The sequence below is a fragment of the Pseudomaricurvus albidus genome, from assembly GCF_018863235.1.
GTDB lineage: Bacteria > Pseudomonadota > Gammaproteobacteria > Pseudomonadales > Cellvibrionaceae > Pseudomaricurvus > Pseudomaricurvus albidus.
In genome coordinates this window covers 1-57,671 of sequence record NZ_JAHKRS010000005.1, presented here as the reverse complement: position 1 = coordinate 57,671, position 57,671 = coordinate 1, and the positions used below count along the sequence as shown (strand labels likewise).

Annotated in this window: 45 protein-coding genes (1 of these 45 running past the window's edge); 15 read left to right on the top strand and 30 right to left on the bottom strand. The window is 51.5% G+C overall.

The window, feature by feature from the left end:
- The 7 genes from KOI40_RS09980 to KOI40_RS09950 form a co-directional block, all read left to right on the top strand.
- Window positions 1-225: the end of a vWA domain-containing protein gene (locus KOI40_RS09980; RefSeq protein WP_216097368.1), read on the top strand. It extends 855 nt beyond the left edge of the window; the window shows 225 of its 1,080 coding nt (coding positions 856-1,080); its start codon lies off the left edge, out of view; its stop codon occupies window positions 223-225.
- Window positions 226-292: 67 nt separating this feature from the next.
- Complete coding sequence (locus tag KOI40_RS09975; protein WP_216097367.1) at window positions 293-1,291, top strand: vWA domain-containing protein; 999 nt, start codon at window positions 293-295, stop codon at window positions 1,289-1,291.
- 128 nt (window positions 1,292-1,419) lie between these two features.
- Window positions 1,420-2,178: a hypothetical protein gene (locus KOI40_RS09970; RefSeq protein WP_216097366.1), complete on the top strand. Its 759-nt coding sequence runs from the start codon at window positions 1,420-1,422 to the stop codon at window positions 2,176-2,178.
- A gap of 3 nt (window positions 2,179-2,181) precedes the next feature.
- Window positions 2,182-2,925 (top strand): hypothetical protein, encoded by a 744-nt coding sequence (locus KOI40_RS09965; RefSeq protein WP_216097365.1) that lies wholly within the window; start codon window positions 2,182-2,184, stop codon window positions 2,923-2,925.
- 89 nt (window positions 2,926-3,014) lie between these two features.
- Window positions 3,015-4,514 (top strand): M48 family metalloprotease, encoded by a 1,500-nt coding sequence (locus KOI40_RS09960; RefSeq protein ID WP_216097364.1) that lies wholly within the window; start codon window positions 3,015-3,017, stop codon window positions 4,512-4,514.
- 407 nt (window positions 4,515-4,921) lie between these two features.
- Entirely contained in the window at window positions 4,922-6,550 is a 1,629-nt protein-coding gene (locus tag KOI40_RS09955; protein ID WP_216097363.1) for a long-chain-fatty-acid--CoA ligase, read from the top strand.
- Between the two features lie 143 nt (window positions 6,551-6,693).
- Window positions 6,694-7,698, top strand: coding sequence for a phosphotransferase (locus KOI40_RS09950; RefSeq protein ID WP_216097362.1), 1,005 nt, complete (start codon window positions 6,694-6,696; stop codon window positions 7,696-7,698).
- An 18-nt stretch (window positions 7,699-7,716) separates the two neighbouring features.
- Here the strand turns inward: KOI40_RS09950 and aqpZ are convergent, their stop codons facing one another.
- Window positions 7,717-8,409, bottom strand: a complete 693-nt coding sequence (gene aqpZ / locus KOI40_RS09945) for an aquaporin Z (RefSeq protein ID WP_216097361.1) — start codon at window positions 8,407-8,409, stop codon at window positions 7,717-7,719.
- Window positions 8,410-8,805: 396 nt separating this feature from the next.
- On the opposite strand from aqpZ, the gene katG reads away from it, so the two are divergent.
- On the top strand, window positions 8,806-11,022 hold the full coding sequence (katG, locus tag KOI40_RS09940; RefSeq protein WP_216097360.1) for a catalase/peroxidase HPI: 2,217 nt from the start codon (window positions 8,806-8,808) through the stop codon (window positions 11,020-11,022).
- A gap of 172 nt (window positions 11,023-11,194) precedes the next feature.
- Here katG and KOI40_RS09935 read toward each other — a convergent pair whose 3' ends face one another.
- The 18 genes from KOI40_RS09935 to KOI40_RS09850 all read right to left on the bottom strand — a co-directional run bounded on the left by KOI40_RS09935 (window position 11,195) and on the right by KOI40_RS09850 (window position 29,827).
- Window positions 11,195-11,443: a GlsB/YeaQ/YmgE family stress response membrane protein gene (locus KOI40_RS09935; protein ID WP_216097359.1), complete on the bottom strand. Its 249-nt coding sequence runs from the start codon at window positions 11,441-11,443 to the stop codon at window positions 11,195-11,197.
- Window positions 11,444-11,686: 243 nt separating this feature from the next.
- Window positions 11,687-12,172 (bottom strand): LabA-like NYN domain-containing protein, encoded by a 486-nt coding sequence (locus tag KOI40_RS09930; protein WP_216097358.1) that lies wholly within the window; start codon window positions 12,170-12,172, stop codon window positions 11,687-11,689.
- A 37-nt stretch (window positions 12,173-12,209) separates the two neighbouring features.
- A complete protein-coding gene (sbcB, locus tag KOI40_RS09925; protein ID WP_233710175.1) occupies window positions 12,210-13,631 on the bottom strand; it encodes an exodeoxyribonuclease I in 1,422 nt (473 codons plus the stop codon).
- 205 nt (window positions 13,632-13,836) lie between these two features.
- Entirely contained in the window at window positions 13,837-14,334 is a 498-nt protein-coding gene (locus KOI40_RS09920) for an aminoacyl-tRNA deacylase (protein WP_216097357.1), read from the bottom strand.
- A gap of 142 nt (window positions 14,335-14,476) precedes the next feature.
- Complete coding sequence (locus KOI40_RS09915; protein WP_216097356.1) at window positions 14,477-16,045, bottom strand: SulP family inorganic anion transporter; 1,569 nt, start codon at window positions 16,043-16,045, stop codon at window positions 14,477-14,479.
- Window positions 16,046-16,233: 188 nt separating this feature from the next.
- Entirely contained in the window at window positions 16,234-16,758 is a 525-nt protein-coding gene (locus KOI40_RS09910) for a cyclic nucleotide-binding domain-containing protein (RefSeq protein ID WP_216097355.1), read from the bottom strand.
- A 172-nt stretch (window positions 16,759-16,930) separates the two neighbouring features.
- On the bottom strand, window positions 16,931-17,314 hold the full coding sequence (gene gloA / locus KOI40_RS09905; RefSeq protein WP_216097354.1) for a lactoylglutathione lyase: 384 nt from the start codon (window positions 17,312-17,314) through the stop codon (window positions 16,931-16,933).
- An 85-nt stretch (window positions 17,315-17,399) separates the two neighbouring features.
- Window positions 17,400-18,221: a sulfite exporter TauE/SafE family protein gene (locus KOI40_RS09900; RefSeq protein WP_233710174.1), complete on the bottom strand. Its 822-nt coding sequence runs from the start codon at window positions 18,219-18,221 to the stop codon at window positions 17,400-17,402.
- Between the two features lie 38 nt (window positions 18,222-18,259).
- On the bottom strand, window positions 18,260-18,625 hold the full coding sequence (ccoS, locus tag KOI40_RS18650; RefSeq protein WP_369413175.1) for a cbb3-type cytochrome oxidase assembly protein CcoS: 366 nt from the start codon (window positions 18,623-18,625) through the stop codon (window positions 18,260-18,262).
- 92 nt (window positions 18,626-18,717) lie between these two features.
- Window positions 18,718-21,147, bottom strand: coding sequence for a heavy metal translocating P-type ATPase (locus KOI40_RS09890; RefSeq protein WP_216097353.1), 2,430 nt, complete (start codon window positions 21,145-21,147; stop codon window positions 18,718-18,720).
- A complete protein-coding gene (locus KOI40_RS09885) occupies window positions 21,144-21,707 on the bottom strand; it encodes a FixH family protein (protein ID WP_216097352.1) in 564 nt (187 codons plus the stop codon). Before KOI40_RS09885 ends, KOI40_RS09890 begins: the two co-directional genes overlap by 4 nt.
- Before the next feature lie 143 nt (window positions 21,708-21,850).
- A complete protein-coding gene (gene ccoG / locus KOI40_RS09880; RefSeq protein WP_216097351.1) occupies window positions 21,851-23,296 on the bottom strand; it encodes a cytochrome c oxidase accessory protein CcoG in 1,446 nt (481 codons plus the stop codon).
- 559 nt (window positions 23,297-23,855) lie between these two features.
- Window positions 23,856-24,755 (bottom strand): cytochrome-c oxidase, cbb3-type subunit III, encoded by a 900-nt coding sequence (gene ccoP / locus KOI40_RS09875; protein ID WP_216097350.1) that lies wholly within the window; start codon window positions 24,753-24,755, stop codon window positions 23,856-23,858.
- 2 nt (window positions 24,756-24,757) lie between these two features.
- A complete protein-coding gene (locus tag KOI40_RS09870; RefSeq protein WP_216097349.1) occupies window positions 24,758-24,955 on the bottom strand; it encodes a cbb3-type cytochrome oxidase subunit 3 in 198 nt (65 codons plus the stop codon).
- A gap of 17 nt (window positions 24,956-24,972) precedes the next feature.
- A complete protein-coding gene (ccoO, locus tag KOI40_RS09865; protein ID WP_216097348.1) occupies window positions 24,973-25,584 on the bottom strand; it encodes a cytochrome-c oxidase, cbb3-type subunit II in 612 nt (203 codons plus the stop codon).
- Window positions 25,585-25,596: 12 nt separating this feature from the next.
- Window positions 25,597-27,039, bottom strand: a complete 1,443-nt coding sequence (ccoN, locus tag KOI40_RS09860; protein WP_216097347.1) for a cytochrome-c oxidase, cbb3-type subunit I — start codon at window positions 27,037-27,039, stop codon at window positions 25,597-25,599.
- A 259-nt stretch (window positions 27,040-27,298) separates the two neighbouring features.
- Window positions 27,299-28,522, bottom strand: a complete 1,224-nt coding sequence (locus tag KOI40_RS09855; RefSeq protein WP_216097346.1) for an argininosuccinate synthase — start codon at window positions 28,520-28,522, stop codon at window positions 27,299-27,301.
- A gap of 243 nt (window positions 28,523-28,765) precedes the next feature.
- Window positions 28,766-29,827, bottom strand: coding sequence for a flagellar protein MotY (locus KOI40_RS09850; protein ID WP_216097345.1), 1,062 nt, complete (start codon window positions 29,825-29,827; stop codon window positions 28,766-28,768).
- A gap of 232 nt (window positions 29,828-30,059) precedes the next feature.
- On the opposite strand from KOI40_RS09850, the gene pyrC reads away from it, so the two are divergent.
- From pyrC to KOI40_RS09835, 3 genes are read left to right on the top strand one after another with little or no spacing between them, the layout of a single operon-like run.
- Window positions 30,060-31,103, top strand: a complete 1,044-nt coding sequence (pyrC, locus tag KOI40_RS09845) for a dihydroorotase (protein WP_216097344.1) — start codon at window positions 30,060-30,062, stop codon at window positions 31,101-31,103.
- A gap of 20 nt (window positions 31,104-31,123) precedes the next feature.
- Entirely contained in the window at window positions 31,124-31,789 is a 666-nt protein-coding gene (gene rnt / locus KOI40_RS09840) for a ribonuclease T (protein WP_233710189.1), read from the top strand.
- A gap of 38 nt (window positions 31,790-31,827) precedes the next feature.
- Window positions 31,828-32,259, top strand: coding sequence for a thioesterase family protein (locus KOI40_RS09835; protein WP_216097343.1), 432 nt, complete (start codon window positions 31,828-31,830; stop codon window positions 32,257-32,259).
- A 121-nt stretch (window positions 32,260-32,380) separates the two neighbouring features.
- Here the strand turns inward: KOI40_RS09835 and KOI40_RS09830 are convergent, their stop codons facing one another.
- The gene (locus KOI40_RS09830; RefSeq protein ID WP_216097342.1) at window positions 32,381-32,986 is read right to left on the bottom strand and encodes a peroxiredoxin; all 606 of its coding nucleotides are present in this window, start codon (window positions 32,984-32,986) and stop codon (window positions 32,381-32,383) included.
- A gap of 444 nt (window positions 32,987-33,430) precedes the next feature.
- Here KOI40_RS09830 and KOI40_RS09825 point away from each other — a divergent pair, with 444 nt between their 5' ends.
- Together KOI40_RS09825 and KOI40_RS09820 are read left to right on the top strand one after the other, a co-directional pair.
- Window positions 33,431-33,640, top strand: a complete 210-nt coding sequence (locus tag KOI40_RS09825) for a bacterioferritin-associated ferredoxin (protein ID WP_216097558.1) — start codon at window positions 33,431-33,433, stop codon at window positions 33,638-33,640.
- Between the two features lie 269 nt (window positions 33,641-33,909).
- Window positions 33,910-35,184: an aspartate aminotransferase type Ic gene (locus KOI40_RS09820; RefSeq protein WP_216097341.1), complete on the top strand. Its 1,275-nt coding sequence runs from the start codon at window positions 33,910-33,912 to the stop codon at window positions 35,182-35,184.
- Window positions 35,185-35,282: 98 nt separating this feature from the next.
- On the opposite strand, the gene KOI40_RS09815 is transcribed toward KOI40_RS09820, so the two are convergent.
- Entirely contained in the window at window positions 35,283-35,846 is a 564-nt protein-coding gene (locus KOI40_RS09815; protein ID WP_216097340.1) for a hypothetical protein, read from the bottom strand.
- A 323-nt stretch (window positions 35,847-36,169) separates the two neighbouring features.
- Between KOI40_RS09815 and KOI40_RS09810 the strand changes: the two genes are divergently transcribed.
- Window positions 36,170-37,648, top strand: a complete 1,479-nt coding sequence (locus KOI40_RS09810; RefSeq protein WP_216097339.1) for a protein adenylyltransferase SelO — start codon at window positions 36,170-36,172, stop codon at window positions 37,646-37,648.
- 29 nt (window positions 37,649-37,677) lie between these two features.
- Here KOI40_RS09810 and KOI40_RS09805 read toward each other — a convergent pair whose 3' ends face one another.
- Window positions 37,678-40,230: a DOMON domain-containing protein gene (locus KOI40_RS09805; protein WP_216097338.1), complete on the bottom strand. Its 2,553-nt coding sequence runs from the start codon at window positions 40,228-40,230 to the stop codon at window positions 37,678-37,680.
- Window positions 40,231-40,494: 264 nt separating this feature from the next.
- On the bottom strand, window positions 40,495-41,148 hold the full coding sequence (locus tag KOI40_RS09800; RefSeq protein ID WP_304504202.1) for a class I SAM-dependent methyltransferase: 654 nt from the start codon (window positions 41,146-41,148) through the stop codon (window positions 40,495-40,497).
- A 277-nt stretch (window positions 41,149-41,425) separates the two neighbouring features.
- Here KOI40_RS09800 and KOI40_RS09795 point away from each other — a divergent pair, with 277 nt between their 5' ends.
- On the top strand, window positions 41,426-41,764 hold the full coding sequence (locus tag KOI40_RS09795) for a hypothetical protein (RefSeq protein WP_216097337.1): 339 nt from the start codon (window positions 41,426-41,428) through the stop codon (window positions 41,762-41,764).
- A 137-nt stretch (window positions 41,765-41,901) separates the two neighbouring features.
- On the opposite strand, the gene KOI40_RS09790 is transcribed toward KOI40_RS09795, so the two are convergent.
- The 7 genes from KOI40_RS09790 to KOI40_RS09760 form a co-directional block, all read right to left on the bottom strand.
- Window positions 41,902-42,966: an AI-2E family transporter gene (locus tag KOI40_RS09790; RefSeq protein WP_216097336.1), complete on the bottom strand. Its 1,065-nt coding sequence runs from the start codon at window positions 42,964-42,966 to the stop codon at window positions 41,902-41,904.
- A gap of 76 nt (window positions 42,967-43,042) precedes the next feature.
- On the bottom strand, window positions 43,043-43,393 hold the full coding sequence (locus tag KOI40_RS09785; protein ID WP_216097335.1) for a hypothetical protein: 351 nt from the start codon (window positions 43,391-43,393) through the stop codon (window positions 43,043-43,045).
- 10 nt (window positions 43,394-43,403) lie between these two features.
- Window positions 43,404-44,165, bottom strand: coding sequence for a TSUP family transporter (locus tag KOI40_RS09780; RefSeq protein WP_233710173.1), 762 nt, complete (start codon window positions 44,163-44,165; stop codon window positions 43,404-43,406).
- A gap of 43 nt (window positions 44,166-44,208) precedes the next feature.
- On the bottom strand, window positions 44,209-45,729 hold the full coding sequence (locus KOI40_RS09775; protein ID WP_216097334.1) for a phospholipase D-like domain-containing protein: 1,521 nt from the start codon (window positions 45,727-45,729) through the stop codon (window positions 44,209-44,211).
- Between the two features lie 38 nt (window positions 45,730-45,767).
- The gene (locus KOI40_RS09770; protein WP_216097333.1) at window positions 45,768-46,358 is read right to left on the bottom strand and encodes a 1-acyl-sn-glycerol-3-phosphate acyltransferase; all 591 of its coding nucleotides are present in this window, start codon (window positions 46,356-46,358) and stop codon (window positions 45,768-45,770) included.
- A 118-nt stretch (window positions 46,359-46,476) separates the two neighbouring features.
- A complete protein-coding gene (locus KOI40_RS09765) occupies window positions 46,477-48,063 on the bottom strand; it encodes a peptide chain release factor 3 (RefSeq protein WP_216097332.1) in 1,587 nt (528 codons plus the stop codon).
- Window positions 48,064-48,310: 247 nt separating this feature from the next.
- The gene (locus KOI40_RS09760) at window positions 48,311-57,661 is read right to left on the bottom strand and encodes a cadherin-like domain-containing protein (RefSeq protein WP_369413178.1); all 9,351 of its coding nucleotides are present in this window, start codon (window positions 57,659-57,661) and stop codon (window positions 48,311-48,313) included.
- Window positions 57,662-57,671 lie beyond the last annotated feature (10 nt).

Below are 57,671 nucleotides of genomic sequence, written 5' to 3'. Positions count from 1 at the left end.
GACGGCCTGCCCACACAGGGCTTGAGCAAGCCCCGGGGCAATACCATCAGCGGCCCGGAGCGTGTAAAACTGTTTAACAAGGCGGTGGAGCTGCTGCCCAATGGCATTCCGGTGAATGTGATACTGGCTCCAATGGAGGGTGATCCCATGGCAGCCGCAGCCTTCTGGCAACTGGCACAGGTCACGCAGGGTTCTTTTATCAGTCCATCCAAGGACTGGCCGTGACAACCCCGGTATGAATTGCTGCAATCAACCGTGACGCTAATCCGTTTCAACCACAGGATACATTGAAGTGAGAAAACGCAGAGATCAGGAAGAGTTCAACATGTCCTTTCTGGACGTGGTGTGCTGTGGCTTTGGCGCCATTGTTCTGCTGCTGTTGATCACGAAAACCGTCGAACCTCTGGTGGTTGAACAATCGACGGTCAACATGGAAGGCCAGATCAAAGATTTACAGGAAAAACTCTTCACCTTACGCGGCGAAACCGTGGTGCTGAATCGCGATCTGGACGCCAAGCACGAACAGCTGTCCGACAAAGAGAAGCGTATCGCCATTCTCAAAAGCCAATTGCAGGAAATACAGGCCGATACCGCTCGCATGGCCTCTGCTTCATCCACCGATGGCAACCGGCGCGGAGAGCTGTACCAGGCCATGCAGTCGCTCACCGCTGAGATGGAACGCCTGCTCGGCCGACAACACCAGCGCCAAAACAGCGTAATCGGCGGTATTCCGGTAGACAGCGAATACATTATTTTCATCATCGACACATCCGGCAGTATGTTCAACTACGGCTGGGAACGTATGATGCAAGAACTGGTTGCCACCCTGGACATTTACCCTCAGGTGAAGGGAATTCAGGTCATGAACGATATGGGTGACTATATGTTCTCCAACTATCGTGGCGAGTGGATTCCTGACACCCCCGGACGTCGGGATGTCATCATGAAACGTCTGCGGCGCTGGAATCCGTTCAGTAACAGTAGTCCTGTCGAAGGCATCGAGCGCGCGGTACGCGCTTTCTATGATCCCAAGAAAAAGATCAGCCTGTATGTCATGGGGGATGAATTCACCGGGCGCTCAATTCAAACAGTTGTACGAACCGTTGACCGCCTTAATCAGGAACGTAAACCCGGAGAGCGCATGGTCAGGATTCATGCTGTCGGCTTTCCAGTGCAGTTTTCCCGACCGTCACACTTGCAAACCACCGGAATTCGCTTTGCGGCCCTGATGCGTGAACTGACCTACCGCAACGGTGGTACTTTTGTCGGGTTGAATGATTTTCGACCTTAACAGGTCAGCAGAGTCGCAGTTTTCAACTAAACTGGTGATGTGATCAACCAAAAGATATGCTCACCACTTCGATGGGTAAATATAAACCAAGACATCACCTCTGAATAAACCCTTGAGAGAGTCTGATCATGAAGTCTGTCGCCAAAGTGGTTCCGTTGATGCCGGTTTCTTTAACAGCTGGTACTTTAACCTCTGTAACTTTAGCCTCTGCTACGACCAAGCGCCTGACGGCACTCAGCGCCTTGTTTCTCATGATGGTTCTGGCGGGTTGTACCAACAGCCTCAAGGTCACCGGAGAATTCCCCAAGCCTCTCATAGAGCCAATCCCTCAAACCCTGGGGGTTCTGTACGACGATGACTTCAAAACCTATGTCTATACCGAAGACAATGAAGACCGCAGCAAATGGGTGATTGAGAGTGGCCCGGCACAGGTTCAGTTATTCAATCGTGTTTTGCCCGAGCTGTTCACCCAGGTTCAGGAAATCAGCAGCCTGCCGACCCCCAGCTCGCCGGCGTCCGCCAATATGGTGCTCTACCCCAAACTCACCGACTTTCAATACTCCGTGCCCAGGGAAACCCAGTTCAAGATTTACGAGGTCTGGCTGAAATACAATCTCAGTGTTTACTCCCCCCAGGGCGTTATGATCGCCGACTGGATCGTTACCGCCTACGGCAAAACACCAACCGCCTTTATGCAATCCGATGAAGATGCCATGAACGCCGCCGTGATTGTTGCCCTGCGGGATTTGGGAGCCAATATTTCCCTGGGGACCCGGCGGGTACCGGAGATAAAAGCCTGGATTGCGGATCACACGCTCACCTCTCCTCCCGTCCAGGCCCAGGCCCGCGCCGCCAAGCCTGGCCAACAAGCCAGTTATCAGGAGTAAACCGTGTTAAATACTATTTACTCTTTTTCCCGGTTTTCTAATCCAGAGTCTGTCGCTCAACACTGCACATCCACGCTTCACAGAAGCGGGCTTGTTGCACTGCTTTTGATGCTGCTGCAAGGCTGTACCTCCGTCACCATAGATGAGTACCACGCGCGCAAGGACACCAAAATATCCGAAGGTGAACATGTGGTTGTACTCGGGCGCCGCCACTCCAGCAGCTATGAAACCGAACCTGAACTGGTGGACTGCATCGGCGATATTCTCGACGACAATAACGACATTATCACGGTCATTCCTGAGCGTGAGTTTATGGACGCGCTCTACCCCTGGTTCGAGCCCCGCACCGCCCCTATGCGCATCAAGGACATGAATCGCCTGCTCGCCCGCAAAGACGTAGAAGCCGCAATCAATCACTTTAATATCCGCTACATTGTCTGGGTCGACGGCAAAACAGAGACCACCAGCAGCAGCGGCTCAATTGGTTGCTCCATCGGTGCCGGTGGCGCTGGCTGTTTCGGGTTTGGCACCTGGGACAAGGAATCTGACTACGAAGCCCATATCTGGGACTATCAGGAACTGGAGAATATCGGTCAAATCAGCGCTGATGCGGCTGGTACCTCCTATATGCCCGCTGTCGTTGTGCCGATCCCATTGATTGCCCAGGTTCAGAAAAACGCCTGCAAAGCCATGGGACTGCAACTGAGAAGTTTTCTAAATCCGCAGAGCACCATTGAACCGCTCTGATCGATCAATACTGAATCTCAGGTTTTACACTCATCAACACTGTCAGATCGCACTGACGTACCAAGGACAACTCGACCAGGGAGCTCTAAATGCACCACCGCATCATCATCCTGATCTTGGCCAGTTTTGCGTTATCCACTCTCGGAGGCTGTGCCGTTAACCCTGCCAGTGGCATGCCCAATCTGGTCTTCATGAGCGAAAGCAAAGAGATCGAGATTGGCAAAGAACTGCACGAGAAGATCCTGGCGTCCACCCCCGTCTATCAGGATGAAAAGCTTCAGGCCTACGTCGAGCGTATCGGTCAGAATCTGGCCCGAAACGGCGACCGCCCCGATTTGAAATACACCTTCACCATCATCGACAGTCCGGACATTAACGCCTTTGCCTTGCCGGGCGGTTATATATACGTCAATCGTGGTCTGATCACCTACCTGGACTCTGAAGCCCAGCTGGCAGCCGTCATGGCCCATGAAATCGGACACGTTACCGCCCGTCACTCTGTCAAACAGGACACCGCACGCAAGGGCTCAAGCGTGGTTACCGTACTCTCGGTACTCACCACCGGCAGCACCGTGATTGGCGATGTCACCGACCTCTGGGGCACCGCCGCAGTCATGGGTTACGGTCGTGACATGGAGCTGGAAGCAGACAGCCTGGGTGCCCAATACCTCTACAACAGTGGTTATAACCCCAACGCCATGCTTGAAGTCATTGGCGTTCTTAAAGATCAGGAGCGTTTTGCCCGTCGCATGGCCCGTGAGACCGGCAAGAAAACCACCACTTATCACGGTGTTTTTTCCACCCACCCTCGTAACGATGAACGCTTGCAGGAAGTCGTCGGCAAAGCCGGTGATCTCTCCAAAGAAAGCAAAGGTGTCGACAATCGTGCAGAATTCCGTGAGGCCACCGAAGGTCTTCTGTATGGCATCAACTACAACCCCAAGACCCTCAAGGCAGCTCAGAACAACACCTACAGCCACAGCAAACTGGGATTCAGTATTGATTTCCCTGAAGGCTGGGAAGCCGAAAACCAGCGTCGACAGATTTTATCCAAAGCCCCTGATGGCCGGGCACAGATGAGCATTCAGGTCGACCTGCTGAGAAACCCCATCGCCCCTGACGTGTATATTCGCGAAAACCTGAAAATACCCACCCTGCAACAATCACAACCTTTTTCACAATTTGGATTGGTTGGGCATACCGGCATACAGCCGGCCAGTAGCAGTAACGCGTATCCGAGCCGCATTGCCGTGCTCTATCAGGGCCGACGGGTTTACATCATTAAAGGGATGGTTCTCAAAGAGGGACAGACTACGACATCAAAAGACGGATCGAATCCAGCCACAAAAACTGATGACGAAGTCTTCCTGGCCAGCATACAGACTTTCCGTCCCTCGCAAACGCCACGACGACTCTCCGGAAAGAGCCAGAAAATACATTACGTGAAAGCCAATGACCAAACGACATTCAAACGCCTTGCGGAAGTTGTACCCTTGGGAAAATACTCCGAGGACCAATTGCGTCTGCTGAATGGCTATTACCCTCGTGGAGAACCAAGCCCCGGTGACTGGATCAAAATTGTGCAATAGCTGAGACATAAGGCCAGCCACGTCTTTCTTCAGCTCGCTCCGGTTGTTAGCAATTCTGATAAAGAGTAATCCCGTGAAAATGACTGGCATCACAAGATGGCATCCAACACCCTTCTAAAACTGCCTTCTGGTCGGTAAATTGCAGGAATAAAACTGCTGGGTGCGCTATTGATCACAGGTGCTGCCCTTGCGTGACCGATGCATCACCTGCGGTCACGAATTGATCTTTTTGCGCCTACCATTTAAACGTTTGTTTGAATATACTGCGACCGAGAGAGAAGGCAGTTGTACTGCCATGAGAAATATATATCTAATAGATACATAACACTTTGTACAAATGACACAGGCTGTGCCAGCAGTCACCCTTCCTGGCTAGCCACTCATTTCTTGACTGCGAGAGAAAGCGAATGCAAAGCACAATGATGAATGCCCCTCTGACAATCACGTCACTCATGTCGTTTGCAGAGAAAGTACACAGTGCGGCCGAAATCGTATCCGTGACCGCCGACAACCCTTGCCATAGCTATACCTATGGCGACGCCTTCAAGCGTGTTCGCCAGCTGGCCAATGCCCTGCAAGGTCTGGGCGCCAAAGAAGGTGATTGTATTGGTACTCTGGCATGGAACGATTATCGTCACCTTGAGCTGTATTACGCTATTTCTTGTTCTGGCATGGTCTGCCACACCATCAACCCGCGTCTTTTTCCGGAACAGTTGGAATTTATCGTTAATCACGCCGAAGACCGCTGGATTTTCCTCGATGTCGCCTTTGTGCCTATTATCGAAAAAATTCAGGATTTGATGCCCAACGTTGAGGCATTTATCGTTCTGACCGATGAAGCCCACATGCCAGAGACCACTCTGCGAAATGCTCTGTGTTATGAAACTCTGATTGCCGACAAACCCGATACTTTTGAATGGCCAGAGCTGGCAGAAAATACTGCTTCAGCCATGTGCTACACCTCCGGCACCACCGGCAACCCCAAAGGCGTGGTTTACGATCACCGTTCAACCATCCTGCACGTTTACGCCAGTGCCTTACCCGACGCCATGGATCTGTCCGCCAGTGAAGTCGTGATGCCCATCGTGCCCATGTTCCACGTCAATGGCTGGGGGCTTGTATACTCCGCCCCAATGGTAGGCGCCAAGATGGTCATGCCTGGCCCCAAAATGGGCGACGGTGAAACACTGTGCAAACTGATTAACGAACACAAAATTACCTCTTCGGCAGGTGTTCCCACAGTCTGGCTGGCACTGCTGCAGTACCTGGAGAAGTCCGGTGAGAAGGTCCCCTCCTTGCAGCGCCTTACCGTAGGTGGCGCAGCCTGCCCTCAAACTATCATTGAACAGTTCAAGAAAAACCACAATGTGGACGTGCAGGCCGCTTGGGGCATGACGGAAATGAGCCCTCTGGGCACCTACAACCGACCTAACCCCAAAGAGCTGGAGCTGCCTGAAGATCAATTCATGGCAAACCGACTCAAACAGGGACGACCTGTCTTCGGTGTCGATATGCGCATCGAAGATGAAGACGGCAACGAGCTGCCCTGGGACGGTAAATCTTCCGGCTCAGTGAAAGTACGCGGTCCCTGGATTACCCAATCCTATTACAAAATGGATAAGGGTGGCGCTGACGCAAACGGCTGGTTTGAAACCGGTGATGTGGCCTGCATGTCACCCGACGGCATGATGCAGATCACTGACCGCACCAAAGACGTGATCAAATCCGGTGGCGAATGGATTTCTTCTATCGACCTGGAAAACTGTGCCGTCAACCACCCGAAAATTGCCGAAGCTGCGGTGATTGGTGTCGCTCACGACAAGTGGACCGAACGTCCTCTGCTGCTGGCGATTATCAAAGAAGGTGAAACCATAACCGAAGCAGAAATGCTGCAATGGTTCGAAGGCAAGGTTGCCAAGTGGTGGATTCCAGCGGATTGTGTCTTTGTCGACTCCCTGCCGCACACGGCCACCGGCAAAATCAGTAAGAAAGACCTGCGCGATGAATATCAGGGCTTTAAGTGGAGCGACGAATAACATCTCCGACTGAAGCGCGATAAGATCTGCTTAAAACAGATACAGGAAAACGCCCTCCGGGGCGTTTTTTTATGGCTGGAATGTTATTGTAGGGTTTTATAAACACCACCACGAAATCTCATCGTTTTTCTGGATAGACAACGTTGGATATACAGTCACATCTGACCCAGCTACTGGGCGCACATCAGGCAGATCCTGTCGAAACTCTGCAAGAACTGTGGAGCGGTTATGGCAGCATTGTACGCTTTCGACTGGACTATTCCTCCAAATTGGCAACCGGCCCCTCCAGTGTGGTTGTGAAAACCATCCAGCCTCCGGAACAGGTCAACCACCCCAGAGGCTGGAACACCCCACTGTCACATCAACGCAAACTGAAATCCTACGAAGTCGAGGCGCACTGGTATCGAGAGTGGGCAAACCTCTGCGAGACCTCCTGTAAAGTGGCTCATTGCTATGGGACCTTCACCGATCATCAACGTCATCTAACCTATATTATTCTGGAAGACCTCGATGCCAGTGGTTACTACCTGAGAGCCGATGATCTATCACCGCAACAGAGCAAAGTCTGCCTCCGCTGGCTGGCAAATTTTCACGCCCGATTTTTAACCCGCGCCCCAACCGAATCCTGGCCGGAAGGATTATGGCCCAAGGGAAGTTACTGGCATCTGGACACCCGGCCTGATGAACTGGATAAAATGACAGACGGAGCGCTCAAACAAAACGCTTTTGTCATCGATCAACGGCTTCACCAATGCCAGTACAAGACACTTGTCCACGGCGATGCAAAGGTTGCCAACTTCTGCTTCAGCGAAGATGGCCAAAAGGTCGCAGCCGTAGATTTTCAGTATGTGGGCGGCGGTTGCGGTATGAAGGATGTGGTGTATTTCCTCGGCAGCTGTCTCACAGAGACAGAGTGTGAGAAATACTGCCCAACATTACTGAACGAGTATTTTCTTGCTCTGCGGGAAGCGGCAGCCAACTCACCGGCAAAAGACCTTAATCTCGATGAGCTGGAATGCGAGTGGCGCGCCCTGTTTCCCTTCGCCTGGGCTGACTTTCAACGTTTTATTCTTGGCTGGTCGCCCAACCACAAAAAGAACAATGACTTCAGTCAGCAACAGACCAGGCTGGCTCTGTCAGCGCTTTGATAGCGTTAAAATTAAGGACTAATCGTCATCAAACCAGCGATACACCAACCCTGCGAGTACGGCGCCAACGATGGGAGCGATCCAGAACAACCACAATTGTGACAGCGCCCAACTTCCCTGAAACACCGCCACACCAGTACTGCGGGCAGGATTCACTGAGGTGTTGGTCACCGGAATACTGATCAAATGAATCAGCGTCAGCGCCAAACCGATGGCAATAGGCGCAAAGCCCTGAGGGGCTCGCTTATCGGTGGCTCCCAAAATGACAATCAGAAACATAAAGGTCATGACCACTTCCGATGTCAATGCAGCCGTTAAACTGTATCCACCAGGAGAGTGCTCACCATAGCCATTGGAAGCAAAACCTGCGGTTACATCGAAACCCGCCTGACCCGTTGCAATCACGTACAAAATGGAGGCCCCCAACAAACCGCCCAACACTTGCGCAAAAATGTACGGCAACAATTCTGCCAGCGGAAACCGTCCCCCCATCCACAAACCAAAGGAGACAGCGGGGTTTAAATGGCAACCGGAGATATGACCGATTGCAAACGCCATGGTTAACACCGTCAAACCAAACGCCAGCGCCACGCCCAGCAGACCAATCCCCACATCGGGGAATGCCGACGCCAACACCGCACTGCCACACCCGCCCAGGACCAACCAGAATGTTCCTATAAACTCCGCACCCAGCTTTTTGGCTAATGTCATGATTCTTTTCCTTTTGTATGCGTCGAATCGTCAAAGTTGATTTGGTTTACCTGAACAATCTCGACGTTGGCATTCAATCCCTGCACAGCCCCGAACTACGATCTACCGACAAACCACCTTTAGACTAGACTACACACCACCATTCGCCAAAAAACGGCAGATAACGCTGAAAAGTGCCGTCAATTGCACATATTTACCTCTCCAAATTAGGTAAAAGTTTAAATCATGCGCCAAACTGTATTGACCGTAATCCACCGTATTAATGAACTAAATTGATTAAAACTTTGTAAACTCATTTATTAAAACTATTGAACAACTCAAAACACACAATTTCAGGTAACGCCTCGACATTGATATAACAGTAATACCTTGAACATAACCCATATGGAGATTGTTATGAGCGGTAGTCAGAACAGCGGCAAGTGCCCGGTAATGCACGGTTCACGTACACAGGTGAGTGACAGAGGTACAGCCAATCAAGACTGGTGGCCAAACCAGCTCAATTTAAAAATCCTTCATCAAAACTCTTCGGCCTGCAACCCAATGGGCGAACGTTTCAATTATGCAGAAGAGTTTAAGAAACTTGATTTCAAAGCCCTGAAGAAAGATCTTTACGATTTAATGACGGATTCGCAGGACTGGTGGCCAGCCGACTACGGCCATTATGGTCCTTTCTTCATCCGTATGGCCTGGCACAGTGCCGGCACCTACCGTATTGGTGATGGTCGTGGCGGCGCAGGCTCTGGCTCCCAGCGTTTTGCTCCACTCAACAGCTGGCCCGACAACGCCAGTCTCGATAAAGCTCGTCGCCTGCTGTGGCCCATCAAGCAAAAATACGGCAACAAGATTTCCTGGGCAGACCTGATGATTCTGACCGGCAATTGCGCGCTGGAATCCATGGGTTTTAAAACTTTCGGCTTCGCCGGTGGACGGGAAGATATCTGGGAACCCGAAGAAGATGTCAACTGGGGCGCCGAAGAAGAATGGCTGGCGACCAGTGACAAACCAAACAGCCGCTATTCTGGTGACCGTGAGCTTGACAATCCTTTGGCTGCCGTTCAGATGGGCCTGATTTACGTGAACCCTGAAGGCCCTGATGGCAACCCGGATCCTCTGGCATCCGCCAGGGACATTCGCGAAACCTTCGCCCGTATGGCCATGGACGATTACGAAACTGCAGCGCTGACCTGTGGTGGTCACACCTTTGGTAAAGCACACGGTGCAGCCGATCCCGACGTTTATGTGGGTCCCGAACCGGAAGCTGCCCCCATTGAAGAAATGGGGCTCGGCTGGAAAAACGATTATGCCAGCGGCAAAGGCAGCGACACCATTACCAGCGGCCTGGAAGGCGCCTGGACGCCGACCCCAACGACCTGGGACATGAGCTATCTGGATGTTTTATTCGGCTATGAATGGGAATTGACCAAGAGTCCGGCCGGTGCCCAACAGTGGCAGCCCAAAAACCTGAAAGACGAGGATATGGCCCCGGATGCGGAAGACCCGTCAAAACGCATGCCGATCATGATGTCGACCGCTGACATGGCCATGCGCGAAGACCCTTCATACCGTAAAATCTGTAAGCATTTCCATGAAAACCCGGAAGAGTTTGCCGATGCATTTGCCCGCGCCTGGTACAAGCTCACTCACAGGGATATGGGTCCAGTGTCCCGCTACCTTGGCCCCGAAGTGCCCTCAGAAGAACTGATCTGGCAAGACCCATTGCCGAAAGTCGATCATGAGCTGATTGATGATCGGGACATCGACTCTCTGAAAAACAAATTACTCGCTTCCGGACTCTCCATCGGCGAGCTGGTGTCTACGGCCTGGGCTTCCGCGTCCACCTTCCGTGGCTCTGATATGCGAGGTGGTGCTAATGGCGCTCGCATTCGTCTGGCTCCGCAAAAAGACTGGGCAGCGAACCAACCGGACCAGCTGGCCAAAGTCCTTAAAGTACTGGAAGGTATTCAATCTGAATTCAATAGTGGGCAATCCAGCAAATCTGTTTCCCTTGCCGACCTGATCATTTTGGGCGGGTGCGCAGCTGTTGAAAAAGCCGCCCTGGATGCCGGGCACAACATCGATGTGCCGTTTATTCCTGGTCGCGTGGATGCCTCCCAAGAGCAAACCGATGTAGATTCCTTTGTTCCTCTTGAGCCAGCGGCGGATGGATTCCGCAACTTCCTTAAAGCCAAGTACAGCGTCTCTGCCGAAGAGTTGTTGGTGGACAAAGCACAACTGCTGACGCTGACGGCTCCGGAGATGACGGTACTGGTCGGGGGGATGCGAGTGTTAAATGCTAACACCGGACAAACCCAACATGGTGTCTTAACCACGTCTCCGGAAACACTCACCAACGACTTCTTTGTGAATATTCTCGACATCAACACCGAGTGGAAAGCCACACAAGATCAGGATGTTTTCGAAGGACGGGATCGTAAAACCGGCGATCTCAAATGGACGGGCAGTCGGGTTGATTTGATTTTCGGATCCAACTCCCAGTTACGGGCGTTGGCGGAAGTTTATGCCCAGGACGATTCCAAAGAGAAGTTTGTTCATGACTTCATTGCCGCCTGGAACAAGGTAATGAATGCAGACCGCTTTGACTTGGTGTGATTGTCACTGGAATGTTCGTGTCTCTTTACCGCACACGAACATTCGAGTGCACCAACCTGATGAAACCGCAAGAAAAAAATTATCCAGAAACAAAAAAAAGCCGCTTGATGCGGCTTTTTTTGTTTTTAGTACTCTTGCGTTACACGTCACACTCAAGCGACTCTTAGATTCGTCATTTCTTGATAAGCCCCACAACAAACAAGAGCACGGCGGCACCCACCGTGGCCGTAATGATCGAGCCAATCAAGCCGCCTGCCGATATGCCTAAAAAACTAAACAGGAAACCACCAATGACGGCTCCGACAATACCAACGACAATGTTTCCCAGCAGACCAAAACCGCCTCCGGCCATCAGATTTCCCGCCAACCAACCTGCCACTGCTCCTATTGCGAGCATGATAATCAACGCTGACACATCCATACTTTCACCTCGTTTTTAGAATTATCAAATCACACAGAGAACGAACAACACGTCCCTATGACAGAGTACCGCCCACATTAAGCGTGACCGTTTCGAACAAACCTGAAGATCAAAGAACCTTGAAAGCCCCTGTCACTCCCTTCTTCAGCCTCAGGACAAAGTATAGTAGAAGGATAAGAGTTTCGCGTTTTGTGCAAAAAGAAGACAGCTTTACCTTAATATGGCAATGACGTTGGACAACCTTCAGCGGGCCAACAAAAGAGGTTCATCAATCGGATAAAAGTTTGTTGCAGAAGCAATCAAGGAGGCGGCTGTCAGGGATTCAACACCATAGACATCGACAGCAACACCAAACTTCGCCTGCAATCGAGCTACCAGCACATCGAAATCACCATCACCAGAAACCAGAATGACGCGATTGACCTGCTCTGCATAATCCAGAGCATCGACTGCAATGCCTACGTCCCAATCCCCTTTGGCAGAACCATCACTGCGTTGAATATAGGGTTTGAGTTTCACCTCAAACCCGATAGCCCGCAGAATATTCTGAAACTGCCTCTGCTGTGTATCGCCCCGGTCAATGGCGTAAGCTATGGCTTTATGGATCTGATAATCCTGACTCACCTGCGCCCAGAAAGCATTGTAGTTAAAATTTTGACCGTACACCTGGCGGGAGGTGTAGTAGATGTTTTGCACATCAACCAGAATCAATACTCTTTCACGACTCATCTACAGTGATTCTCTTATCAACGTCTACCAAAACAATCTACAGCAGATCAGCCGCGTAGGTCTCAAGGTCTGTCAGTAATTGTTGCTGCTGCTCTGTTAACTCCCGTTCCTGCCGAATATTGGCAACTCTCTGGGACAATTCCGACAGCGTAATACCTGCCCCCATCTCCGGGTTCGTCAACCACTCGTGACGCCAATTTTCCCACTCCTGACGCTCGTCTTCTGTCAGAGTTTCAGGGTAGTAGCGCGCGCGATAGCGGAATAACATCGCCGTTAAACGTGCGTCCTCGAAAACAAAATTCTGATTGGCAAACTGTTCAGCAGTGGCGGAGCGAACACGTTCACAAGTCTGTTTGTCAGCGTCTTTCAGAAAACCGCCGTACAGTTGCTGCTCTGGATCGGGTGAGGGCTCAAAATTTGAATTGGCGAACACCTGATGCAATTTGTCTTTTAAATTGACGGTTTTCAACTGATGCCAATGCTGTTCGCACAGAGTCTTATCGATGTTGAGCCGGCTGGCGGCTTTATCATCCAGCAATTTGACGGTTGTCAGAACCGGACATTTATTCAGGTGCACCAGTTTCAGAGGAATACGCTCTTCGCCTTCAGCCAAATCTTCCGTGCGGGTATAGAGTTTTTGGGTGATTTCCTCTGCCGACAAATTGATTAATGCCTGCGGATCGACGGACAAATTGCACACAATGACGGCGTTTTTATTGGTTGGGTGCATGGCCAGTGGTGCAACAATGGCAGCGCAGCCATTTTCCGCCGGAAACATGGAAGAGATATGCAACAGAGGCTTACGATTCACCAGGTCGATCAGCTCGGCCACCTTGCGTTTATTACGCAACTGATAAATATGATCGTACAGGGCTGGTTGCCGCTCTTTAATCAGCTTTGCCACGGCAATGGTCGCATGTACATCCGATAACGCATCGTGGGCAGCCTCATGCCCGATGCCGTTGGCCGCGGTAATGTGCTCCAGTTTAAAACTGGGTTTGCCATCCTCGTGATTAGGCCACTCAATACCCTCGGGGCGCAGGGCTCTCGTCAGGCGTACCATGTCGATAATATCCCAACGCGAATTGCCGTTGCGCCACTCACGTTCATAGGGATCATAAAAATTGCGGTACAGGGTATAGCGAGTCACTTCATCATCGAAGCGCAGAGTATTGTAACCAACCCCGCAAGTGCCCGGCATGGAGAGCTCTGCGTGTATGGCAGCAATGAATTCAGGCTCAGACAGACCTTCAGCCAAAGCCTTTTGTGGAGACAACCCGGTAACCAGGCAGGCTTCAGGCTTGGGCAAAACGTCTCGGGTTGGCTTGCAATAGATAACCAGTGGTGAGCCAATGATATTGAGGTCTTCATCGGTGCGAATGCCGGCGAACTGTGAAGGCCGGTCCTTCGCAGGCACCTCTCCCCAGGTTTCATAATCGTGCCAGTACAGGGTCTTCATCAGTGAACGCCTCCCCAAGCTTCCATTCAAATGAGAAGACAGTGTAACAGGTAAATCTGAAAGCTGACGAGGCTGGCACGACTCGATGCTGCCTGAATGCCATCCCACAGACGACATTCAACACAAAGTGGGAACTGAATCCCCCGGCCACAAGCTCTTACCCATTTCCGCCAAGCAAGAGACGACCAGCTTCACAGACACAGCATTAGTGAATGTACTGATAATACTCCACAGTATCCGGTGTGCAGCTCAAGGTAATCGCACAATCCTGATCCAGCAGGGAGCGAAATTCATCCCCGGCCATGTGAATCAACCGTTTATGATCACCGGCTTCAAAGTAGGCTTCATCCAGCTTGGTCAGGCAGTGATCCCAAAGCACTGGTACATCAAAAGCCTGCCCCAACGCCGGCACAGCACCTGGCTCACAGCCTTTCAGTAAACGCTGGACCTCATTTTCTGTCGCCAGACGGTGCTTGTGCCCGGTTTCCCGATCCACCCAGTTTAAAACCAGCACATGGGAAGCCGGCAGCAGGCACATGATGTAATGATCGCCATTCCAGAGCACCACCGATTTCACCAGACTGGATGGTGAAATATGTGCCGAATGGGCTGTTTGCATGGAAGTGAAAGACTGCGGATGCACCAGTGTATCAAACTTCATCTGGTGCTCAGCCAAATAGGTTTCTGTCGGGAGAAAGTTCATAGCCATACCTCCTCTTTTAGGTAGAGAAAGTATAGTTCGGAGAAGAACAGTCCGGGGAGTTAAGAGCAGAATACTCTAAACCGGAAAAGGTTAAATCATTAGGCTATTAGCCCCCTGAGCGGGGGCCAGCCAAAGGCGGGAATTACCCGCCCAGAACGTCTGTTGCCACGTGGTATTTAGGGTCTTCCAGTACATTGACTTCGCACAGGCTACCGGCTTTTTTCAGCAACTGGCGACACTCGGGGCTCAGATGACGCAAATGCAGAGTAGTGCCATGAGCCTTGTACTTCTCGGCCAGGGTATCCAGAGCCTCAATACCGGAGTGATCACTGATGCGCGAGCGCTTGAACTCGATAACCACATGCTCAGGATCGTTAGGGATATCAAACAATTCCTTGAAGTTGCTGACCGAGCCGAAGAAGATCGGACCGCGCAGATCGTAGATTTTCTGCCCCTTCTCATCAAAGGAGATATCCGCCTGAATATGTTGTGCGTGTTTCCAGGCAAACACCAAAGCAGACACGATCACACCCACAACGACCGCAATCGCCAGATCAAAGAAAACCGTCACGCCGGATACCAGAACAATCACCATCGCATCAGTAAATGGCACCTTGCGCATGATTCGGAATGAGGACCACTCGAAAGTTCCCAGAACCACCATAAACATAATACCCACCAGCGCTGCCAGCGGGATCATTTCAATATACGCTGCGCCAAACAGGATAAATGCCAGCAGAACCAGCGCTGCGGTAATCCCGGACAGACGTCCGCGGCCGCCGGAATTGATGTTAATCATCGACTGGCCGATCATCGCACAACCACCCATACCGCCGAAGAAACCGTTGGTGGTATTGGCAATACCTTGACCGATACATTCGCGATTACCCTGACCACGGGTATCCGTCAGTTCATCAATCAGAGACATCGTCAGCAGGGATTCAATCAGACCAATGGCCGCGATCACGACAGAGAACGGCAGAATAATCATCAGCGTTTCCCAAGTGAAAGGCACCATAGGAATCGCAAAGCTTGGCAGCTCACCCTTCAGCGTCGCATCCGCAGCCTTGTCAGCCGGCAGCATATCGCGAACATAATCAATGACGGTACGCGCCTCCAGATCCAATCCGACAACCACCAGGGTAATCACCACGATGGCCACCAGACCAGAAGGAATGGCGGTGGTCAATTTAGGCAGAAAATGCATGATCATCATGGTGGCAAAAATCAGGATGCCCATGGTGTACAGCATTTCACCCTGCATCCAGGCCATCACGCCATCGCTGGTTTCGATCTTGAACTGACCGAGTTGAGCGAGAAAAATCACAATGGCCAAACCGTTCACAAAGCCCAGCATCACCGGGTGAGGCACCATCCGGATAAACTTGCCCAGTTTGAAGACCCCCGCCAATATCTGGATGACACCGGCAAGTACCACCGCGGCGAACAGGTACTGCACGCCGTGAACAGCCACCAGCGATACCATAACCACTGCAGTAGCGCCGGTTGCACCGGAAATCATTCCCGGACGTCCACCAAAAATCGATGTCAGCAAACCCATCATAAAGGCCGCATAGAGACCCACCATAGGTTCCACACCGGCAACAAAGGCAAAAGCAACCGCTTCGGGTACCAGCGCCAGCGCCACGGTCATACCGGAAAGCATGTCATTCTTGACGTTATTTTGTTCTGAGGTAATTAACTTAAACATTGAAATCTCTTGGCAGAAGAAGCCACATGGGACGGTAAAAAAGGCGGGAATACTAGCAGATCGGCCGAGCTGCTCCAAGCCTTGGCCACTTTTTAATCAATCGTGAAGACACAGTGGCAACAATAAGCCCGGGTACAGACATCTACAGTTGAATTGGCAAAACCCCTGCTCCGGACGTCATGGGCACATCAATATTTAATAATGCCGTCGCCCGCTGCTTGCGGATAACGCACGAGATAGCTGCGCAATTTGAGATTGGTTTTACACAAGCGACGGCAGGACTCGCGGGCAATATTGAGTATCAGCATGGCGAACAACTCTTTGTCGGACTGATACATTTCATCCAATGCTTCACCGGAAAGCACCAGCAGATCGGTCTTTTCCATCGCGATGGTGGTGGCTGAATGCGGCTGAATGCCTATCACCGAGGTTTCCCCAAAACAGGTGCCCGGTTCAAGCTCGGCCTTCAACATTGGTTGCCCGGCTACATCAAACACCAGATCGACCTTGCCGGTCTCAATGATGTAGATGTAGGAGGCGCTGTCACCTTCCCTGAAGATGGTTTCGCCGGCCTGGTAATGCACCAGTTTCAGGCGTTTAAAGATTTGATACAGCTGGGACTCCGTCAAACCGCCAAAGATGGATATTTTATCCAGTATCGGCAGTACTTTTTCCACTTCCAGAAGCGGCTCTCTGGCGACATGCTCTGACATCAGGCTTCTCCCTGGTGAGGAAACCTCCCAATAAGGTTTCTCTGCACCGTCCAGTCCTTGCCTTGTAACATGAATTGGGACTGCACCCCGACGTGCCGGCACAGCCCGTTCCTGTATAAACTTTAGACAATAGTTTTCTGGTTTGCTGCTTTTATTCTCTGGCGTGGATAGATTACTTGGCTCCTAGCAGCTCAATTTTATAGCCGTCAGGATCTTCAACAAACGCCAGTACAGTGCTGCCGTGCTTCATAGGACCCGCTTCGCGAACAACCTTGCCGCCACCGGCCCGAATGCGCTCGCAAGCCTCGTAGACATCGTCCACTTCGATGGCAATATGACCGTAAGCATTACCCAGATCGTAGCTGTCAGTATCCCAGTTATGGGTCAGCTCCAATACGGTATTTTCCGACTCTTTCCCGTACCCGAGAAATGCCAGCGTGAACTTGCCATCGGGGTGATCGCTCTGACGCAGCAGATCCATCCCCATGATATTGGTGTAAAAATCGATGGATTCTTTCAGATTACCGACACGAAGCATGGTGTGTAGCAAACGCATGGGGGTTCTCCTGTATTGATTTCAGAAATTCAAATGTGGGGATTCAGACCAAAAAATTCAAATGGATCGTTATAAAAATAAAGTTTCAATGATGACTGTGTGAATCATCTCCCGAAGGCGGCATTGAATCATCCATCGGTGCCTGATGACTGTCATGATCCATCATGTTTGATTCAGAGCCTGATTCGACATGCCCATTATGGCTCTCATGCTGGGAGTGTAAACTGTGCTGTACCGTGCCCCACAGTGTCCAGATTCCAAATACCATGATCAGTATAGCCATGGTGGTACGCAGCCCTTTTTTCTGCATGACCGCCTTGATACGTTCCGCGAAGACACCGCTGGCCAGAACCGCCGGCAAAGTTCCCAGACCAAACATCAGCATCACACCTGCAGCACCGGCCACCGAAGCCTGAGACAAAGCATAAGCGAGAGCGGTGTACACAAGACCACAGGGCAGCCAACCCCACAGCGCACCCAACAACAGAGCTGAACCACTGTTTTTAACCGGCATCAAACTGTTGCCCAGGGGCTGGATACGTTTCCACAGCACACCACCGACTTTTTCCAGATAGGTCAGCCCGCGCCACCAATTTGCCAGATACAGACCCATGGCAATCAATAGCAAACCCGCGATGACACGTAACACACTAAGGCCTTGGCCTGTTGAAATCTGATATCCCAACACACCAGCCATGGCACCAATCAGTGTATAGCTGCCCACTCTTCCCATATTGTAGGACAGTAAGATACGCCAGCGCCGCGCTGGTTCGGTGGCAGGAACGGAAAAACTCAGAGCAGCCATAATGCCACCGCACATGCCAATGCAGTGACCACCACCCAGAAAACCAATGATAAAAGCCGAAATATAAGGAAGTATGTCAGGTGATGATAGATAAGCTAGCAAGATATAAACCCGGTAAAGATAGGAAAAGAGCGTGAGGGTCAGTCTTTTTCAGACGTTGCCCCGGACTTGGACTCACCGGCATCACTCTTTGACTTACTCAGGGAAGACTTGTCCGAAGCCTTGGGCTCGTCGTCAAAGAGAATTCTGCGCCCCTCTGTATCCAGATCGTCATACTGACCGTTGTTAACAGCCCAATACAACACTCTGACAGCGAGAACCAGAAAGATGATGGCGATCGGGACAAGAAGATAAAGGCTTTCCACTGAATTTCCTATAGGACAAATTGTCGCAGACGCTATTCTCTCGCGTCTGCCACCCAGCGTCCAGTAGGTAACCTCTTCATTGAGCTGGCTGCCTGGATGTTGCCCCCCCAGCGGTGAATCGGGGGATTTTGGCTCTCCCACACAACTGAAGTTGTTGAGGTGGGGATTACCCCCCCAATTCAGGATCCCAGGAAATCATCGCGTCAGTCACTCTCAAATGCAAATGAATTTTATTAACTGGATTTTCGACGACTGATACGCAGGGCATTCCCGACCACCACCAGAGAGCTGGCCGACATACCGATTGCCGCAGCCCAGGGAGGAACAAGACCGGCAGCGGCCAAGGGCAAAGCAGTGACGTTGTAACACAGAGCCCAGAACAGGTTCTGACGAATTACACGCCGAGTAAGGATAGCGCACTCAAAAGCCCTTTCAAGGGCCATCAGATCACTGCCGAGCAGAACGCTGTCAGCGCGAGTCTGTGCCAGATCAGTCGCGCCACCCATTGCGACAGATACAAAAGCACCACTGAGCACCGGCACATCATTGATCCCGTCACCGACCATCAGGACTTTTTCACCCTGCTCCTGCAATTGCTGGATATACGCCAATTTCTGATCGGGGTTTTGTCTGGCCTGCCAATGGCTAAAGCCCAGTTCGTTCGCCACCCGTCCCACTTCGGACTCACCATCCCCACTGAGCAACTCAACCGATAAACCCCGCGACTGCAAAGCCGCAATCATGGGTTGTGCACTGTCGCGCAAGCGGTCCTGCAGTCGAATCCAGGCGAGAGGATCCCCTTCTCTACCCAGTAACAACCACTGCCCTTCAACTTCCGGCAACACCAGGTCGCCACACACAAAGTCAGGTTTGCCGAGGGCATATTGTTCCCCGGCGATCTTGCCTGACACCCCTTCGCCGGTGATCTGACGCACTCCAGTAGCCGTAACGCCCGAGTCCGAATATGGCTTGAAGGCCTGGGCGATCGGGTGGGTAGAGCCGGTTTCCAGTGCGGCACACACATTCAGATAATGCTGTTTCTGCTGATCCGTCAGCGGGGCATCGCTTTCGGTCTGACCACTGACACTCCGAATTTCTACCACCTGTGGAGCCCCCATGGTGAGGGTTCCGGTTTTATCAAAAATCACTCGCTGAACTTTAGGCAATCCTTCCAGTACGTGTCCGCGAGTAATCAACAGGCCATGCTGACGCAGCCAGGATACTGCCGCAGTGAGAGCTGTCGGTGACGCCAAAGAAAGCGCACAGGGACAGGTCACAACCAAGACCGATAAAGTGACCCAAAAAGCATGACTGGCATCAATCTGCCACCAGATCAGGGCCACCAGCGCTGACACCACCAAAACGGCTGCCACAAAATAGCCAGCCAACTTATCCGCCAGCGCCACCTGAGTGGGCTTATCCTGTTGCGCTTGCTCAACCAGGCGCTCAATAGCCGACAATCGGGTATTTTGCCCGGTCGCTGTCACTTCGATTTGTAAGGCACTGTCGGTATTCAGGGTACCGGCGATCACCAGATCTCCGACGTTTTTTTCCACCGCATCCGGCTCACCAGTAAGCAGGGTCTCCACCACACTGCTGTGACCATCCAGAACACGCCCGTCACAGGGAACACTGGTACCGCTGGCCACCAGAACACGGTCCCCTGCACGAATTTGTTTCAGGGGAACAGCCAGCCACTCTCCGTCTTCAGACCTTCGGGTAGCCGTCGCCGGCAGAAGCTGGGCCAAACGGTCGGTATCAATACCGTTGCGATGTCGTGCCCGCATCTCAAGGTATCGACCCCACAACAGAAAGAAGGTAAACATCGATACCGAATCAAAATAGACTTCTCCACCGCCAAAGACGGTCGCCCAGCAGCTGGCGATATAAGCACCGCCAATGGCCAGAGACACCGGCACATCCATCGTCAGATGACGAGTCAGCAGTGAACGTTTGGCAGCAGCAAAGAAAGGTTTGGCACTGAAAAAGACCACGGGTGTGGTAATCAGCAGGCTCAACCAGCGCAAATAGACCTGCCAACCGGCATCGGCACCACTGTAGAGAGCGACAGCAACCATACCTACCTGCATCATGCCAAAACCGGCAATCGCCAGGCGCATCAGGGCGGTGCGATTTTCTTTTTCTCTGAGCTGTTGATGCTGATCTTGCGTGGCTGGAATGGGGTGATAACCGATGTGAGCCAACTCAGACATGATTTCGCTGAGCTGTAACTGGGCAGCATCCCAACTCACCAAACAGCGATGCGTGGTGGCGTTCACCCTAACGGACTTCACACCCGCCAGCTTGCCCAAATGATGTTCGATCAACCAGACACAAGCCGCGCAGCTGATGCCCTCCAAAAGAAGCTGGGCCTGTTTTACAGAATCGGAGGCTGCTTTATCCCCAGAGGAATAGACGAATTCCTGCTGCACGTCGGGCAGGTCATAGACCGCGAAATTAACGCTCTGCTCATTGGGACGGGGGTTGTTATCGGTACGATACCGGTAGAAATTTTGCAGGCCGCCATCCACAATTGCAGACGCCACAGCCTGACACCCCAAACAACAGAAGCGTCTGGGCTGCCCATCAATATCCAGGGACAGGTGTGTATGGGGCGGAACATCCAGCCCACAGTGGAAACAACCCTGATCCACTGAACTCACTCATCGCCACCAAATGTCATGCTGGAGCCTTTTGCCAGATCCAGCTCACCAATCACACGCCAGTCTTCCAGCTCTGGTGCGGCAGCTCCCAGTTCAGCAGTCTTCACCGGAACAGAGGTCAATCGCACATACCAGCGATCAATCAGGCGGCGATCCAACTCCCCCTGATAACGACCGGGAATGACCTCATGCAACACCAGAGAGGTATCGTAATCGGCCTCCATGGGGTGATCGAAATAGAGTTCCAGCTTTGCGGGCAAAGTGTAGTCCGGACTGGTGCTGGAGATAGTAAGAATCACATCCCCCACCTCCTGATCCACCCGCAAGGTTCCTGACAGCCCCAACTCCCGTGCATGCCGGTCTTGATCAACCCGCTGATTAATCATGCGGCCTTCTTTGTAGTAATTATCCAATACCGTATCGTCAGCACCTTTGACGATGATCGTCAGAAAAGGCACCCAGATGGCCATAATAATCAACAGCGGCGCAAAGACAAACCAGGCCCAGAACTGCTTGTACCAGGGGCCTTCGTCTTTACCATTGAGGTTTTTATCAGTCATAACACTTGTTTCTGTCACTATCAGTACGTTATCCGGAGCTTCGCAGCGATCCGGCGGGGCGCCATTCTAGCACTGACAACCCCACCCTGACGATTTCCGAACCGAACTTTACGTTTCACTCACAATGACTTCGGCCGCAGACATTACTCCTCAACATGTGGCCCGATAAAACTGGTCTTTTCACGGGCAGTGATGGTTTTATCACCCTTGGCCGTAACAATGATGTAAATGGTATTTTTGGAGGATTCGAGCTGGTCTTTCGGCACAGAAACCCTCACCGGCATAGTAAAGATCTCACCCTCTTCCAGCTGCATAGCCCGATAACCGCGGATTCGGAAGTCTGCATCGCCTTCCACCGCAATGTCATAACTGTGCGCATGACGATCCATGTTATTGATCTTTACGGTATAGACATTTTGCACCTGATCGCCGGACAAGCGGTACATGCGTGCGCCACGATCACGAATCACATCCACAGAAACCGGCTCTCGGGTCTCAACGGTATACACAAAAGTGGATATCATAACGATGACCGCAGCCACATAACCGAACAGACGTGGACGTAAAAACTTCGTCTTGCCATGTTCCAGCTCGTCTTCAGAGGTGTAACGAATCAAGCCGCGCTCGTAACCCATCTTGTCCATTACCTGATTACAGGCATCGACACACAGACCACAGTTGATACAGTCATACTGCAAACCATCGCGGATATCGATATCCACCGGACAAACCTGCACACACCAGGAGCAATCGATACAGTCTCCCTTGCCGGCGGCTTTATAGTCCTCGTTGGGTTTGCGCGGCCCACGGCTTTCGCCACGAGCTTTATCGTAATGTACCGCCAATGTGTCCGTGTCGTACATCACTGACTGGAAGCGAGCATAAGGACACATGTACTTGCACACCTGCTCACGCAACCAGCCAGCATTCATATACGTCATAAAGGTAAAAAACAACGTCCAGAATGCTGCTACGGGACTTACGGAGAAAGTGACGAAACCGGAATCGGCAATAGAGGGCCAAAAGCCAATCAGCAACTCCCGTATCGGCGTAAAATATCCAACAAAGGTGGCCCCGGTAATAAAGGCAATGAGTATCCACAAAAAGTGTTTACTGCCTTTGCGAAGCACCTTTTCCAGACTCCAGGCCTGCTTGTCGAGCTTCATCATTTTATTGCGATCGCCTTCGCAAAAATGTTCGGCCCATATAAACATCAAGGTCCACACGGTTTGCGGACAAGTGAAACCGCACCAGACCCGCCCCACCAGAACCGTTACGGTGAACAAGGTAAATGCGGCAATGATCAGCAACCAGGCCAATAACATGCCGTCCTGAGGCCAGAAGGTCATCCACAGAATATGGAATTTACGGGCAGGCAAATCAAACAACATGGCCGGGCGATCATCGATTACCAGCCACGGCATGAGCAGAAAGCCCACAATTAAAGGCAAGCCGGTATAACGGCGAATATTTTGATAAAAACCGGAAATCTTACGGGTATAGATACGCCCGTCAGACTCATACAGTTTACGGTAACGAACCTCTTCACTACCTGCCTGTTCTTCTACGGTGGGGATCTTCTCGCCCATTCTCTGCGTCTCCTTAGATATCACAAAGGGATATCACGATGAAGGATGCTCAAGGCAATCCCCATCATCCTCAGACTCTCCGGCCTTTTCATGAGGTGGCTAATAATCACAATTGCGGTTCAATGAACTCACGTCAGAACAACCTGACGACTTTAAACCCTGCCCTTTCATTAACTACGGTTTAACACACCCAGCATAGCACTGCCTGTTAACGGCTTTCTTAATCAGGATCAAAAACCCGTTGTTCAAGCAGTTACTTCTGTCGAGATAGCGGTTGTTCCAAGTTCACCATAATGTCATTCAAAAAATGCATGCAGCAAAGACGGAAGAGTAACCGTAACAAAAGTGGCGCCAGCTTAATGCAGATTAACAATCCATCAAAATGCGAAAATACATTTTGACTTAACAGTAAAAACGTTTATCAACTAGAGAACCCCGCAAAGCGTTTCATTCAGCCAAAGCATCATCAAGACTGCTCAAAAGCCCAGCTTGAAACAGCTGACACACAAACAAAAAAGCCCCGATAACGGGGCTTTTAGGTCGTCAGTGCAACAGCGGATTACTCCACGTCTTGAGACAGGCTGTAGACGTATGCGGCCAACAAGTGAATTTTGTCTTCACGCAGCTTGTCTTTCTGCGCCGGCATGACATTGGAGCGACCATTACGGATAGAGTGACGGATACCCTGCGGCGTCCCTTCATACAACCAAATGTTGTCGGTCAGGTTAGGCGCGCCCAAATCGTGGCTACCCTTGCCGTCAGCTCCATGACAAGCGACACAGTTTTGTGCAAATACTTTTTGACCGGTTGCTGCCAGAGCCGCATCGTGCTCCTGACCAGACAGCTGCAGAACATATTCTGCCGCCGCTTTCACATTGGCCTCACCGATAACTGGTCCCCATGGGGGCATATTACCGTTACGCCCGTCAGTGATGGACTTCTGAATGGTCGCAGGATCACCACCATACAGCCAATCCTTGTCAGTCAGATTCGGGAAGCCGTAGTTACCGCCACCATCAGCACCGTGACAAACGGCACAGTTGTTAGCAAACAAGCGCACACCCATTTTCAAAGCGCGAGGATCTTGAGCAACCTCTTCGATTGGCATGGTTGTGTACTGTGAAAAGCTTTCTCCGTAAGCAGCCTGAGCCTTTTCCTGCTCACGCTCCAGCTGATTGACCGAAGTCCAACCCAAAACACCCTTCCAGTTACCCATACCCGGGTATGCGATCAGGTAAACAATGGTAAAAATAAAAGTACCGATGAACAGGTAGAACCACCATTTTGGCAGAGGGTTATCGTATTCCTCAATACCATCGTAAACGTGGCCAGTGGTTGCGTTCTCGGGTTCTGCGTCATCACTGACAGCAACCTTGCGGTTCGCCATCAACACCCAGAACAGCAGCACCAAGTTAACAGTGGTCAGTACGATGATCCACAAACTCCAGAAAGTACTCATAATCAATCCTGTTTTTTCTTGTCATCCCCGGAAGCGTCTTTGGAGCTTCCGAGGTTGTTGATCTCATCATCACTGAACGGCAGATTCGCAGCGTCATCGAACTGCTTTTTGCGGCTGGGGGAAAACGCCCACCAGCAGACTCCGATAAAGGCAATAAATACCAGAACGGTCGACAAGCTGCGGAAATCATTAATATCCATGATGGAGCCTCAAACTCTTAACGTTTTTGCTGGAGCAATGTACCCAGCTGCTGCAGGTAAGCGACCAGGGCGTCCATCTCGGTGACACCTTTCACAGCTTCTTCAGCACCGGCGATATCCTCATCAGTATAAGGAACACCGACTGAACGCAGGGCAGCCATTTTCTTACCAGTGTCTTTACCGTCCAGCACGTTATCAAACAACCACGGGAACTCAGGCATGTTTGATTCTGGAACAACGTTACGCGGGTTGTACAAGTGAGCCTTGTGCCACTCATCGGAGTAACGACCACCGACACGGGCAAGATCAGGACCGGTACGCTTGGAACCCCACAGGAACGGGTGATCGTAGACGGACTCGCCCGCTACTGAATAGTGGCCGTAACGCTCAACCTCAGCACGCAGAGGACGAATCATCTGGGTGTGACACACGTGACAACCCTCGCGGATGTAGATGTCGCGACCTTCCAGCTCAACAGCATTCCAGGGCTTCAAACCTTCAACAGGCTCAGTGGTCTCCTTCAGGAAGAACTGAGGCACAATCTCAACCAGGCCACCAAAGCTGATCGCGACCACGACCAGCACAACCATCAGGCCAATATTCTTTTCTACTATGTCATGATTTTTCACAGTCGCTTCTCCTTAGGCCGTTTGCGGCTGCGCGTCAGTGGCTTCGTCTTCTGACGATGCCATGGTTCTGTAAGTGTTGTAAGCCATCAGCAGCATACCTGTCAGGAAGAAGGCACCACCGATAGCACGCACGAGATAACCGTGGTGGCTGGCTGCAACCGATTCGGCAAAGCTGTAAGTCAGAGTGCCGTCGGAGTTAAACGCACGCCACATCAAACCTTGCATAATACCGTTCACCCACATCGCCGCGATGTACAGAACAGTGCCGATGGTCGCCAACCAGAAGTGAGCGTTAATCAGCTTCACGCTCCACATGGTTTTGCGGCCACTCAAAATTGGCAGCAGGTGATAAATTGCACCGATGGAAATCATCGCAACCCAACCCAAAGCACCGGAGTGTACGTGACCAACGGTCCAGTCGGTGTTGTGAGACAAAGCGTTAACGGTCTTAATCGCCATCATCGGACCTTCAAAGGTCGACATACCGTAGAAAGACAGGGAAACCACCAGGAAGCGCAAGGTAGGGTCGGTGCGCAGCTTATGCCAAGCGCCGGAGAGCGTCATGATACCGTTGATCATACCACCCCAGCTTGGTGCCAGCAGGATCAGGGACATCACCATACCCAGACTCTGGGTCCAGTCTGGCAGAGCAGAGTAATGCAGGTGGTGAGAACCGGCCCAGATGTACAAGCTGATCAGCGCCCAGAAGTGAACAATGGACAACTGGTAGGAGTAAACAGGACGGCCGGCCTGCTTAGGCACGAAGTAGTACATCATACCCAGGAAGCCAGCGGTCAGGTAGAAACCTACCGCATTGTGACCATACCACCACTGAATCATCGCATCCATGGCACCGGAGTACATGGAGTAAGACTTGGTCAGAGTCACTGGTACTGACATGCTGTTCACTACGTGAAGCAGAGCAATGGTCACAATGAAAGCGCCGTAGAACCAGTTCGCCACATAGATGTGGGAAGTTGTACGCTTAACAATCGTACCGAAGAACACGATCGCGTAAGACACCCAAACCAGAGTAATCAAAATATCAATCGGCCACTCCAGCTCAGCGTACTCTTTGGCGGAAGTCATGCCCAGAGGCAGAGTAATCACGGCCAGTACGATCACCAGCTGCCAGCCCCAGAAGGTGAATGGCACCAAAAAACCGCCAAACAATGGCGCACGACAGGTTCTCTGAACCACGTAGTATGAGGTAGCAAACAAGGCACAGCCACCAAACGCGAAAATCACCGCATTGGTGTGCAGCGGACGCAAACGCCCAAAGTGCGTATATGGCTGCAAAATGTTGTTCAACTCCGGCCAGACAAGCTGGGAAGCGATGAGCACACCGATAGCCATCCCAACCACGCCCCAAACGACGGTCATAATGGCAAATTGGCGTACTATATTGTAGTCATATGCAGGCTGCTCTCCAGCCGCTGCCAGGTTACTACTCATAGTGACAATCCTAATTGGTTTTGATTTAGTAAGGAGGTTAAATTCTCGCCAGGCCCCGACATCGCTTTGGCAAGCCAAGCATCCTGCCTGTCCTCTTGCGAAACGAATTTGATGTCAATCAAATCCGCATCGATTAGCGGTCTTCAGCGTCGACAAATATCTTCAAAGTGTAGGTCATTGAGCAATTTTTGCGCTCATCCCGACCTCTACCAGGTATTTGCGACACTATTCAGGATTCAGGGGCCTTTCTGTTAAACGGTTATTTCAGATCCCGACCTTTGCCAGCAGCAATGCGCAAGCGCAGTGCATTGAGCTTGATAAAGCCCGCTGCGTCTTTCTGGTCATAAGCTCCGGCATCGTCTTCGAAAGTCGCAACTTTTTCATCGAACAAGCTGTCTTCGGAGCGACGGCCAACAGCGGTCACGGAACCTTTATACAATTTCACGCGCACATCGCCGTTAACACACTTCTGAGACTCATCGATAGCAGCCTGCAGCATTTTGCGCTCAGGGCTCCACCAGTAGCCGTTGTAAACCATCTTCGCGTATTTAGGCATCAGTTCATCTTTCAGATGCGCAGCTTCACGGTCCAGGGTCAGGGATTCAATTGCACGGTGAGCCTTCATCATCACGGTGCCGGCGGGAGTTTCGTAGCAACCACGGGACTTCATACCCACATAACGGTTCTCAACAATGTCCAGACGACCCACACCGTTTTCACCGGCAACCTTGTTAAGGTACTCCATAACGGTTGCAGGACTCATGGCTTCACCGTCGATAGCAACGATATCGCCCTTCTCGTAGGTCAGCACCAGGTAAGTTGGCTCATCAGGAGCCTGTTCCGGTGCCACGGTCCAGCGCCACATTTCCGGATCTTCCGCTTCCCACCAGGGATCTTCCAGATTGCCGCCTTCATAAGAGATATGAAGCAGGTTGGCATCCATGGAGTATGGAGACTTTTTCTTGCTGCTGGCAAAATCCACAGGAATTTTACGGTCTTCACAGTATTTCATCAGGGTTTCGCGGGAAGTCAGATCCCACTCACGCCAGGGCGCAATCACCTGAATACCGGGCATCAGCGCGTAGGCGCCGAGTTCGAAACGCACCTGATCGTTACCCTTGCCGGTCGCACCGTGGGAAATGGCATCAGCACCGGTCTCTTTGGCAATTTCAATCAATCGCTTGGCAATCAGAGGACGCGCAATGGAGGTACCCAGCAGGTACTCGCCTTCATAGATAGCGTTGGCACGAAACATTGGGAAAACAAAGTCGCGGGCAAACTCTTCACGTAAATCATCGATGTAGATTTCTTTCACACCCATAGCCTGAGCTTTGGCGCGTGCAGGCTCAACTTCTTCGCCTTGCCCGATGTCTGCGGTAAAGGTCACAACTTCGCAGTTGTAGGTTTCCTGCAGCCATTTGACAATCACAGAGGTATCCAGACCTCCAGAGTAGGCCAATACGACTTTATTCACGGACGACATATACATCTCCCACGCAATCACGGTGTAATTTGTGTTTCCTGTAAGGATCTGTCAGTAATACAGGAAATTTTGGGCGCGAATTGTAGCTCTAATCACCCACAAAGCCCAGCTAAATGCAGGGGTATTCATGCTAATCAAGGGGACTATTGAGTGAAATTGTAGTTTGCCATTTGCTTTTTGCGCAAATGATGAACAGTTTGAAGAGAGAACGACCGGACAGATTCAGCCTGCCTGCAGGCTTTCTCAGAAAGATGACACAGATGCCAGAGATGGCTCGCTGGCCGTGCCCTCTTTTTGAGAATGCTGGCCTGGCTCTTCGCCAGAAGGCTTGCCATTCATAACCGGAGCGGATGAAAGCGTTTCAGTGTCGAGGGATTCGACATCATTTTTCTCAATCTGGGGCGGCAAAGTTTCAACATAGCCGACCTTTTCTATGCGGATGGTCACCCGACGATTTTGATCGCGCCCCTGAACATTGCGATTAGTTGCCACCGGATAGCGCTCTCCATGCCAGCGAGTGGTGATTTTTTCGGCAGACACGCCCCTTTCCACCAGCAACGCGACGACAACTTCCGCTCGCCGCCGAGATAATTCGAGATTATCACTGCGATGACCGGCGCTGTCGGTGTGCCCGTCCACATAGAAGGAACCCACACGATCATCGGCATTGACGTAAAGCGCAATATTATCAAGTTTGGTGATCTCACCTGGCTTCAATTCGTCGCTGCCACTGGGAAAGTAGATGGCTGTGCGGCGAATCTGCTCAAAATTCACTGGCAGCAAGTCAGCCAGGCACTCCTGATACTTGTGGTAAGCCTGCCGAAAATTCACCGGACTCAATACCACCTGAGCCGACTGCTCCGCCCCGTACCAGGGCATACGGGTGAAGGACAGCTCTTGCCCCGCCAACAGCTCCGAAAGCAAGCGCTGAAACACAGCCCCCTTTACGGTTACTGGCCGCTCCCCCTGAGAAATGGTCACCCACCCCATTTCCTTGGTTTGGCCATTGGGCTTCCAGACCGGCGGTGCCGACATCAGGGCAGCCTTTCCCGGCTTTAGTCTGGGTGTGCCAGGAACCAGATGGAACTGCGCCGCCTCTCCCGCCTCCTGCTCAAACACGGCATAGCCATAATAAGGAACCTCGTGACTCATGCGGCAATCGTAAATCGAGCTGTCCACTAACCAACTGGCATCATCCAGGCCCGCTTTGAAAGCACCTGATGCTGCGACCACCAGCGGCTGCAATGCCAGCATCAATAGCGCCATCCACTGCATCCCCCTGCGAAAACCTCCACACCCACTCATGCCCGGCCATCCGAATTCAATTTACCCATGTTATCCTAGGCTATCGGCCTCCCAAGCCTGTGCTTTAACGCCGTTTTTCGGTAGGATGCGCGACCAACTTTGAGCAGTTCCTGATCAAGACAGCAACTGTTCCGCCCGCAACCATTGATATAACCGCTGTTTTTTGCGATTTGTACGATTTTCAGACCTTTTCGCATCAGATTCAGCCCATTTCGCCTGTCAGGAGCCTTTCATGACCCAGAGCCCATCCACCATCACCCTTCTGCGTCCCGATGACTGGCATATTCACCTGCGCGATGGCGAGGCCCTGAAAAGCACTGTCCCGGATGCCGCAAAGACCTTTGGCCGCGCCATTATCATGCCAAACCTGGTCCCACCGGTGATGACTGCCGAGCAAGCTCTCGACTACAAGGCCCGCATTCAGGCCCACTGTCCCGAAGCCGCCAGCTTTACCCCTCTGATGGTGATTTATCTGACAGACAACACCACGCCTGAGCAAATCGCAGAAGCCAAGAAAGCCGGTGTTGTTGCCTGCAAACTCTACCCAGCCGGCGCAACCACCAACTCCGCTTCTGGCGTAACCGACCTGAAAAAAGTCTATCCGGCTCTGGAAGCCATGCAGGAACACGACATACGTTTTCTTATGCACGGTGAAGTGACAGACAGTGACATTGATATTTTCGACCGGGAGAAAGCCTTTATTGACCGCACTCTGGTCAATCTGGAAAGCCAGTTTCCGGAACTGAAAATGGTGCTCGAACACATTACTACCAAAGATGCTGCCGACTTTGTAGCCTCGGCCAGTGACCACGTGGCGGCCACCATCACCGCACACCACTTGCTGTTCAACCGCAACCACATGCTGGCAGGTGGTATTCGTCCACATTACTACTGTCTGCCTATCCTGAAGCGCAATATCCATCAGGAAGCTCTGATTCAGGCCGCCACCAGCGGCAGCCCCAAGTTCTTCCTGGGCACTGACTCAGCACCACACACCAAAGACAAGAAAGAAGCGGCCTGCGGCTGCGCTGGTGCCTATACCGCATACCACGGCATTGAGCTCTACGCTCAGGCATTCGACAACGCCAACGCATTGGACAAGCTGGAAAACTTTGCCAGCTGTTTTGGGCCGGACTTTTACGGTTTGCCTCGCAACACCGACACGATTACCCTGTCAAAAACCGACTGGCAGGTGCCTGACACCCTTCCTCTGGGTGATGACGTACTCGCACCGCTGCTTGCCGGCGAAACTATCCACTGGAAGCGCACTGCTTAAGGACCCACTCTGTGACCATTCTGGAACCCGTTGTCGAGACCGATGCCGACACCACCAAGTCCCCACTGGCTCAGCGCTTTCGCGGCTTTTTGCCCGTCATTGTTGATGTTGAAACCGGCGGCTTCAACAGTGACACCGATGCTCTTTTGGAAATCGCCGCGGTCACCCTCAGAATGGATGATGACGGCCAGCTGCATCGCCATGAAACTTTCGATTTTCACATCGACCCATTTGAAGGTGCCAATATTGAGCAGTCGGCCCTGGACTTCACCGGTATTGACCTGGAGTGTCCAGAGCGCCCCGCCATGCCGGAGATGATGGCCCTGCCAGAGCTGTTTCAACACATTCGCAAAGCCGTTAAGGAACACGGTTGCACCCGTGCGGTCATGGTTGCCCACAACGCTCACTTTGACCTGGGATTCGTCAATGCTGCAGCCAATCGCTGCGAAATCAAGCGAAATCCGTTTCATCCGTTCAGCTGCTTTGATACCGCCACCCTGAGCGGTCTCGCTTTCGGCCAGACTGTGCTGGCCAAGACCTGCCAGATCGCCGGTATCGAATTCTCAAACAGCGAAGCACACACCGCAGCCTACGACGCCGAGAAAACGGCCGACCTGTTCTGCCTGATCGTCAATCGCTGGAAACAACTGGGCGGCTGGCCCCTGATCGACGCCCCGGCCAGCTAGCACTGGCCAATCCGACCGACGACCCCAAGAGGTATTGTATGGCACGCGTCACCCTGGAGCTCCCAGACAACTTTATCTACAAGACCCGCATGCAGGTACGTTACACCGACCTGAATACCGGTGGTCATGTGGGTAACGACCAGATGATCTCACTCATCTCATCGGCTCGTTACAGCTTCTTTCAGCACCTGAACGTCAATCTTGAAAACATCGACAATCACCGGATCGTAGTCACAGACCTTGTGACCTCTTACCGCGCCGAAAGCTTTGCGGAAGAACACCTGAACTTCGAACTGGGGTTTATGGATTTCAACAAATACGGTGCCGACATCATATTTCGGGTTACCAAAGACGATGACACACTCGTCACACTGGCCAAGACAGGCTTTGTCTTTATGAACCAGGCGAACAAGGTTGCCCCTATTCCCCCGGGCTTCCTGAACCTGCTGCCAGAATCTGTTCGCCCCTGACTCTTCAGCGCCCCGACTACCCGGCCCGCCCAACAAGCAGACATAAAAAAACCACCTTGCGGTGGTTTTTTTAACTCCGACCGCCTAAACGATCGGAATTACGAGCCTTAACTGAAAGCTCTTACAGCTTGTCAGCGTTCTCGCTCAGGTAAGCAGCAACGCCGTCTGGAGATGCGTCCATACCTTTGTCACCTTCTTTCCAACCGGCAGGACATACTTCGCCGTGCTCCTGGTGGAAAGCCAGAGCGTCAACCATACGCAGCATTTCGTCAACGTTACGGCCCAGAGGCAGATCGTTAACAACCTGGTGACGAACAACACCGTCTTCGTCGATCAGGAAAGAACCGCGGAAAGCAACACCAGCATCAGCGAACTCAACGTCGTATGCCTGGCAGATTTCGTGCTTGGTATCAGCAACCAAAGTGTAACGAACAGGACCGATACCACCTTCGTTAACTGGAGTGTTACGCCATGCGTTGTGGCTGAACTGGGAATCGATAGAAACACCGATTACTTCAACACCGCGCTTCTGGAACTCTTCAATGCGGTGGTCAAATGCCAACAGCTCTGAAGGACATACAAAAGTGAAGTCCAGTGGGTAGAAAAACAGAACCGCTTTTTTACCTTTGATGGCTTCAGACAGAGTAAATGCGTCAACGATTTCGCCACTGCCCAGTACAGCTGCTGCGGTAAAGTCTGGTGCTGGCTTGCTAACTAATACGCCCATGATAAATCTCCCTTCATTATAAGAGCATTACAGATACGGTAAGTAACCTTAGCAGCAGTCAGAAAAACTGCTACTGATAAATTCGGCCAGAGAGTAAATGGTGCCGATCAAGTGAAATTCAACACTAAAAGGAATAAAAAGTACTAAATCACAACCTATGAAGAGCATATCTCTCAATAGCTGGTAACTATAATACACAGCACAAACTCCCTGTCCCATTAATTTTTTATATCGCTCTGATTACAGCCAGCCCTCTTCGATACACCACACAGGATTGTTCAAATGCGCACCAGACAGAGTGCAACTCACCCAATGCAAAACTTAATGGGAAGCGGTCTCAATTGTTGTTGACAACAATTCTCGTTAGCACTAATATTGAGACATTACTGAACACTATTGACCTGATAGCCAGCACCAACGGTGCTTAACAGTGAGTTTAACGCCATGTACGTTTGTCTCTGCAAGGGTATTACCGATAATCAAATCAAAGATGCAGTCTTTGGTGGCGCTTCCAGTTTGCGTGAAGTTCGCAAGCAGCTCGGTGTTATGAGCCAGTGCGGCAAATGTGGCATTATGACCAAACAGATCGTTGAAGAAACCCTGTCTGCTCCAACCGCTCAGGAACAGGAAAACCTGTTTTACGCCGTCAACTGATCGACTGGCTGCTCCTCTCTGCAACAGGCCTTCCGGCCCTGCCGGGACCATCCCAGAGCGCATTACCCTCTTCCGTGCGATTTCCCTCAAGTCCCGCAAACCGCCTCGAAGATTCACACATTTCCGGTTAAAAGCCCACTACTGTCCGTGTTTGCCGCTATCAATCAGGCGAAAAGATTTTTCTATAAGCCATAGTAGCTGTATAATTTGCGCCGTTTTCTGTCCGCCAATGCCCCTTCTGGGATTGGCACATCTTGAGGAATAAAACCTTGCAATTGGATCAAGCCACTCCGGAACAACTTCGTCAATGGGAAGCAGAACTGACCACAAGTTATCAGGATCTGCAGAATCTCTCTCTCAATCTGGACCTCACCCGCGGCAAGCCTTCCGCTGAACAGCTCAGCCTGTCTGATAAGCTGGACGGCATCCTGAACGGCAACTACACCGCAGCCGACGGCACCGATGTCCGCAACTACGGTGGTCTGGACGGTATTGAAGACGCCAAACAGCTGGGCGCACGAATTCTCCAGGTTGCCCCCAATGAAGTCTTGGCCGGTGGCAACAGCAGCCTGACCCTGATGTTTCAAGCCGCCTCTTTTGCCTATGAATTTGGCCTCAATGGCGCAGACAGCGCCTGGAAAAACCTGAGTGAGCCCAAGTTTATCTGCCCGGTTCCCGGTTATGACCGCCACTACACTGTCTGTGAGCAGTTGGGCATCAAGATGATTACCGTTCCCATGCTGTCTACCGGACCGGATATGGACAAGGTCGAAGCTTTGATCAAAGCAGACTCGGACATTGTCGGCATGTGGTGTGTACCCAAGTACTCCAACCCTACCGGGGTTGTCTACAGTGACGAAACTGTGTCCCGAATCGCTCAGCTGGGCAAGATTGCCAACCCGGCGTTCCGTGTATTCTGGGATAACGCCTACGCAGTGCATGACCTGGTCGAAAATCCTCCTGCTCTGACCAACATCGCCGATGTTTGTCGTCAGCAAGGCACCGAAGACAGCGTGCTGCAGTTTGCTTCAACCTCGAAGATTACCCATGCCGGTGCCGGCGTTGCCTTTATGGGTGGCTCTGCAGCCAACCTGGCAGGTTTCAAAAGTGCTCTGGGCACCTGCACGATTGGCCCCGACAAGGTGAATCAGCTGCGCCACGCCCTGTTTCTTCCGGATGACGCTGCATTGGCCGCGCACATGAAGAAGCACGCAGACATCATTCAGCCTCGATTTAACTGCGTTCTGGAAAACCTTGAAAACGCTTTTTCTGGTACTGACCTAGGTGCCTGGGAAACGCCTGTTGGCGGGTACTTCATTTCTTTCGACACCCAGCCTGGCTGCGCTAAAGCAGTGGTTAAACTGGCGGCTGAAGCTGGCGTTAAGCTGACTCCGGCCGGTGCCACCTTCCCGTATGGCAACGACCCTGAAGACCGTAACATCCGCCTTGCTCCGACAGTTCCAAGCGTCGAAGAAGTGGATCAGGCCATGAAGGTGTTTGAGGTGTGTGTAAAACTGGCATCCGTCAGGGCCAGGCTCGCCTGAGTCCGACAGCGGACTGCATACTAAAACGGCCGCAATAGCGGCCGTTTTTTATGGATATGGCAAAACGAAAATCGACTGGTTTAAGAAAGACACTGCCATTAAGTGATCGCATCCATCCGCTGCACAATCACCCGCTGAATGCCCTGCACCTCAAGCATTGAGAGACGATTCTGTAACTTATCCAGATGAATACAGTGCAAATGAAGGCAGGGTGTTTTTGCCTCAAGCTCGCGCAGATCCCCTTTTTTCAGTACGGGGAGCAATGGTTTATTACCGGGACGTCGCTGATTAATCACCCGTAAACCCACATGCAAGGGCACAGCCCGATAACGGGTTTTCTCGCCCTTGAAAGGAATCAGTAAATAAAGTCCTTCTTTACCGATCATATCCCCGGCGATGATATTCAATCCTGTAGGTGCCACCGCATTTTCCGGAATGCCATGAAACACATCATGACTGGCATAAGGATTGGGCAAGATCACCAGATGGTGTCCCTCCTCCTTGGGGAAGAAAATATTGTAGTTGGTATACAGCTGGGAGACAGATTCAGAAAATACGCATAATTTGTTTTCAAAACCCATCACAAAATCTATCGCTCTCTGACGCTGGCTGAACGAATCCAGCTCCCAGATCAAATCGCTGTTCTCTACTGCCAGTTCCACATTCACCCCTCATTTTTGATAATGGAACAGACAACATTGACTATTCCACCCCACTATTGGTTATAACTCTTTAAACAATAAGGCAAAGCAGATTAAAAATTAGGTTATAACTCAAAAAATAAGTGTAGTAGGCTCACTGATATTCGTCAGAATTTTTTACACTTTGACTGACAACAGCTCATAACATTTTGAGGCAATTGCGAAGAATCAGGGGCCGCTTAACTTCAAACCATCAATCGGTTAACAGGGCCAGTGAAACGCGTACAATGACCAGATAAATATTCTCTCTGCCTTTGCAGTTCCTGATGGTAAGTAGTCCTTATATGACCTCGATTCTCAACAAGCTCGCATTCCATAACAGCTTTTCCAGTCTTGACGATGTTTTTTTCAGTTGGGTGAAACCTCAGGGACTATGGGGCGTCCGCCTGGCCCATGCGAATCCGGAGGCCGCACAACTCATTGGCTTGTCACAACAGGATCTGGAAACCGATGAATTTTTGCAGATATTCAGCGGCAATCAGGTTCCTGCCGCCTTTGCCCCCCTGGCCATGGCCTATTCGGGTCACCAATTTGGTGTCTACAACCCACAACTGGGCGATGGCCGGGGGCTGTTGCTCGCCGAAGCCCGACCAGCAAACAGTGAATCAGCAGCCCCTTTTTGGGACATTCATCTGAAAGGGGCCGGGCGCACGCCGTACTCGCGCTTTGGCGACGGCCGAGCGGTTCTGCGCTCCAGTATTCGCGAATACCTCGGCAGTGAAGCCCTGTTCCATCTGGGCGTACCCAGCACACGGGCTCTGGCACTTTTTGCCAGCAAAGAGCCGGTGCAAAGGGAAACCGAAGAGACCGGAGCCTTATTGGTACGCATGAGCCAAAGCCATGTTCGGTTTGGCAGCTTTGAGTTTTTCCACTACACCCGTCAGCCAGAAAAAGTGAAACAGCTGGCCGACTATGTCATCGACAAACACCATCCGGATCTTCCGGATGACGACTCCCGCTATCCCCTGTTTTTACAGCGTGTGGTACTGGCAACCGCCGAGCTGATTGCTCACTGGCAAACCATTGGCTTCACCCACGGCGTGATGAACACCGACAACATGTCGATCATCGGGGAAACCTTTGATTATGGTCCCTATGGTTTTCTGGACGACTATATTCCCAATTTTGTCTGTAATCACTCTGACCATCAGGGACGCTACGCCTATGATCAGCAGCCTGGAATTGGACTGTGGAATCTCAATGCCCTTGCGCATGGCCTGTCCACGTTGATAGACACCGATGACATCAAGCACGCTCTGTCGCTTTACGAACCGCATATCCGTGACTGTTTTGCGACCAAGACCCGTGCAAAACTTGGGTTAACCACAGAGGAAGAGGACGATGTGGTACTCGCCACAGGCTGGCTGCAGCTCTTGCAGGATGAGCGAGCCGATTACACCCGCAGTTATCGCGCGCTCAGCCACTTCTCCCTTACGGGTGACAACAGTGCCTTGCGCGACCAGTTTGTGGATCGCGACTCACTGGATCAGTGGCTGTTACTCTACTCGAAGCGACTGGAGCGAGAGGGCTCTGTGGACGAGAATCGCCGGTCTTTGATGTGTGCCAACAATCCCAAATACATTTTACGCAATTATCTGGCACAAAAAGCCATTGAAGCTGCCGAACAGGACAACGATTTCAGCGAGGTCGATCGCCTTCTCACTTTATTGAAAAAACCTTATGACGAACAACCTGAATTCGAAGCCTATGCCGCAGCCCCTCCCGAATCAGCAAAAGGGCTGGAACTCAGTTGTTCCAGTTAGCGGGAACACAAAAAATTGACCGGCTGCCCTTACAACAAAAAATTAAACTTACGCTCAATTTTTAAGAAGACCTCTCGATTGGTCAGCCCACGCCCGCCCTGCGGGTCATCGTGTTCTTCCCCCAATTTGACCCCGGCCAGTATTTTCCAGTAATTGTCCGGGGTAAAAACGAACGAGTACTCAAGAGAAGCGTCTACCTCGGTAGCCAGAGCCGGCCCTCGCCACAGATCCAGATTGCGTTTGGTTTCATCATGAATGAACAGCAGGCGATGACTGAAGCGCTTGCTCCGGCGGTAGGTTGCTCCCAGCGTATAGAAACGTTCTTGATAAAGCTCACCCCCCGGTATATGAAAATCCCTAAGCACCGCCTCCAGTCGAAACTCAAAATGATCCAAGCGGAATCGAAGCCTGGGTTTATATTCTTTCATGGTCCCGAGAATCAGATTTTCCGGATCTGCAACGTCTCCGTAGCGCCCATCAAAGTTAAAAGTCCACTTGACCGAAGGAGCGACTTCGTAATACCAGATCCAATATTTCTCATCAAATAACGGGGCGTTATCACCCAATTTCAGACTGTTCTGATTAATTCGATTAACGGCTCTTTCCCGAAACGCAGGACCAAAGCGAAAAACCGTCTGCCGCCAGCCGCGAAGCTCTGAAAACAGCGTAAAGGACTCTTCGATGTCTTCGTTGTCAAACGATTTGATTTTTCTGAATACGCCATAGGTTTGCACCCGAGCTTTACCCTCGTTATTCGGCAAGTCGAAGTACCACTTGTGGCCATAGGCAGCGTTAAACAACCGCACATCTGTGCGGCTGGTGAACCCAAGGTCCGCTCGAAAGTCCGGACTGATGTCGTAATAATTCAGCCAGTACAGACTGTTTGGGCCATCGTGCTTGTAATTTAAACGCAACGCATGACCCGTCAGGGTTTTGTCTGCCTGCGTGCGCAAAACATAGGCATTGACCTCACAAGCCCCCAGCAAACAATCCTCTGGCGCAGGCCGTTCAGTACATCCCTCTGCGTTACACAGATCACTGGCAAACCCCGCTGAATAACGAGTGTCGGAAAACAGTAATTGGTATCTGAGTTTATCGTCCAGCCCCAGATTAAACAGGCCGTCTACGCCTCCAACATAATTATGGTAGCCATCCTCGCCCGTTCTCATGGTGCCCAGCAGACCAACCGCCTGCTTGCCGAAAACCTGCTGGTAGCGGGCTGCTGCCGACCGACTGTGCTTTAACAGGGTTGCCGTGTCAGATCCCAGACTATCCGGCACAATGACCCGGGTTTGTCTGTCATTAATCCAGAATAATCCACCGGTTACCTCTTCGGTGGTCTGGGAATAGGAAATCCCAACCTCGGGAGCAATAATATTGCGAGTGTAAACAGCTGGCATGGTGGTGTTATAGAGTTCGCCACCCGTCTGAAAAAAGGTTCTCTTTTCAGGCTGAAACACCTCAAACGGATTATTAATGCTCTCCCTGGCAATGTCCGCCTCCACCTCGGTGAAATTGGGGTTTACTGTAATGGCCAGAGTTTTATCCGTACCAATATGAGCCGAGCCATTGAAACCAGCTTCATTAATGCCGTATTCATCAACCTGTTTGAAACTGCCGCTCAACGAACGCTCTTCATCCGGGTGAAAGATGTAGTACGGCGTTATTTTGAAATTCTGGATTCTTCCATGGTGTTGATCCCCCTCCTGCGCGGCAGCACTCGCCGGAAGAATGTCCTCCACGCCGTCATCTTCTTCAATTAACCCACTCAGAATATAGCCCGAAGTTTCTTCGGTATTCGTCGTCGACTCGACGACGCCATTGCCAGCCATGGATTCGCCCTCTTCAGTGACAATCGCCAGTGCTTTAATCACCTGGATGGGCTTTGCATAGCTAGTGTCGACACTGCGGGGGTATGAACGCTTGAGCATGATCAACCAGCGCTTGTCACTATTGGCCTTGCGAGCAGGAAATTTAATGGACTGTAGAGGGATGGCTATTTCTGCTGAGTAGCCCTCATTATTGAGATATGCCGCGCCAGTCCATTCAGTATCCCAATCATAAATGTAACGGTCACTCACGGTATCCTGAAGAACATCGGTCAGCGTGCCATGAGGATTGATTCTGAACTCATATTGCTTGGTAGCGGATCCCGTGGGATCTATCACCAATGACACATAATCGTCTTCTTTTACACCATCACGGGTTCGCGGAGCAGACCGTATTTTTGTGACATCAGGATCGAAGGCCCGAAATGCAATAAATACATGGGTTGAAGAGATGGCAATATACGCATCCGTTTTGATATTCGCCTTGGCAAATCGCGTTGGATACATTTCGAGGTCGATTAAAAAGTGCTGGGCCTGCCGCCAATAGTCTTCTTGCAACTTGCCATCCAATACCGGTCGACCCTCGGTTTTTTTAAATGTGACAAGCTGAATATTCAAATCATTTGCAACGGACACATCCGCCGAAGGAATATCAGTCTCAGGCCCCAGATCCTCACTTTCTACACCAAACCCCCAGCTCAGGGAGATGTCAGTTAAGGCCAGCCAAAAGGCAGAACACCTCAACCATTTCAACGTCTGAATCCGTAAGGCACTCTTCAACAGTAGATCCCCTTGCTACCAACAGTGCGACTGAATACGGAACACGGCTCCACCAGCCTACAGCCATGCAATTTTTTGCCTGATTTGAACTTAGTTGAAGTTTCAGAGACTGTCTATTTGGAGGAGCCTACAGCTGGGTGAAGCCAGACAGAATGTCTGTCACAAAAGGAAGTAAAGAAGAAACGTACCCGTGCTGTTTACACGGGTTGCCGATTATCCGGATGACCCACAAGCCAGTCAGAAACTGGCCCGATAGATACGCACATCTCGAAACTCGGCCGATTCGTCCAGATCCGGCATGGTACAACCTTCCCGGCGATCAACTTGCTGGTAAGGGGGGAAATCAAAGTTCTTAACCCTGGAATCGGCAATCAGAACATCATTGGCACGCTCGGCAAAACGCGCCAACCAGGGGAAATTGTCCCGATCGTAGAGCACATCAGCCACGATGATGATGTCGACATGGCCTTCTATATTGTCGAAGTTATCGCTGTAAGTGAGACACACCTGATTTAACTGTGCGTTTTCATAGGTGGCTTGCATGGCGACAGGATCAATGTCACAGGCCACCACCTCACGTGCCCCGGCCTTGGCAGCGGCAATCGCCACGACTCCGGAACCACACCCGAAATCCACCACACGCTTGCCGGCCACCAACTCGGGATTGGAAAGGATGTATTGCGACAGTACCAGACCTGATGCCCAACAGAATGCCCAGTAATAAGGCTGTTCCATCAACTTGAGAGCGGCCTCCTGTGGCAACCTGTCCTGAGGGTAATCTTCATTCATCAGGTAAAGTTGGATACCTGTACCGTTGTTCAAATCCAGAGTTTCAATTCGGGCCGTCGGCAGGATTTCGTGAACAACGTCTGTGAGTGTGGTGCTGATCAAACGGGTAAGTTCCTGAATTATGCGCTGAGCGCTCTCAAAATAGGCATATAAAGCCACATTATAAGCATAATTTAAGCTCCAGCCTCAAGCATCCGCCTTCAGATTTCGACGAGTTGATCCAGGACCGGCATCGATTCAGCAAGGCTGTTTATTATCAATTATCCAAAATACGAGTCATTGATAACAGAAAACTCTAAAAACGATGCACGCTTAACAGTTAATGGCACAAAAATCAGACAAAATAAGTGTTCATTCAGAAAACCAAAGGGTCTCATTCATGCGTCTCGGTTCAGGTAAAAGCCTTAACCCATTTCGCACGCTGCTGCCTTTGCTCTTATTGGTGGGCAGCCTCTCTGCGCACGCCGATAGTGACAGCACTGAAGAAGGCCAGTGGCTCCAGTACCTGAAAAATGCTCAAACAGGCGCGAGCATGCCACAGACCTACATGGATCCGGATGAATCCATCAGCCTGACCCAGGAAGATCTCCAGCGCCTCACCGGCACCTATGATGAATCTGATAGTGGCAAACACTCAAAAATGCAGTTCAGCGATCTGAACTACCAAGCCGATGTCAGTGAAGATTACGTACAATTCCGTCTTTTCCTGCAATTCTAAGTTGTTCGCCCTTAAACCTTCATTGCCCTGATACGGTCTGTCACCGGACAACAAGGCCTCACCTAAATGACTCCCCAAGCACCGAGGAGCGCCTCGGCCCCTCATCTACTACCTGTACCACTGTTTTTACGCGACCTCTAGGATTTTGAAACGGCAGCCTGGGTTGACGATAAATCGATACCCCGCCCCGACCCCAATATGACTCCCATCCAGCGGGTCCCTTCGGCACTCTCCAGAGCAATTTTAACCGTCATGGTCAGAGGCACAGACAACAACATACCCACAGGCCCCAGAACCCAACCCCAAAAAACCAAAGACAAGAATACAACCAAAGTCGACAAATCCAGTCCTTTACCCATCATGCGGGGCTCCAGACCATTGCCGACCAGACCATTCACAGCGATATAACCGATGGCTGTTACCAAAGCTTCAGACACACCCAGCTGCACAAGCGCCAACAATACGGCAGGCACAGCCGCCAGGATAGAGCCCAGATTGGGGACAAAGTTAAGCAAAAAGGCCAGCAAGCCCCACAAGGCCGGGTAATCAACGCCTACCCACCACAGCCAGATCATGATCAGCACGCCAGTCAGCAAACTCAGACCGGTTTTTATCGCCATGTATTGATTAATACTGCGGGTAAACCGTGTCATTGCCCGCACCATATATTCAGCCTGAGGATGGGCGTAGAGGATTTTATCGCTGAAACGAACTTCCTCGGCCAGGATGAAAATCACCGTCAATAAAATCAGTACGGCATTGGTCATCACATTGCCAAACGATGCCAATGTATTGCCTACAAAGGAAAGAGCCACACTGGGATTGAGTACTTCTCGCCAGATGTTCTCTGGCAATTCAATCCCTTTACTGTTTAGAAATGCCTGGACATTCAGACTCAGAGCATGAAGTCGCTCCTGGTATTGGGGCAAGTCGTCACGAAAATTACTGATTGATGAGCCGACCACCACTCCCAGGAGATAAGCCACGATCAGGATTACAGACAGCACAATCACCAGAGCCAGCCAGCCGGGCACCCCCTTTTTCTTTAACCATCCCAAAGGAGGAAAACAGATGACCGCAATAAACAGGGATAACAAGAAAGGCACCAGTAACGCTTCTGCGGACTTCATTCCGGCAATAATAATCACAAAAGACGCTATCACGATCATAAATCGCGAAACCGGTGTTTTTGAGGTGGTCATAAAACTTCCTTATTCGATCAAACGGTAGACTCGGGCAGTATGCCCTAAACGCTGAATGCAAATCCGGTTTATGGGTTCAATCTTTGTCTTTCATCACGTCTTGTTTTAACTGATCCAGCACTTCTCTCAGATCCTCTAACCCCTGAGGACTCAACAAAATACCATCGCGGTTATCGCCGATAAAATGCGCCTCATCAATGTCCTGGCACTTTTTCCTCACCTGTTCCAGCAGAGGGTCATGGCGGACAGGATAGCCGCAAAAGAATTGCCAGTCTGTCTCTGTCGCCTGCCCGAGCAGCATCCATTCCAGTAGCTGAATGGTCTTTTCCCGATTGATACGATAATAAGGATTCTTCACCCAAAACAAGATCCCCAGTACCGCGGCACAAATCAGGACACTCAACAAAATGGATACTAACAGCAGCACACACTCCCCTTTATGGAAAAACCAACAATTTAACAGCCAGAATCAAAATGACCACCACTAACACAGGCTGAACCAGAGCCGCACCCTTGTGAATGACCAGCTGCGAACCCAAACGAGCGCCCACAAACTGAGCCACCGCCATCGCAATAGCCAGCGCCCATACCACCTGCCCCGCCAGAATAAAGATCACCATCGACGTGGTATTCGTCACCAGAACCAGAGGTTTTGTATGGGCGGTCGCTTTGCGGAGATTAAAGCCTCGGAGTGACGAAAAGGCCACCGCATAGAAAGACCCCATGCCCGGCCCTAAAAAGCCTCCGTAGAAACCAATCCCACCGCCAATGGTTGCATCAAAGCGCCGGGCACTCCAGCGAGGCTCAGTGTCTTCATCGGACATACGGGGAGAGATGGCAACATAGATCGCCAAGGCAATCAACAGATAGGGCAATACACGCTCGAGCAATTCTGAATCCAGCTGCTGGACCGCCAGCGTGCCGCAAACAGCCCCCACAAACGCATAAATCATCGCAGATTTCATACTCCCTAGATCGATATGCCCTTTGCGTAAAAAGTTCATGGCCGAAGAGAAAGTACCAAATACGCTCTGGAATTTATTAGTTGCCAGAGCATTTAAGGGGGGCACACCAGCAGCCAGTAAAACCGGCAACACAATCAATCCTCCGGACCCCGCAATGGCACTGATAAAACCTGCTAAAAAACCGATGGCTGTCAGAAAGACAAACATGGCAAGAGACAACTCAACCCCTTCCATTAATATTCCTCATTACTGCTATTCAACTACTTTACGTTTTCAACTACATCTCTTCTTCTACGGGTAAATGAGAAATAAACCAATCTTCCAATCGCTGCATATGAGAATTCGCGGGTTGAGACGTCAGCACTTCCTCATCTGAAATCCAAACTACCTGATCTTTTTCATTAAACTCCAGATGCCATGCATTGGCTTTGGAAAAATCAGGCTCCACACTTTTCCTGACAGCCTGATTCAGAGCGTCATCTACCACCAACAGCCCCATTTCGGTATTTAATTTTAAAGATCTGGGATCCAGATTCGCGCTGCCAATAAACACTTTATCGTTATCCACGACAAACACTTTTGCATGTAATGCCAAATTTTTGGAATCGGTTGGCGGGAACATATAAAGAAAGCGCAGCTTGGCATCGGCTCTGACTTCATGCAGTTTTGCTCCGTGAGTCATCAAGGTGTTGATGTGATTACGGTAAGCGCTGTGAGCCGCCAGATGATTATTGGATCTGAGTGAATTGGTCAAGATTTTCACGCTCACCCCCCTATCAACCGCACGTTCTATGGCACCCTCAAGATGGGGGGTGGGTATCAAATACGCAGACACCAGCAGGATTTCATCTTCCGCCTGATCAAACAACCGGACCAGCTCATTAGCGACCTGCACCGGCGCCATTTCGGTATCCTCAGGCCTGTCCTGCGCAGGAAGATCCACGTATAGGCTCACATCCCCCGTAAAAGCACTTTTAACAGCGTTCACCCAGCGTGCTTTCATAACGTGATCCGTTTCTTCGGAATGCAGATGGGTATTGTCAGCGGCAATATCCCGAGCTTTTTCCAGCTCCAGCGTGGATGGCTCAATATGGGACAGCTGATCGATGGGAATGGACCAGTGATCGTTCCAATACTCATCAAAGCTGTCGGTGAGTTCTTCGATGATCGGCCCACCGACCAGCAATTCCATATCTCTGAAATTGGCCAATCCGTGCAGTCCATAGTATTCGTCAGCGAGATTACGACCACCGACAATAGCCACCTGACTGTCGACGATCATGGCTTTATTGTGCATACGGTGATCCAGCCGATGGAACTCATTGAGATTCACCAGCATTCGGCCCACCAGACTTTTAGCCCGTCGTTTGTATGGGTTATAAATCCTATATTCAATATTGGGGTGTTCGTGTAACGCCAGTAAAAAACTCTCTTCACCGGCAAGGAAGGTATCGTCGATAAGCATTTTGACCAAAACGCCACGGTCTGCGGCACGAATCAAATGATCCATGACCATGGACCCCACCACATCGGTGCTCCACAAAAAAGTCTGCAGATCAATACTTCGGGTTGCTGAATCAATGGCCAGCAGGCGCCAATCCAGAGATTGTCCACCGTCGCTCAGCAGAATTTGCCAATCTCCTGGATTGATTGAATCCAGCTGATCCCACAAATCATTATGGACAGCGGCCGGGGAATACTCCGGTTCCAGATCGACGGATTTGAGACTTGAGCAAGCGCTCAACAGGATCAGTAATACCAGAACCCATGAGGCGTTGTGAGCAGAGTGAGAAGTCATTTCAGTTATCCTTTCCGGTAGACTTCCCACAGTATAGATTATTGATTTTTAGGGTTAATTCCGATGAATTTATCGTTCATGTATTGGCGAATTTCTTCCGCCTGAGTCTCATGATCACCCGTAGCACGAACGACCTTATCCACAATCACAGACTTTTTGGTCGCGTCCATCCCCACCAGCATTATGGGCACATCCGCCGCTTGAGCAATACGCAAGAAGCCGGTTTTCCACGATGTCACCTTACTGCGTGTACCTTCCGGCGTAATCCCCAACCAGACCTTATCGTGATCCTGGTACCAACCTGCCGCCTGAGTGACCACATCACGAGCCTCTTTGCGATCAATGGGGATCGCGCCAAAATTCATAAACATGTTTTTGCAGGGCCAGAAAAACGCTTCTTTTTTCATCATGAAAGAGATTTTCAGGTTCAAGGCCAACAACACCGCAACGGCCACAATAAAGTCCCAGTTGGATGTGTGGGGAGCCAGAATCACCATAAGCCTGGGTTCATTGGGCAGCTGTCCGGTCAACTTCCAACCCATTAACCGCAACACAAAGCGGCCAAACTTTTGTGAAAAACCGGGTTTGCGCTGAGGCATTTGCTCCGGTATCGAGGATTCTATGGTCATGATGAATACTCTATCTCTCTCAATCGACCCCATATGGCCTCAGCGGGCGAGCGTTCTCCCCCGCTCACCAGGCCAATACAGGGTTTTCATCTTTTCTTATCTATTAATGTGTTATCAATCAGTGCTCCCGGGTCGCACGGAAGCGCACTTCGGGATATCGTTCTTCGGTTAGTGCCAGATTCACACGCGTCGGCGCCAGATAGGTCAAGTGCCCACCGCCATCGATCGCCAGATTGTCCGCACACTTGCGCTTGAATTCTTCGAACTTCTTGTCATCGTCACACTCGACCCAGCGAGCAGTGTTGACGCTGACCGGCTCATAAATCGCTTCAACCTTGTATTCGTCTTTCAAGCGATAGGCAACCACTTCAAATTGCAGAACACCAACCGCACCCACCACGATGTCGTTGGAGCGCTCAGGGAAGAAAACCTGAGTGGAACCTTCTTCGGACAACTGCTGCAAACCTTTTTGCAGCTGCTTGGTTTTGAGGGGGTCTTTCAGTCGAATTTTACGGAACAGCTCCGGCGCAAAGTGCGGGATACCCGTGTATTTAAGAACTTCCCCTTCGGTGAAGGTGTCTCCAATCTGGATGGTACCGTGGTTGTGCAGGCCAATAATATCTCCCGAGAAAGCCTCGTCCACCATGACCCGCTCACCGGCCTTGAAGCTCACCGCATCGGCAATTTTGACATCCTTGCCAAGACGGGTGTGTTTCATCTTCATGCCCTTTTTGTAAGAGCCCGAACAGATACGCATAAACGCAACACGGTCACGGTGTTTCGGATCCATATTGGCCTGAATCTTAAACACAAATCCGGAGAAGGCCTCTTCATTGGCCGTCACCTCACGGGTTTCAGTCGGTCTTGGCAGAGGTGCCGGTGCCCACTCCACAAAACCGTCCAGCATTTCCCGCACGCCAAAGTTTGCCAGTGCAGTCCCAAAAAATACGGGTGTCAGTTTGCCCGCCAGAAAAGCCTCGATATCGAACTCGTGGCTGGCGCCGCGCACCAATTCAATTTCTTCCAGAAAATCATCGTAATACACCCCCAGCAGCTGTTTGGCTTCCTCGCTGGCAAGGCCCTTGATCTGAATATCTTCCGGAATCACATAGTTGGAGCCACGCTCAAACACATGAATAGTGTCGGTATAGAGGTTGTAAACGCCCTTGAACTCCTTGCCCATACCGATGGGCCAGTTGATCGGGGCACCCTCGATTTTGAGGACGTCTTCGATCTCATCCAGCAATTCAATCGGATCGCGGATATCGCGGTCCATTTTGTTTACAAAACTGATAATTGGCGTATCGCGAAGACGACAAACTTCCATCAGCTTGATGGTCCGGTCTTCCACACCCTTGGCGCCATCCACCACCATCAGGGCGGAATCCACAGCCGTCAGGGTGCGGTAAGTATCCTCAGAGAAATCCTCGTGCCCCGGGGTATCCAGCAGATTGACCATGCGATCCCGATAGGGAAACTGCATCACCGACGAGGTCACGGAAATTCCCCGCTCCTGCTCCATCCCCATCCAGTCAGACGTGGCGTGACGATCTGCGCCCTTGCCCTTCACCGAACCGGCCACCTGAATCAACTGGCCCAACAGCAGCAGTTTCTCGGTAATGGTGGTTTTACCAGCATCCGGGTGGGAAATGATGGCGAAAGTGCGTCGTTTGGCGACTTGTTGCTGGAATGCGGCGTTTGACATCTGGGCTGGTTTTCCGGGTTATTGACAGATTTCCACCCACTGAGGACCTTGCTGTGCAACGGGAATTGCGCGGGTAAACCTGTTGGGGTTGTTTAAAGGGACGCTATTTTCGCTGATATCGCCCCGTTAAACAATCAACTACAACAGATTAGCCCACTTTGACTATTGACCATGGTGATTGAAATCATCAAATGTCGAATCTTTTGCCCTCGTGCCGAGCAACGAAAAGACCAGTTGGATAGGTGCATCAACCACCGTGGTGTTGACTATCATCGATATAATGATCCACAGACCAATCTACCGGCATCGAATCAATAAGATCCTGTGCGTCTTGATGCCCAGGTAATGAATCGCTTGCTGTAGAATCCAGACCATCTATATCTGGAGCCATCGGCACATCGACCGGCTGCAAGATATCGCTGGCAGCAACACCGGCCAGATCCAGATAATCTTCCAGATGTGCCACCTCAGCCGGCGCTGATTCCATCAACCCGCTGTCATCCATACTGGCATATTGCATGTAGTCATGCAGTGGCGGCTCCGGCAATGCTGTGGTGTCCGACTGTGAGGCGACAGTATCACTGGAGCTAGCTACATCAGTAATTGTCGGTGAAGGTAAAATATCGAGTAGAGCAAGTGATTGCACTACACCACCTTGAGGATCATGCACTTCAAATGAAATCTGTATTTCACCGGTATAGCCACTTTGTGGCGTTATCGTGAAGGTACCATCGCCGTTGTCGGTGACACTAGAAAAACCTGCATGGAGGTTATGAACAGAGAGTTCTTCACCGGCTTGCAGGTCAACATCATGAGCAGTAGCTAATAATGCCTCTTCACTAATGGTAAACGGTGTGCCACTGGTTTCATCGGGTAAATGTACCGTAGCTCCGGCGATTGGGGCCTGATTGGTGCCCGTAATGGTCACGGTAATCACCTGAGGGGTGCCGTCAACGCTGTGAACAGTAACGCTATCAGTCACCACTTTACCCTCGGGTAATTCCATAGTGTGATCGTTAAGCGTGTACTCCCAGTTACCATCTGGATCAATCTTTAACGACCCCCAACCATTTGAACCCTGGTAAGTCTCTACTCCTGTGTAGGAGTGAACCGTAATACGATGGTCAGAATCAATGTCATGCACAGTCAACTGTCCGGATATCGTCGCAAGAGCGTCCTTATCGTCAGTCATGCTGCCGGTTTTATCACCAGTAAAGGTGGCCGCGTCATTAACGTTGATGACGTCCAATCTCATAACGGATTCAGCAGAATCAAGCTGACCATCATTAACAGTGAAGCCCAAAGAGAGTTGACCTTGAAAATCCTGCGTTGGCTGAAACACCAGATGAGGAATATCAGCCGCGTCAATCTGCTGCCCGGTTGTTACGGCTTGACCGTTCAATAACAAAACACCAGAAGCAGGGAGCTGGGTCAGTGTCACATGGTGTAGCGAATCGGCAGAATCTACATCATGAAATCCGAAATCAGACGGTTGAAAGGTATAAGATGTATCTTCGTTAAACTCCGGAGTTGATGTTAGACGAACATCAGGCGCGTCTTCTAAAGGATTAACCTCAACAGACATCTGTACTGTTTGACTGCCTGTAACCCCCCCTTCATCGGTAGCAACACCCTTTACATCAAGCGTTAAGCTGGTTTCATAGTCTTTAGGCAGTGTCAGCGATAAATTTGGCAGTTCCTGAGGTGTGAGTACCCAAACACCATCCGCTCTTGATGTCCCCGCACTCAAAGAACTGCCAACAGGGATGCCCGAAATTTCTATGCTTTGGCTTTCGTGGGCATCAAAATGCCCACCCAATTGAATATCCAAGTCGAAGGTAGAATCTTCGTCATTCCTCACCGCACTCACTGTGACCGTAGGCACATCGGCAACTGGCGCCACAGTCACGCTGAGAGTCGAGCTTTGTTCCGCTTCTTGGGTGCCATCTGACGTTTTAGCAACAATTTGAAGATCGATGTCCCCCCGCCAATCCTGAGCCGGTGTCAGTGTTAAACCCGCCAAATCCGCAGGTGCTAATGTCCAGGAGCCATCTGCGTTATGACTACCTGCTGACAGGGTGGCTCCGTCAGGTATGCCCGTCATCACAATACTGACCAACTGGTCATCGGCCGCTGCCGCCTGCACATCAATATCAAGCGAAATCGGCGAGTCTTCAGGAGAGGCCATGATTTCGGTCTCTCGCATTTCCATAACGGTGCCATGCCGATCAATATGTAAGCTGCCTGCTTCCTGCATAAGCAAACCTGTTTCAGTTTCTGACCAGCCTATTGCACCCCAATCGTAAGTAATCTTGATATCAAGCTCCGCAGGCGCATTATCGGCAAATTGGAAAGTGATGTTCCGAGCATTCATGAAAGTAGCAACATCAAGATCGGGAAAGACCACCGTATCCTGATTGTTACTGTCGTATAACCCACAGTAAACAGGATCACCACTCACCAGTTGGCCGTCGATCAATAAGCCTGTTATACAGTGATTATCAACCCCGGATGGAACGGTAAAAGCGACAGTGTTACCGAGCATTCCATCCGTGCCCGAAGCTTCTAAGTACGAGAGATCCAATGGGGTATCTGTAGTGCCAGTCGCTGTTTCGACCAGGGATTGCACAGGTGTCTCAACCTGACGAGTGATGGTCGATACGCCAGTGACCGAAGCGCTAATAATCGGCGCATCAGTGACAGAGGTAATATCGATTATCGCTTGTGCTGTGGTTGAAAGGCTTCCATCGCTCACCTGAATACTGACAGCCACATCATCGCCATGGTAGTTAGCTTCAGGCGTAAACTCCCAATCACCAGTGGCTAACTTGGTGAAACTACCATGAGGTGAGGTAATGTCACTGATACTGAGCGTATCTGTTGCGTCAGAATCGTGTGCGCCTACCTTAGACAGAAGATCGGCCTCAGTGAAGGTCATGGTTGTATCTTCAGCGGTATTACCTAAATCAGCGGCATGAGCACTGTCGGTCGCAGTAACGGTTGGAACCAAATCGTTATCAACTATTGTCAGCTCGGCAGAGGCGTGCGTGACGCCATGATGCTGGTCTTCTACCTGGTAACTGAATTGGACGCTGCCGGTATAACCTTGTTCCGGAGTGAAGGTCCAGGTGCCATCATTGTGGTGAGTGATGCTACCGTGATCGACTGTGACCCCACTAACGCTCAGCGACTCGTTAGCATCGAGATCGATGTCGGAAGCGTGTGATAGTAACTGTGCTTCGGTTATCGTTACCGGGGATTCATCGCCAAGATTGGATAGGTGCACGCTGCCAGATACGGTCGGGGCAGAGTTGCTACCGGTAATATCGACAGTGATGACGACTTCACGGCCATCGCTGGCATGGATGGTGAGGGAGTCCTGCACATGTTCGTGTATTGTTAATGGGGCGACGGCTGCTTCGTCCGGTGTGTAGGTCCAGTGCCCATCTTGTAAAGAGAAGTGCCCATAACCATTGTCGCCAGCTTGGCTGGTAATATCAGGTAACGTCGGTTGGGTGGTGCCGGCATCAGGATCGAAGATGCCCAGGCTACCACTTGCCTGATCCTGAGCAGTGAGTTCCGCACTTGATTGGATGGTCCCCGACAGTGAACCGGTAAATCGTGATTCCGAATCACTGCCGGTGAGGTTAATCACCACCTGATGTTCGGTACCATCCGAAGTATGAAAAGTGAATGTCTCGGTGGCCTTCTGACCGTCGGGCAACGCCTCAGCATTGGGACCGGGCACGAAGGTCCAGTGCCCATTGTGCATGCTAAATTGACCGTAGCCTTGGTCGCCAGCTGCTCCATTCACCTCGACAAAGGTCGCCGCCGGGGTATCAACATCTTGAATATGCAGATCCCCGCCGATCTCCGATTGCGCACCGAGCCCAGAATAACTGGCCGTAATCGACAGGGCTTTATCATTGTCCGCTACGACCGCATAACCGTGGAAGCCATAGTCGGGATTACCCAGATTAACGAAGTGGTGGCCATAACGTACCAGGAGCGAGTCGGAAAACCCGGCTACCTGAAATTGTATCCCGCTGGAATCGAGGCCACCAATAGGGATAAAAATTTGCCCTGTGGCTGTATCGCCAAGCGTCACAGGTGCCAGAGTATGGCCCGTAAATTTGTTATGGTAACCCTCGACAACGTTGACTGTAAGGTCATGATGCCCGGCGTTCACGCCCTCAGTGACATCACGAAGGTCCTCGCCCGAGACCGTCGAGAGATCCTCCACCGGGTTGACGGCTATCTTCAAATTGCTGGTAGTGTCAGCATGGCTGCTGCCGTCGGTGCTTGTGACTGTGATGGCGAGGTTGATCTCGCCATTCCAATTCGCGGCGGGGGTCATCTGCAGACCTGACAATTGCTCTGGACTCAGGGTCCAGGAGCCATCGTGGTTATCGGTGCCGGCATTTAGGGTGGCGCCGGCAGGCAGACCGGAGATCGTGATCGTCAGTTGTTCTGAAGTGTCCGGATCCGCCACGGTGAGGTATAGCGGTAACGGGGTGTCCTCGTCGATGGTAGCCGAGAAGTTGTTGGACGGGCTGCCGCCGGTGGTCGGAGTGCGATCGACCGTGAAGTCCGCCCAGTCAGCAACATCCGTCACAAACTCTTCCCCGTCTGTGTAGTGCATGGAGAAGGTCATCTGGGTCGGCGCAGTATCATCCACGACTAGCTTTACGCTGCCATCACCGGAGTTATCCACAAAGGCCCTGATATTCCAATTTCCAACGATCTCTCGTCCAGTGCCATGCTCAGGGTCATGAACTTCAGCGCCTAGATGAAGCGTTTCACCTCCCGCCTTAATGGCGGTCACATGTGCCAAGTCTTCAGCTGACCCGTAAAGCACAGGTTTATCATAGAAGCCGTTAAAGTCTACGAACGTTGAACCAAGAAAAGTTTGACCAGTCGACACCCCCATTTCGGTAGCGAGACTAGCCACGGGCGTCAGAATAATCTTGCCACCGAGAGAAATATCCAGAGTCGGCGTATCGGCGACCGGAGAAATATCCATCAACGCATAGGCCGGGGTGATACCGTTGCCGTCGGTAACCTCAATGGTGACCGGTAAATGGCTAACATCAAAATTTGCTGTTGGGGTGAAGGTCCAGGAGCCGTCGGGGTTCTTGGCAAAGGTGCCGGCGGCAGCGTCGACAGCGACTGTGCTCACATGCAAGGTGTCACCATCCACATCATGGGCACCTACCAGTTGCAGCAGTTGGGCTTCACTAAAGGTTTTGGCTGTGTCCTCAGCTGTACTACCAAGATCGGCTGCGTGAGCGCCATCAGTTGCCGTGACCATCACGACATCATCGACAGCTTGCACCGATAGGTTTCCTGTCGCCTCGGCAGAGTCCGCATGGCCATCATTGACGGTGTATTTGAAAGCGACATCGCCATTGAAATCAGCCGTAGGCTGGAACACCAGTTTCGGGATGTCTGCTACATCGATCTGTTGATTGGCAGTAACAGCGCTGCCATCAAGCAGCAATTGCCCTTCCGCAACCGAGGGAAGTCCAGTGATGGTGACATGATTCAGCGTGTCGCCAGCATCCGCGTCGGTGAAACCGAAGTCGGCGGCGCTAAACGAGTATGGGGTGTCCTCGTCGGTCGACAGTGGTGTGATCGAGACCGTCGGTGCATCCTGAATGTTTGTGACAGCCAAGGCACCGACACCGGTGGTGCTAGCAGTCCCATCCCCCACTGTTATTGTGAATGGAATATGGTCACCACTCACATTGGCAGCAGGATGAAAAGTCCAGCTGCCGTCACTTTCATGACTGAAACTGCCGTACTGCGGATCTATCGTGATGTCAGTCACGTGCAGGTCGGCCCCGGCGTCTGTACTGGCTCCAAACATCTGCAGCAACTCGGTTTCGGAGAAACTGTGCGATGTATCTTCCGTCATCTTACCCAAATTGACTTCTTGGCTAATCACGGTGGGACCGTGGCTGGTTCCCAAGATATCGACAGTCAGAGTGTGCTGGCTGCCATCAGAATATTCAACTGTGAAATGTTCCTGCGCAGTTTGCCCATTGCCTAGTTGCTGAGAGTCCGGCGTTGTCGGGTCAACTTGATAAAACCATACGCCTCCGGTGCCGATTTTGAAGGTCCCGTAGTGACCTGCGGTATTCTCCTGGCGTATCGCGCTCAGATTCGGGTTATCAATATCCACGACCTTGAACACACCACCCGATGCCTTATCGGGCTGAGCCAGGTCTGCAGGGTGAGGCGTGGAGGCTATCAAGCGTCCCGGATCGTCGGTGCCAGTGAGGTTGATGACCACCTCGTGTGTTGTGCCATCCGTTGTGGTAACAGTAAAGGTCTCGCTTTCATGTGCTCCGGCAGCCAGGTGATCAGCACGGTTGTCGGGCGCGTAGCTCCAGTGCCCGTCGGCGTCGACGTTGAACTTACCGTAGTTGCCATCGACATCATGCTGGATCGTGAAGTGGGCCTGTGAAGCATCGGCATCGCTGACAGTCAGATCACCGGATACAGCAGTGTCTTCATCCGTTGCTTTCGTGTCTTCCCCGCCAACCGTGGCATCAGGTACCGGCGCAGTCGGATCGAGAATCACAGCCGCGCTGAAATCGGATAACGCTAGGGTGCCGTCCGGCCCGGTGGTTTCCACATTCAGGGTGACACGCATATTAGAGGTATCACCCTGGGGCAGCTGTGCGGTCAGCCCGCCGAGCGTCCAGCCGCTGATATTGACTCTCTCAGTGGGGCCCGTGATGGTGTGATGATGACCCTGACCATCGTCCAGCACGGTGCCGGCCGCGAAACCACCAATGTGTATACCCGTTACCTGGTCATACGGGTCCTGGGTGGTGATGGTCGGGCTCAGGTGCAGCAACGCGCCGGGGTTGGGTGGGATCACGTGAGTATCTACCATCGCCTCAACGGTAGAGACCGCACCCGTCAATGTGATCGGGCTGTGTCTTGCACTATCGACAATCTGACCGCCCTGGACCCGCACATCCAGCATCAGGTCAGATGTATGGGCTACATCACGTAACGGCGCATTCGCCAAAGCTGCAGGATTGACGAGGGTTGTAGCCACCGAGAGATCGAATATCTCCCCCTTCCAGTCATTGTTAGGGTCAAAGTAATCATCCCGGTAAGCGATATTACCCATCGTGGCAACAGCGTCGTTTGCTTCAAGGCTGTAACCTTTTTCCACATTATCGCCATGCCATATCGGCTGACCATCTTTGAGAATATCAAGCGTTCCTGAATCACCATTCCAAAGTATTGACCAACGGTGCGAGCCCGGATCGGCATTCATATTAATGTGTGTTTCGTAAGTGGTGCCGTTTCCAAATAAAATTGTCAGGTTCTGTGGTTTTGTAACACAGAAACCACCAATATTCAGGACTTGCTGAAGATCATTCGTACTGAGGGCAAACATCAAACCATTTTCAGCGGGCTGGGCATCACCAACTACCGTTAACTCTACCGCTAGCGCATTGAGTGTCTGAGCGTTGGGGATATTTTTGATTTCAGCGCTGCCTGCTTCAGTTCCACTAAAGTTGACTACGGACTGCTCCGCCAAGATATCGAGAGATACCTGGGCGGCATCAGTTACCGACGTGAGATCCAAAATTGCATGTGCTTCGGTCTCAGCCGTTCCGTCAGAAACCTGAACCGTAATCGGAATGTCATCGTGGTGGACATTGGCAGCTGGCGTAAATAACCAGTGATCCCCCTGTTGTGTAAAGCCGCCGTACTGCGAATCGATGTTGACTGCACTGATGCTCAGCCTGTCGCCGTCAGCGTCGCTGGCACCCACCAGGTTCAGCAGCTCTGCTGTGGTAAAGGTTTTACTGCTGTCTTCATCAATAGCACCTATATCTGCTGCATGGGCTACATCAGTGGCGGTGACGACCGGCACATCATTGCTGCCGGTTACGGTAACCACGGCAGACTGAAAGATATGCTCAGAGGCACTACCCACTGTCTCTGTCAGTAGGTAGCGGACGTAAACCTTGGCCTCATCATTTGGTGTGAGATGGTCGAACGCAGGGTTAGCTGGATCGATCTGCAGGGTATGACCATCCGCATCAAGCGCGACCCCGGCTGGCAACTGACTGCTGAAATGCACCCCGTCGTTCGAATAAAGCACCTGCCCGACCTGTATACCGTCGTTATCGCCAAGCAGATCCAAATTCGCAGCGGCACCGTTCTCACTCAGCGTTTTGCTGAGGCCATCCTCGTCAATAATCTCGGTTGTGGTGTGTACTGTATTGCCAAAGAGATCGGCTGCACTCACCTCGACCTGCCAGTCGTGGGTGCCCACCTTGTCGATCTGGGTGTGGGGAACCGTCACTGACCACTGTCCCCCGGTGACCGTGGTCGTGAGATCAAATGTATTGGCGTTATTCAGCTTATCAACCAGATGTACAGTGACGGTAGAGCCGTCTGTAACGCCTGTGGAAACACCGTGTATGGTCACATCACCGGATGTGACCTCCACCGCATTGGAAGCCCAGTGGGCACTATGGCCGGGATGGTTTGCACCGTGCACAGGATGGCTACCGGTGGTGTCGTGATGTACTTCCAGCGAGTTATCGATGCTGTCGATCTGTAATTCAGGCCGGGTCTGAGTATCAACGGTGGTCGGCAAGGGCGCACTCGCAGATGATTGGTTACCCGCAGTATCAGTGGCCGTGATGGAAAACGCGTGATCACCATCGGTGAGGGGCTGGGTTGGCTGAAAAGTAAAATGTCCTTTATCGTCTGCGGTCACGGTTCCGAGAACCCTGGTTCCATCCAGGATGGAGATCAGGCTTCCGGGTTCAGCAGTACCCGTGAAGGTCGGTGTACCAGTGGCTATATATGGAATACCGGGGTTGTTTGGATTCAGTGGATTGAGTGTCGGCGCGTTGGGCGCCACATTGTCGACCACCGTGAGTGAAAAGTTCTGGTGTGCTTCAGCACCGGAGGGATCGACTGCACTGATCCGAACACTGACCGAGCCATCATCAGCGTGATCCGGATGACCGGTAAACGTCTGTGTTGCCGGATTAAAATGCAACCAGGACGGCAATGGACTGCCATCCGCCAAGGTTGCACTTAAAGTGATGTGGTCGCCGTCGATGTCGGTGAAAGCGTTGGCGGGCACACGAAAATTGAGAGCGTCGGTTTCGTTTATGGAAACCGGCGTCAGGGTTTTGCTGATAATCGGTGCATCGTTGGTGCCGATGATGGTCACTGTCACGATGTGCTGCGTACCATCCGCGCTTTGTACTGTGATTGAATCAGTGACCTGCTGATGTGCCGCCAGCTTTTGAATAGCCGGATTAGAATTATCAGCGAGGTATGTCCAGCTGCCATCGGCCAACAGTGAAAACGAGCCATAACCCTGATCGCCCGGAGCTGTTGCAGGCTGAAACTGGGCTTCACCTGCATCCACGTCTGTGATCGTTAACTGGCCACCAGCGTAAAGTGTTTTGGTACGACCGGCCAGGGTATCTTCTGTAATCGATCCCGTATCCACACCGCTGATCACAGCACCATCATTGGTACCGGTGACTGTAATGGTGAGATCCTGTGTATCGGTTGCACCGGCTGCATCGGTGACGGTAATCGGGATAACA

Bases quoted from the DNA above. Each gene is read 5' to 3' on its own strand.
- aqpZ (WP_216097361.1), bottom strand. From the start codon at position 8,409: ATGACATTAGCCAAAAAGCTGGGTGCGGAGTTTATAGGAACATTCTGG.
- KOI40_RS09810 (WP_216097339.1), top strand. From the start codon at position 36,170: ATGACCTCGATTCTCAACAAGCTCGCATTCCATAACAGCTTTTCCAGT.
- KOI40_RS09780 (WP_233710173.1), bottom strand. From the start codon at position 44,165: ATGGAAGGGGTTGAGTTGTCTCTTGCCATGTTTGTCTTTCTGACAGCC.
- KOI40_RS09825 (WP_216097558.1), top strand. From the start codon at position 33,431: ATGTACGTTTGTCTCTGCAAGGGTATTACCGATAATCAAATCAAAGAT.
- KOI40_RS09955 (WP_216097363.1), top strand. From the start codon at position 4,922: ATGCAAAGCACAATGATGAATGCCCCTCTGACAATCACGTCACTCATG.
- KOI40_RS09795 (WP_216097337.1), top strand. From the start codon at position 41,426: ATGCGTCTCGGTTCAGGTAAAAGCCTTAACCCATTTCGCACGCTGCTG.
- gloA (WP_216097354.1), bottom strand. From the start codon at position 17,314: ATGCGTTTGCTACACACCATGCTTCGTGTCGGTAATCTGAAAGAATCC.
- KOI40_RS09775 (WP_216097334.1), bottom strand. From the start codon at position 45,729: ATGACTTCTCACTCTGCTCACAACGCCTCATGGGTTCTGGTATTACTG.
- KOI40_RS09770 (WP_216097333.1), bottom strand. From the start codon at position 46,358: ATGACCATAGAATCCTCGATACCGGAGCAAATGCCTCAGCGCAAACCC.
- sbcB (WP_233710175.1), bottom strand. From the start codon at position 13,631: ATGAAGACCCTGTACTGGCACGATTATGAAACCTGGGGAGAGGTGCCT.
- KOI40_RS09870 (WP_216097349.1), bottom strand. From the start codon at position 24,955: ATGGATATTAATGATTTCCGCAGCTTGTCGACCGTTCTGGTATTTATT.
- ccoG (WP_216097351.1), bottom strand. From the start codon at position 23,296: ATGGGCGAGAAGATCCCCACCGTAGAAGAACAGGCAGGTAGTGAAGAG.
- KOI40_RS09830 (WP_216097342.1), bottom strand. From the start codon at position 32,986: ATGGGCGTATTAGTTAGCAAGCCAGCACCAGACTTTACCGCAGCAGCT.
- KOI40_RS09960 (WP_216097364.1), top strand. From the start codon at position 3,015: ATGCACCACCGCATCATCATCCTGATCTTGGCCAGTTTTGCGTTATCC.
- KOI40_RS09970 (WP_216097366.1), top strand. From the start codon at position 1,420: ATGAAGTCTGTCGCCAAAGTGGTTCCGTTGATGCCGGTTTCTTTAACA.
- ccoN (WP_216097347.1), bottom strand. From the start codon at position 27,039: ATGAGTAGTAACCTGGCAGCGGCTGGAGAGCAGCCTGCATATGACTAC.
- KOI40_RS09915 (WP_216097356.1), bottom strand. From the start codon at position 16,045: ATGTTTAAGTTAATTACCTCAGAACAAAATAACGTCAAGAATGACATG.
- KOI40_RS09930 (WP_216097358.1), bottom strand. From the start codon at position 12,172: ATGAGTCGTGAAAGAGTATTGATTCTGGTTGATGTGCAAAACATCTAC.
- KOI40_RS09855 (WP_216097346.1), bottom strand. From the start codon at position 28,522: ATGTCGTCCGTGAATAAAGTCGTATTGGCCTACTCTGGAGGTCTGGAT.
- KOI40_RS09790 (WP_216097336.1), bottom strand. From the start codon at position 42,966: ATGACCACCTCAAAAACACCGGTTTCGCGATTTATGATCGTGATAGCG.
- ccoP (WP_216097350.1), bottom strand. From the start codon at position 24,755: ATGAGTACTTTCTGGAGTTTGTGGATCATCGTACTGACCACTGTTAAC.
- KOI40_RS09765 (WP_216097332.1), bottom strand. From the start codon at position 48,063: ATGTCAAACGCCGCATTCCAGCAACAAGTCGCCAAACGACGCACTTTC.
- KOI40_RS09910 (WP_216097355.1), bottom strand. From the start codon at position 16,758: ATGTCAGAGCATGTCGCCAGAGAGCCGCTTCTGGAAGTGGAAAAAGTA.
- pyrC (WP_216097344.1), top strand. From the start codon at position 30,060: ATGACCCAGAGCCCATCCACCATCACCCTTCTGCGTCCCGATGACTGG.
- KOI40_RS09835 (WP_216097343.1), top strand. From the start codon at position 31,828: ATGGCACGCGTCACCCTGGAGCTCCCAGACAACTTTATCTACAAGACC.
- KOI40_RS09850 (WP_216097345.1), bottom strand. From the start codon at position 29,827: ATGAGTGGGTGTGGAGGTTTTCGCAGGGGGATGCAGTGGATGGCGCTA.
- KOI40_RS09935 (WP_216097359.1), bottom strand. From the start codon at position 11,443: ATGGATGTGTCAGCGTTGATTATCATGCTCGCAATAGGAGCAGTGGCA.
- KOI40_RS09885 (WP_216097352.1), bottom strand. From the start codon at position 21,707: ATGACTGATAAAAACCTCAATGGTAAAGACGAAGGCCCCTGGTACAAG.
- katG (WP_216097360.1), top strand. From the start codon at position 8,806: ATGAGCGGTAGTCAGAACAGCGGCAAGTGCCCGGTAATGCACGGTTCA.
- KOI40_RS09920 (WP_216097357.1), bottom strand. From the start codon at position 14,334: ATGAACTTTCTCCCGACAGAAACCTATTTGGCTGAGCACCAGATGAAG.